Source organism: Nocardioides sp. CCNWLW239, from assembly GCF_037137035.1.
Classification (GTDB): Bacteria; Actinomycetota; Actinomycetes; order Propionibacteriales; family Nocardioidaceae; genus Nocardioides.
On sequence record NZ_JBBBNW010000004.1, the window covers coordinates 109,954 to 165,012 of the forward strand.

A 55,059-nucleotide genomic window follows, 5' to 3' on the forward strand; every position below is an offset into this window, starting at 1 on the left:
GTGGAGTTCGCCGACGAGCACGCAGGGCTGCGGGCGTGGGCGATCGAGGGCACCGGCGGCCACGGCGCCGGCCTGTCCCGGCACCTGGAGCGTGGCAAGGAGGTCGTTATCGAGCTCGACCGCCCCGAACGCGCCAAGCGGCGCAACGGCGCGAAGTCCGACCCGCTGGACGCGATCCGCGCCGCTCGTGAAGCGCTCTCCCGCGCGAAGCTCGGCACCCCGCGTGGCGGCGGGGACCGCCAGGCACTGTCGGTGCTGCTTGCTGCCCGACGCTCGGCCGTCAACGCCTCCACCGACGCCCAGCGCCAGCTGTTCAGCCTGGTCATCGCCGCGCCGGAGCCGATCCGCGAGCGATTCCGCGGCCAGAAGGTCCCCGCGATGATCCGCACCGCCTCGAGCATGCGCCTGAGCTCGACCTGGAATGTGGAAACCACCACGACGGTCCTCGCCCTGCGGTCCCTGGCGCGCCGTGTCCGCGCACTCGCCGAGGAAGCAGCCGAGCACGAGAAGGCCATCCGGGTCATCGTGCGGTCCTGGCGCCCCGATCTCCTCGCCCAACCGGGCGTCGGGCCGATCGTGGCCGCGACCGTGCTGTGCGCCTGGTCCCACCCCGGCCGGATCCGCTCCGAGGCGGCCTTCGCGATGCTCGCCGGCGCCGCCCCGGTCCCGGCCAACAGCGGGCAGGTCACCACGCGCTACCGCTTGAACCGCTACGGCGATCGGCAGCTCAACCGAGCGCTACACACCATCGCGTTGTCTCGCATCCGCTACGACGAGACCACTCGCCGCTACATCGCCCGTCGAACCAGCGAGGGCAAGACCAGCCGCGAGATCAAACGCTGCCTCAAGCGCTACATCGCCCGCGACCTCTACCGGATCCTCGAATCAGCCCCTGCCAGGGCTTGACGATCCATAGGAGCGTCCCTGCTGCCCTGACCTTGTCCGATACGTGAAGATTGGTGGCGTGAGCGCACAGCCGGGGACCTCGACGGGCCCACCGACGACCCCGCCTCCGGGTCCGGTCCCGCCGGCGCCGGGCGCTTCCGGACCGAGGCTCCCCGAGCCTGCGCGCGAGGCGCTGCGAAAGTCGGTGCGCGAGGCCCGCAAGCAGCTGCGGCCGGTGCGAAAGCACCTCATCGTGCTGGGCGTCGTCATCGCCGTCGCACTGGTCTTCGCGGGCCTGCGGCTCATCGGTGTCGGAGTCGGCGGCATCCCGATTCTCTCCCGGGAGACCTGCACCGTGACCGCGGAGGGCAAGACCTACGACCTCTCCTCCGATCAGGCTGAACGTGCCTCGGCGATCGCCGCCCAAGCCGTACGCCGCGGGCTCCCCGCCCGCGCTGCCTCCGTCGTGCTGACGGTCGAGCTCGCCGACCACTCGCTCGAACGCGACCCCGCCAAGGCGGCCACGCTCTACGACCGGCTCTCCGGTGTACCCGACTACCGCCAGCAGTCCGTGCCGGGGGTCGCCCAGCAGATCAGCAACGGCTCACGCGACTCCTATCGTGACGCCGAGCCGGAGGCTCGGGCCCTCGCCTCGGCACTGACCGGCAACACCCCCGAGGCGTTCTCCTGCGTCGTCAAGGGAGGCTCCGACGAGGTCTCCGACCAGCTCAGTGGCGCGGGACTGACCTCGCGTGCCGAGGCGGTGCGTGATGACGTACGCCAGGCCTACGGGGGCCTCCCCGAAGGCGGCTTCCAGCCTGGCGGCGTCACCACGGGCCACATGGTCGGCTCGGCCCACTACGAGGGCCGCGCGATCGACTACTTCTTCCGCCCCATCAACGCGGCCAACAAGATCAAGGGCTGGTCGCTGGCGCAGTACCTCGTCGCCAACGCCGACCGCCTCGACGTCGAGACCGTCATCTACGACGACCGCATCTGGACCAAGCTACGCTCCGGTGCCGGCTGGCGCGACTACAAGGTCCCGCCCCGCGGCGGCGACCAGGCCATCCTCGAGCACCGCGACCACGTCCACGTCGACGTCGCCGACTGACCCTGCCGAGACGTCACCCCCGCTGGCCGAGGCGTCACGCAGGTCGGCCGAGTCGGCAATCGGGTGCCAACTCGGCCGACGCGGGTGACGTCTCGGCGGGGTCTAGACGGCCAGGCGGGCGACAGCTGCGTCGATGCGCTCGTCCGTTGCGGTGAAGGCGATGCGTACGTGCTGGCTGCCGGCGCGGCCGTAGAAGTCACCGGGGGCGGCGAGGATGCCGCGCTCGGCGAGCCAGCCGACGGTGTCCCAGCAGTCCTCGTCGTGCCGGGTGGACCACAGGTAGAGGGAGGCCTCGGAGTGGTCGATGCGGAAGCCGGCCGACTCCAGCGCCGCCTTGAGCTTGGTGCGCCGGGCGGCGTAGCGGGCGTGCTGCTCCTTGGCGTGCTGGTCGTCGCCGAGCGCGGTCACCATGGCGACCTGCTGGGGTCCGGGCATCTGCAGACCGAGGTTCTTGCGGACCGCGAGGACCTCACCGAGGACGGCGGCGTCACCGGCGACGAAGGCGCAGCGATAGCCGGCGAGGTTGGAGCGCTTGGAGAGCGAGTGGACGGCGAGGATGCCCTCGTAGGAGCCACCGCACACATCGGGGTGCAGGATCGAGACCGGGGACGCCTCCCAGGCACACTCGATGTAGCACTCGTCCGAGACCAGCAGCGTTCCCCGCTCCCGGGCCCACTCGACCGTCTTGCGCAGGTGCTCCACCGGGAGCACCCGACCGCTCGGGTTGGAGGGCGAGTTGATCCACAGGATCTTCGGCGCCCTCGGGCCCAGCGCGACCAGCGAGTCGGTGGCGACGGTGTCGGCCCCGACGAGAGCCGCGGAGACCTCGTAGGTCGGGTAGGCCAGCTCCGGGTAGGCGACCAGGTCACCCTGGCCGACACCGAGGTGCAGGGGCAGCGACCCGATCAGCTCCTTGGAGCCGATCACCGGGAGCACGTTCTCCAGCCCGAGCCCGGAGACCCCGTGGTTGCGCGCGAGCCAGTCGATCGCGGCCTGACGGACCGCGGGCGTACCGATCGTGGTCGGATAGCCCGGGGAGTCGGCCGCATCGCGCAGCGCCTTCTGCACCACCGCCGGGGTGGAGTCGACCGGTGTCCCGACGGAGAGGTCGACCAGCCCGTCGGGATGCGCCGAGGCCTTCTCCTTGAACGCGACCAGCTTGTCCCAGGGGAAGTCAGGCAGCCGCTTCGAGACCGGGATCGAGGCCGGGAACGGGGTCGGCATCAGTCCTGGTTCTGCGGAGGCAGCGCGGCGACGAACGGGTGGTCCTTGTCGATCTCACCCATGCGGGCAGCACCACCGGGCGAGCCGAGGTCGTCGAAGAACTTGACGTTGGCGTCGTAGTACTCCTTCCACTCCTCGGGGGTGTCGTCCTCATAGAAGATCGCCTCGGGCGGGCACACCGGCTCGCAGGCGCCGCAGTCGACACACTCGTCGGGGTGGATGTAGAGCATCCGCTTGCCCTCGTAGATGCAGTCCACCGGACACTCGTCGACGCAAGCCTTGTCCTTCACGTCAACACAGGGCTGGGCGATGACGTACGTCATTCGGGGCTCCTCCAAGCGGGGTATCACGAAAGTCAGAGGGGCGCGACTGGCCCTTCGAAGGACAGCCTAGTATCCCCACGTGCCTGCTCATCTCCTGGGACCACATGTCGTCGGCCAACGGATCGTCATCCGACGCCTCGTCCCCGGCGAGACCGGCCCCACCGGCGGCCCCGCCTTCACCGACATCCTCGGAGTCTGTACGTCCTGGGGCGACGGCGTCGCGGTCATCGAGCGCGAGTCCGGGGAGCAGGTGAGCGTGCCGGTCACCGAGATCGTCTCCGGCAAACCGGTGCCGCCGCGCCCCAACGTACGTCTGCGGATCGGGGTCCGCGAGGCCGAGCTGCTCAGCGCCGCGATCTTCCCCGGCACCACCTCCGAGCCGTTGGGCGAGTGGGTGCTCTTCGACCACGAGGTCTCGGTCCGCCGTCGGCCCAACTCGGCGCTGGCGATCGGCGACCCCGGCATCGGGCTGGATGACGCGATCGACCGCGTGGAGAGCTACTACCGGAGCCGCCACAAGCGGCCTCGGGTCAAGGTCGAGGTCGGCTCGACGGCCGAGGAGGCGGTGGTCGCGCGCGGCTGGGTCGAGGACGTGACCGTCGTGTTCCAGCTCGCCGGGCTCGCCGCCACGCGGCGGATCCTGCCCCCGCCCGACGAGGAGGCGGATGTCCAGACCATGGGTGCCGACGGCGCGCAGGTGCTGATCACCTTCCGCGGCACCGCACGGATCATGGGCACGATGGAACGCGACTGGCTGGCCATCCACGACCTCGAGGTCGCCGAGCCGCACCGCCGCCAAGGGCTGGCGACGAAGGCCCTCGCCACCCTGCTCGAGTGGGGTGCCGAGCGCGGCGCCCGCGCCGCCTGGCTGCACGTGGAGACCACCAACGACCCCGGCCTCGCCCTCTACGAGGGCCTCGGCTTCACCGAGCACCACCGCTGCCGCTACTACGCCTCGCCCACGCCGTAGCGGAACCGTCCGAGGACGCTCATCCGGAGTTCCGCGAGTGCTCACCTGTGCCTGGTGAGGTGGAGGAAACCCCACCTAAGGAGCACTGATGGGCATCACCAGGCGAGGCATCATCACATCCGCGGGCGCGCTCGGCGCGGCCGCGGCGGTCGGTACGACGCTGGGCGGCGCGCTGCCCGCCGCGGCGGCGTACGAGAAAGACTCGGGCGACCCGCTGATCGGCAAGGCCAAGGGACCCGATCTGCACGTGATGAGCTTCAACATCCGCTACGACCGCGAGGGCACCCAGCCGGGTCAGCCCGACTACTGGCCCGAGCGCAAGCCGCTGGTGACCGCGTTCGTCGAGCTCGAGAAGCCGACGATCCTGGGGGTCCAGGAGGCCGAGTTCGGTCAGCTCGGCGCGATCGAGACCGGCCTCGGACCGAAGTACCGGATGCTCGGGTTCGGTCGCGACGGCGGCGCCGGCGGTGAGTACTCCTCGGTGTTCTACGACGCCTCCCGGCTCGAGGCGCTGTGGTGGGACCAGTTCTGGCTCTCCGACACCCCCGACGTGATCGGCTCGGCGACCTGGGGCAACTCGGTGACCCGGATCGTGACGTGGGTGCGGTTCCGCGACCTCGTCACCGGCACGGAGTTCCTGCACGTGAACTCCCACTTCGACCACCAGTCCGAGAACGCCCGGGTGCGCAGCGCCGAGGTCGTCCGCTCGCTCATCGCCGACACCGGCCTGCCCGCGATCTTCACCGCCGACGTCAACGCGGCCGCGGAGGCCTCGGCTCCCTACACGGTCCTGGTCACCGACGGAGGTCTCACCGACACCTGGCTCGCCGGCGCCCAGCTCACGCCGCGCGTCGGCACCTTCCCCAACTACGGCACACCCAACCCGACCGGCACCCGGATCGACTGGATCCTGACGACTCCCGGGATCACCGTGAAGGAGTCCGCGATCAACACCTGGACCAAGGACGGTCGCTGGCCCAGCGACCACACCCCCGTCCAGGCCCGCGTACGCCTAGCCTGACAGCAGGTCCCACAGGTTCCCGAACGGATCGCGGAAGACCTGGAGAGTGCCGTAGGACTCCTCGCGGACGGGGCCGACGAGCTCGACCCCGGCCGCGACCAGCTTCTCGTACGCCGCCGGGAAGTCGTCCACCCGCAGGAAGAAGGTCACCCGGCCGCCGGTCTGGTCGCCGACCCTTGCGGTCTGCGCCGGGCCGTCGGCCCGGGCGAGCAGGAAGCCGGTGCCGCCGTCGGGCGGCCGTATGACCACCCACCGCTTCGGACGACCGTCGTTCGTGGTCGCCGGGACGTCCTCAGCGACCACGAAGCCGAGGACGTCCCGGAAGAACGCCACCGCCTCGTCGTAGTCGGGAACGACGATCGTGACCAGATCCAGATGCATCCTGTCCTCCTCAGCGGGGCACGGTCACCGGTTGACCAACCCGGTTGACCAACCTACCGTGGACGCATGGATGCAGCACATGTGGTGAAGGTGCAGGAGGCGAAGACACACCTGTCCAGCCTGCTCACCGAGGTAGAGGCGGGTGGCCAGGTCATCATCGCCCGCGGGGACCATGCCATTGCGCGGCTGGTGCCGATCGAGCGGCCGACCAAGCGTGTTCTCGGTGGCCTGCGTGTGAGCGTCCCCGACGAATTCTTCGCCCCCCTTCCCGACGACGAGATCGCCGCCTGGGAGGGCGCCCTCGATGAAGACCTATGAGCGAGTCCTCCTCGACACCCATGCCTACATCTGGTTGGTGAGCGACCCCGACCGGCTCAGTCCGACCGCCTACGAGGCCGTCATCGACATCGACACCGAGGTGTTCGTCTCGGCAGCGAGCCTCTGGGAGATCTCGACCAAGACCCGGCTCAGCAAGCTTTCCGGCGGTGGCACACTGGCAGCCACCTTCGAGGACCGCACCCGGCTTCACGTCCTGGAGCGGCTGCCGATGGATTTCAACCACTCGCGCCTCGCTGGAGAGCTCGACTGGGACCACCGCGACCCGTTCGACCGCATGCTCGCCGCTCAGAGCATGCTCGAGAACCTCCCCCTCGTAACCAAGGACAGCAGGCTCCAGGCGTACGACTCGATTCACACCATCTGGTGAAAGCCCGCCGAGGCGTCATTCATCGACTGCTCGGGGTGAGCAGGTCTTCAGGGCCGGGGACGCCGGGCCGTCGTGGGTCAGGGCGTCGAGGGTGAGGGCGATGGCCGTCGCGCTCATCGGGATGAGCAGGTGGTCGGAAAGGTCGAGGGCGCAGGCGTCCTGGATGCGTACGTTGGTGGTGTTCGGTCCGTCGGCGAGGAACCCGGAGGTGTAGGGCACGACGACCTCGTCGGTGGCGGTGACGATCTGGGTGTAGGAGACGTCGCCGGGCGTCTCGTCGCCGGCGTTGAGATCGGCCAGGAACTGCGAGCCGGCCGTCTGCTGGGCACAGGACACGCACAGCCCGGTGGAGCCGGTCGCGCCGCCGTCCATGAGGATCGAGGTGCCGTGGTTGGACGGGGCGAGGCCGACGAGGTCCTCGACGTAGACGGCGCCACCGAGGTTCTTGATGTAGTAGCGCGGCATCATGCCGCCCTGCGAGTGACCGACGAGGGAGACCTTGTCGGCGTCGGTGACCTCGCGTACGCGCTCGACGAATTCACCGAGGTGTGCGGCCGAGTCCCGGATGTCGCCGGTGGCGCGGTTGCCGTAGTCGAGGGAGTAGACGCAGAACCCGGCCCGTTTCATCGCCAGCGAGATCGGGTCCAGCAGCGACCGGCGGTCACCGAAGGTGCCGTGGACCAGGATCACCGGGGTCGGCCGCTCGGCGGAGGGAGCGCACGCCCAGTCGTTGGCCCCCAGCGGGTCACCGTAGGGCGAGCCCGGAAGCGGGATCGCGGTGCGGCTCGCACCGGACGCGGGGGCGGCGGCGAGCGGCGTGAGGACGAGTGCGACGGCAGCGAGAAGACTCAGCAGGAACGGGCGCATGCCCGATTCAACGACCGGATGTGACTCGCGTCACGACCAGAAAACCTGTTGGTGGGCTTCCGGGCGCCACCTACGATCGGTGACGGCACCGCCGAGGAGTGACGACCCTCGGCCATCGCGGCAAGGCGGCGCCCGCGCGTACGGCGGATCGACGAGAGGCTGATGACACATCAGCGAAGGTGTGGTGGCACCGCGACCTAGCCCCCGCCCACACCTCCAGGGCCTCGCCACCTGGAGGAACGAATGAAACCGATAGAACGTACGCTCGCCGGCCACCTTCACGCCGTCGCGCCGGGCGAGCCCGTCCGACTCTGCGGGCACGTGCACCGTCGCCGTGAGCTCGCCGCCGTGAGCTTTCTGGTGCTGCGGGACCGGACCGGTCTGGCGCAGGTGGTGGTCAAGCCCGCCGACGCGCAGGACCTGCCACCCGAGGAGACGCCCGTCGAGGTGGTCGGCGTCGCCACCGCGAACCCCCAGGCACCGGGAGGGGTCGAGGTGACCGCGCCGGTGGTCACAGCGCTCTCCGAGCCGGCCCACACTCCGCCGGTCGAGCTGTGGCGGCCCGAGCTCGCCGCCGGGTTGCCGACCCTGCTCGACCACGCACCGGTGACCTGGCGCCACCCCGCGGTCCGAGCCCGCTGGGACCTCGCCGCCGCGTCCCTGCGTGGCTTCCGAGCGACGCTGGACGCCGCCGGTTTCACCGAGGTCCACTCCCCCAAGATCGTGGAGTCGGCGACCGAGTCGGGGGCCGACGTCTTCGAGATCGACTACTTCGGCCGGCCCGCCTATCTCGCCCAGTCGCCGCAGTTCTACAAGCAGCAGCTGGTCGGGGTCTTCGAGCGGGTCTACGAGGTCGGGCCGGTCTTCCGGGCCGAGCCGCACGACACGGTGCGCCATCTGGCCGAGTACGTCAGCCTCGACGTCGAGCTCGGCTTCATCCGCGACCACCGGGACGTGCTCGCCGTCCTGCGTGAGGTCCTCGCGGGGATGCGGACAGGGATCGAGATGTACGCCGCCGGAGCGGTCGAGCGGCTCGACCTGAACCTACCCGTGGTGCCGCCGGAGATCCCGGTGATCCACTTCAGCGAGGCGCTGGAGCTGGTCGGGGCGCCCGAGGACGAGCCGGACCTCGCTCCCGAGCACGAGCGCGCGCTCGGCGCATGGGCGCGGGAGACGTACGACTCCGACTTCTTGGCCGTCGAGGGCTACCCGATGCGGAAGCGGCCGTTCTACACCCACGCCGAATCTCGACAGGCTCGATCACCAGGGTCCTCGCGCTGGAGCAACAGCTTCGACCTGCTCTTCCGGGGTCTCGAGCTGGTCACCGGTGGACAGCGCCTGCACCGGCTCACCGACTACGAGGCCGCGATCCGGGCGCGCGGCGAGGAGCCCGCGGCGTACGCCTCGTATCTGCAGGCCTTCGCACACGGGATGCCACCCCACGGCGGCTTCGCGCTGGGCCTGGAGCGTTGGGTCGCCCGGATCGTCGAAGCCGCCAACATCCGCGAGGCCACCTTGTTCCCGAGGGACCTGCACCGCCTCACGCCGTAGCCGTCGGAACGTTGTGAAGCCGAGAGTGGCCTATGGACCACTCTCAGCTTCACAACGGCGATCAGTTGGGGTCAGCAGGAGGCGGCGGGTTCTTGGACTCGTCGGTGCACTCGACCTCGTCCTGCGGGATGTAGACGGTCTTGAAGGTCTCGGTGTCGACCTTGGCGCCGGAGCTGGCGTTGTAGAAGTCGCGCCAGACGTTGATCGAGAAGCCCTGGGCGCCGACGGTGTTCTCGCAGTTGCCGTCGGTGATCTTCTGCTTGCCCGGCGGCTTGAAGTCGTAGCGCTCGCCGGTGCGGGCCTTGATGTCCCAGATCTTGGTGGACCACATCTCGACGGTGACCGAGCCCTGGCTGCTGCCGCTGGCGGGGTTGACCCAGGAGTGGATGAGCACGCCGTACTTGGTGTTGTTCTTGAACTTCAGGTCCAGCGACGGCCATGCGACGGTCGCCTCACGGCCGATCGGGTAACGGTCGATGTAGAGCGAGTGCGCCTTGTGCTCGACGTCCTGGAGCCCGGCGAAGAACATCGCGTTGAAGGTGGTCGTCGCCATCTGCGAGACACCGCCGCCGTAGTCCTCGCGGAAGATCCCGTTCTGGATCATCCAGCCCTTGGTGAAGCCGTTGGCCGCCGTGCGCTCCCCGACGATGCCGTTCATCGAGAAGGTGTCACCCGGGGCCAGCACGGTGCCGTTGACCAGCTCGGCGGCGCGGCCGATGTTGACGTTGCGGTATTCGGCGTAGGGGAAGTTGGTGGTGAAGGAGGAGACCTTCTCCTTGATCCCCCAGGCCTTGGCCTCCTCGGTGGTGACCTTCGGCTTGGCGACCTTCGACTTCACCTCGACCGTGCGCTCACCTTGGCCAGCCGTGACGACGTCGAGGAACACGGCCTCCAGGTCCTTCTGGTTGAAGGTGACGCCAGGCTTGGCGGGCACGACCTTCGGCGTGCCGTTGACCAGCTCGACGGTCGCGTCGACCGGCTTCGCGGCGTCGTCGGCGAGGGCCGTCTTCAGCACCTTCTTGAGCTTGCCGGAGGCGACGGAGGCCTGCAGCTCGCCGTCCTTGGGGTCGAAGCGGATCGCCTCGCCGAACTCCCTCGGGGACAGCTCCACCGGGGTCTTCTCGAACTTCAGCGTGATCGGCCCGGACACGGCGGGGGTTGCGACCTTGTCGACCGCCTCCTTGACGTCGGTCTCGTCGACGTCCGGAGTCAGCTCCTCGAGGGGTACGTCGGCCTTGCGGTCGCCCTCGACGAGCAGCTGGCCGGCGAGCGCCGCACGGAGCGCGTCGTCGCCGACGCCCTCACCCGCGACCGGCTGGGTGGTCTTGATCTTGCCCTTCCTGATGACGACGTCGCCATCCTTGAACGGGGTGCCGGCGCGCTTGTTCACCTTGGCGGAGACCTTGGCGATCAGCGCGTCGTCGGCCTTGATGACGGGCTCGAGCTCGCCGCCGCCGTTGAAGTGCTTCCACAGCTTGACCGGGCTCCAGCTGCGGCCGGCGTCGGCCTTCGCGATCGTCGCCTCGGCATCGAAGCTCAGGCCCGCTTCCGCCGGGTTGACCTCGGTCGTGCTGCCGCCGGCGCTCACGTGGATCGGCTGGCTGTGGGCAGGGGCGAACTTCTGGTCCAGCAGCGGCGTCGCCTCGTCGACCTTCATACCGCCGATGTCCACACCGGCCACCGTCGTGCCCTCGGGGATCTTGTCCCCGGCCAGCGCGTACGCCGCGGCCCAGCCGCCGAAGGCGAGGATGGCGACGCCACCCGCGACAGCGGCAGCGATCTTGGCGCCGCGGCCGATCTGCTTGCCCTCGGCTGCGACCGGCAGCGCGTAGTCCGGCTGAGCATGGTCCGGCTGGGCATGGCCCGACGGGGCATAGCCAGACTGGGGCTGGGTGTATGCGGCATGATCGTGGCCGGGCTCGTCATAGCCAGGCTCGTGGTGACCACGCTCGTCGTAGCCGCCGGCTTGGTCATACCCGGACTGGTCGTAAGCCGCCAGTTCGTAACCCGCCTGGTCGTACCCTGCCTGGCCTGCTTCGGCCTGCGCGGGATCGTGCACGAAGGGCCCGACGGCGGCTACCGTCTGCTCCCACGGCTCGTCGTCGTCAGGGGCGTCCTGGCTGGAGAGCGCGACTTCGGTGGGGGCTTCGCTGTCCACCTCGGGAGCGTCGTCGACCACGTCCGGCTCCGGCGCGAACGTACGGTTCTTCGAGACGAACAGGTAGTTGTCTTCCTCCGGGAGCGGTGCCCGCTTCGGCAGCTCCGAGCGCAGCATCGTGCTGCGCAGCAGGGTCTCCTCGACGGCGTCGTCGAAGTCCCCCGGAGCGACGATGCGGGTCGCGCCGTCGGGCTCCTCATCAGGAACGTTCGCCACCGGCTTGGCACCCGTGGACTCGGCAACACGAGCGTCGATCTCGATCTGCGGGATCATGATCGTCTCGATGGCAGCATCGTCCGCACCAGTGTGGCTGGCGTTGGACCCGGCTGCGTCAGTTTGCTTCGCAGGCTCGGGGGCCTTGGAGGCCTCGGGCTCATGGGACATGCGGGAGAGCCTAGGACCTATACCCCCCTAGGCCGAACCCGTAGCCCATCTTGGGACGTTCGTCACTCGCCGGGGTGGGCCCCGCCGGCCCCCGAAGCGGCCCTCGACACGGTCGCGGTCGCCACCACGACCATCAGCACCGCCCACGCGATCATCACGTATCCCGCGACATCACCCGCGATGGCGTAGCCGCCCGTCGGCCTCGGTGTCGCGGCCAGCGCGACCACGATCGCCCAGGCCACGGCGTACGTCACCCTCGCGACTCCGCGCGGGAGCGCCAGCAGTGTCGCCGAGGACGCGGCCACGGCGAGCAGCAGACCCCACCACCACGGGTGGACGGCCACCGCCGCGACGCCGACGACCAGGCCCAGGAGAAGACCGGCCGCGGCACGCGCCAGGCCGCGGCCACCGGCGACCGGCCTCACAACCCGGTGAAGAGATCGGTCAGACCGGCGCCGTCGACGCTCCCCTTGGCGATCCGGAAGTGCTCGTGGGACCACGCGGTCGTACCGAGGCTGTTGGTCATCGCGAACATGCCCTGCTCCATGTCCATCTGGGTGGGGTAGGCACGCATCGCGGCGACCTTCTGGTCTGCGTAGGCGGTGCCGTCGATCGCGGCGGCGATGTCGACGTCGGGCGTTGCCATCGGCAGCGGGCCCTCGGGGTCCATGCCACCCAGCGCGTCCGCGTCACCGGTGTCCCGGGCGGCCCGCAGGCCCTCCCGGAGCCAGCTCTCCGCGATCGCGGTCCAATAGATCCGGTCGATCTCGTGAGGCTCGCCGAGCTCCTTCTTGTAGGTCGGGACGGCGGCGAGATGGGCGGCGTACGTCGCGACCCGGTGTGCCTGGATGTGGTCGGGGTGGCCGTAGTTGCCGAACTCGTCGTAGGTGACCAGGACCTGCGGACGCACCTCGCGGATGATCGTCACCAGGTGGTCGGCGGCCTCGGTGAGGTCGGCGTACCAGAAGGCGTTCTCGCGGGCGTCGGGATCGGGCAGCGCATGGGTGCGGTCCTCGCTCCAGGTCATCCCGGAGTCGCGGTAGTTGCCGAACCCACCCAGCCAGCGGTGGTCGACCTCGTTGCCGTCGGGCGACTTCAGCGCCGCCATCGCGTTCTCGATCTCGCCGCGGCGGTGCTCGCCGAGGGCGTCATCCCGATCGGCGGCGAGGTGCTCCAGCTCCGGCACCAGGATCTCGCCCATCTCACCCGCCGTGCAGGTCACCAGGGTGACGCGGGCTCCCTCGGCGAGGTATTTCGCCATCGTCGCCCCCGTCGCGATCGTCTCGTCGTCGGGGTGGGCGTGCACGAGCAGCAGGCTCTTCTCAGAAGTCACGAACTCGATCCTAGGTCGGGGCGGAGAATCCGCGAGTCGGAGCCGGCGGGCGCAGCAGGCAGGTCCTACTCGGGGGATCTCTTGATGCGCTTGGGGGTGTCGGGGAGCTCGACGGGCTCGGGGGCGATCGAGTCGTCCGGTGCGTCCTCGGGGATGTCGAGCCAGCCGTCGTATTCATCGACCAGGAGCTCCAGGACCATCTCCGGGGCGTCGGTCTCCACCGACCACGGGTGGTCCTCGTCGTCGTCCTCGCCCTGGTAGCGCTCCCGGCTGACCCGGGCCGTCCAGCCCTGTCCCTCCAGCGTCGCCGCCACCGAGCGGACGTCCTCCTCCTCGAAGAAGATGCCGCGCAGCGTTGCCCCTTCGGGGACCCCGAGCACGTGGCGGAGCGCGCCGAGGAACGGCCGGTCGGGCTCCAGCCAGTCGACCGAGTCGAGATCCTCGGCCGCCAGCCAGAGGACCTGGTCGTGCTCGCGGGGCCTCGGCTCGCCGGCGACGACCCGGGCGGTCGCAGCGATCAACCGGTGGCTCTCACCGATGGGCGCTTCGCCCTGCATCCAGTCGAGCACCTCGATCAGGCAGCCGAGCTCCTCGCCGATCTCCCGGACGAGCGCCGACTCGGGCGTCTCGCCATCCTCGACCTTGCCGCCAGGGAGCTCCCAGCGGCCGGCGGCCTCCGGCGGCGACGTACGCCTCGCAGCCAGCACCTGCTTGCCGTCGGCGCTGAGGATCGCCGCGGCTACTACGGTCTTGGGGGTGTTCACGTGTGAGATTGTTCCCTAGACCCCCGGAAAGTGGTGTCTCTTGGGTACGCTGCAACGCCGTGCCCCACCGTCTTCTGCTCGTCGCCTGCCTGCCCCCGTCCGGGGCCCCCTCATGAGCGATCAGCAGTGGCCGCCGCGGCGCCCCGGCGAGACTCGCCCGCCCTACCAGGGGCAGCAGCCCTACCCGGGCTCCCGGCAGCCCCAGCAGCCGCAGCCGGGACGACCACCGCGGCCGCACGCGGGTCAGCAGTGGCCCCGACCTGGCCAGCACCAGCCCTACGCGGGCGACCGCCGCTACCCGGGCCAGCAGCAGCCTTACTCGCCCACGCAGCAGCCCTACCCGGAGCACTCTCACCAGCACCAGCCTCAGGCCGGATCGAACTATCCGGAACAGCACTATCCGGGACAGAATTATCCGGAGCCGAAATATCCGGGCGCGAACTATCCCGATCAGAACTACGGCGACCAGAACTACGGCGATCCGAATTACGGAGATCCGAACTACGGTGATCCGTACTACCCCGACCAGAACTACCCCGGGCAGCACTACCCCGACCAGCACCACTCCGGGCAGCCCCCGGCCTACCCACAGGATCTCGGTCCCGGCCGGTTCGGGCCTGAGCCGCCGAAGAAGCGACGGTGGCCGAAGGTGCTCGTGGGGCTGTTGGTGCTCGCGCTCGTCGGAGTCGGGGGTTATGGCGCGTACGACTTCTACCAGCAGACGCAGGAGTGGAAGCAGACCACGACCGACGACATGGTCGGGGTCGGCAGCGACCTGTCGGTGGCGGTGGCGTCGCTGCGCAGCGTCGGCTGGGAGGTGACCGCCGACGACATCGGGACCTGGCTCGAACAGCCTGGCGCCTACGGCGACGGCTTGACGCTGCGTACGCTGCAGGTCGACGAGGCCACCAACAGCTTCTCGGTCGCGGGCTACCGCACCTGGCAGGACACCTACGCCAAACGCGACCACACCACCGTCGTGTGCGCGAACATCACGCTCGCGACGGGAACCCAGAAGCCGCTCGGCGAGAACATCACGACCTGCCCGGACGACGTCCCGAAGACGGCGCCGGACAGGGGGGCCACCACCGACACCGCCGATCCCGCGACGGCGGGCGGGGTCACCGGCCACCTCGCCGAGCTGACCGTCGAGGCCTCCGAGCAGCGCGCCGACGGCGCCACCGAGGGCAAGCTGCTCGAGGTGGCTGCCCCGACGAAGCCGGTGGGCGACGTACGCGCCGACTCGACCGCGCTCGAGTGTGCACCGGGCACGAAGGACCTCGGTGAGGGCGAGGGCTACGACGCTGGCAAGCTGATCCCGGTGCGCCTCTGCGCGGTCGAGGGGCTGCCCAACACCGGCACCGAGAGCACCAAGGGCGACAACTACTACATCGACGGCTCCGACGGCCTGACCGTCGTCAACGCCCGCATCTCCGGAGCCGCGGCGGCGCTGGTCAGGAAGGCGTCGAAGCAGGGCATCGACCTGGTCGCGGGCAGCTCTTTCCGGACGATGGAGAAGCAGAAGGCACTGTGCCGCGAGGATCTCAGCGGTGGCTGCCAGGCCGGCGACTACACGCTGACCGCACAGCCCGGGTACTCCTCGCACCAGCTCGGCATCGCCATCGACTTCGAGGAGCCCAGCGTGACCGGCGGCAAGACCTGCGCGACGCGGGCCTCGGAGCCGTCCAGCAAGGTGTGGACGTTCCTGAACAAGACGGCGCTGGAGTTCGGGCTCAAGCAGTACGCGCCCGAGGCCTGGCACTGGGACGCGTACGGCGGGAAGGACCGCTGCGCCCCGATGTGACTCGAGCCCGGATCCGGGCTCAGGCGCGCGGCAGCCGGGCCAGCTGACGCGCCTGCGCGACGAGTCGGCCCTCGGAGTCCCAGACCTCGCAGTCCTCCTCGAACATCCCTCCCGAGAGGTTGCGCGAGAAGTGGGTGACCTTGAGCCAGCCCGGTGCCGGCTTGTGGCGGATGTGGCAGGTGAGCTCCAGGGTGGGCGCCCAGCCGGGGAGTTCCAGGCCGAAGGTGACCGGCGGGAGCGCGTCGAGCACCTGCAGCAGCGAGAGCGGGTCGGGCTCACGGTCGTGGTGCCGGAACCAGCCGGTGAAGACAGCCTCGCCGGTCGGCGCCGCCCCGCCCCAGACGAACTGCTCCTTCGGCACGCAGAGCTCGTAGCGGTCCAGCATCGGCACGAACTCCTTCACCGACTCCGGCGCGGTGGTGGAGGACACGCACTCCTCGAGCGGCGGCAGCTCCGGCTCGGTCGCGGTGACCCGCTCGAAGCCGCTGCTCTTGGCGTGCAGGCCGTCGAGGTCCGCGTACGTCGCGGTCGTGGTGATGCGCAGGTCGTCGCCCTGCCACAGCTCCGCGGTCGCGATCGCCAGCGAGCCCTTGTCGCGCTTGGTCGAGATCCGGACCTCGGCCGGCCCCGGCGTGCTGGCGCCGGCGTAGAACGCGCTCAGCACGATCGGGTCCGGGTGCCGGGGCAGGTGGGCCCGCAGCGCGTTGCCGATGACCGCGAGCAGATAGCCACCGTTGACGCCACCGCCGACCACCCAGCCGGGGGCGAGCTCGGCTGCGTACGTGGCGGGCCCGGTCCTACGGATCTCGATGTCGCGGTCGAACTCAGCCTGCTCCCTATTACTCATGAGTAATAATCTAGATCGAGGACTGAAACGATCGACGACGGGGCCCGCGGTGTCGCTGGGCGCTCGCTGGCTCGACAGGGCAGACTTCGCCCCATGACCCCTCGACAAGCTCGCGACGGCGCCCAGCTCAAGCCGGTCCCCCACGGGCTGCTGCAGGCATTCCGGGCGTACGAGAGCGCCCTGATGTCCGACGACCTCGACGCGCTGGACGCACTCTTCGCCGACTCACCGACCACCTTGCGCGGCGATGCCGCCGGGCTGATCGTCGGTCACGAGCAGATCGCCGGCTTCCGGAGGTCGCGCGGCGGTGCTCCGAAGCGACGCATCGTGCAGACCCACGTGCAGGTCATCGACGAGGATCACGCGCTGATCGTGGCGGTCACCGAGCTCGACCGCGGCGGGCGCGGCCTTCAGACCCAGCTGTGGGCGCGGGACCCGGTGCGGATCGAGTACGCCGGCTGGCAGGTCACCGCGGCCCACGTCTCGGCGCCCGAACCGGCTTTCGACAGCCGGACCTGGCGCGTCGTCGGCGACCCGCTGGTCTCCTCGCACACCGCCGACGGCGCCCTCTCGGGCGAGACCGTGGCGATCAAGGACCTGTTCGCGGTCGCCGGTTTCGCCGTGGGCGCCGGGAGCCCGGCCTGGCTCGAGCAGGCTCCGCCGGCGCCGTCGCACGCCGCCGCGGTCGCCTCCTTGCTGGACGCCGGGGCCTCGATCCGCGGGATCGCACGCACCGAGGAGTTCGCCTACTCGCTGTCCGGCCTCAACGCCCACTACGGGGCGCCGCCCAACCCGAAGGCTCCCGGCCGGATCCCCGGCGGCTCCTCGTCGGGACCGGCGACGGCGGTCGCGCTCGGCCAGGCCTCGATCGGGCTCGGCACCGACACCGGCGGGTCGATCCGCGTCCCGGCCGCCTACCAGGGCCTCTTCGGGATCCGTACATCTCACGGGGCCGTCTCGCGAGACGGGCTGTTCCCGCTCGCCAAGGCCTTCGACGCCGTCGGGTGGATGACGCGTTCTGCGTTCCTGCTGCAAGCGGTCGGCGACGTACTGCTGCCGGAGGCACCTGCAGGCTCGTCCGGCTCGAGCACCACCGTCGACGAGATCCAGCTGGTGCCGTCGCTGGTGGGGCTGGCCTCGGACGAAGTCGCCACCGCCGTGACCGAGGCGCTGCCCGATGCCACCCCGTTGGCCTGGGAGCCGAACCGGCTGGACGAGTGGCGCCAGGCCTTCGTCGTCGGACAGGCCTACCAGGCGTGGCAGGCCCACGGAGCCTGGCTCGAGACCCGGCTGGACACGCTCGGCGAGGCGGTGCGCGGGCGGTTCGAGATGGCCCGGGCGGTCACGCGGGAGCAGGCCGCAGAGGCACGTGCCGTGCTCTCGCAGGCCCGTGCGGAGATCCTCGACGTCGTCGGAGACCGCGTGCTCGCCTTCCCCAGCGCGTCCACCGTGGCGCCGGTGGCAGCCGATGCTCCCGGCGTCCGTGACGACACCCTGAGCCTCACCTGTATCGCCGGGATCGCCGGTCTTCCCGCCGTCTCGGTCCCGGTCCGCACCTCGGCCAACCTCCCCGCCGGTCTCTGCCTGGTCGCCGCTCCGGGCCGCGACCGCGACCTCCTCGCGCTCGCCGCAGACCTCTGACCCTGCCAGGCTTGATCGCATGACCACACTTTCGACCCACGTCCTCGACGCCGCTCTCGGACGGCCCGCGGCGGGGCTCGCGCTGATCCTCACCCGTCCCGACGGCAGCGCGCTCACCGCGACCACCGACGGCGACGGGCGGGTGCGGTTCGACGGCGAGATGTCGCCCGGACCGCACACGCTGGTCTTCGAGACCGGGCCCTGGTTCGCCGATCAGGACCGCGAGACGTTCTTCCCTGAGGTGAGCGTCGGGTTCACGGTCACGGCAGGCGAGCACCACCACGTCGCGCTCCTGCTCAGCCCGTTCGCCTACACGACCTACCGCGGCAGCTGAGCTCTGCCCGTCCTGAGGGCTACTTCCGGTAGGCCTTCAGCTCGGGATGCTCCGCATAGATCTCGTCGAGGATCGAGGTGTCGAACAGGTCCTCGGCCGAGACCTCCCATCCCGCAGCGGCGAGCGAGTCGATGGTCTGCTGCTGGCGCTCCGCGGAGATGGTGAGGAGGCCGTTCTTCTCGGTCTCCGGCGTCGAGATCAGCTGCTGCGACACCTCGAGGCCGCGCTCGACCTTCGCCGGGTCGAGCTCGCCGAAGCTGGCCTCGAGCCCGTCGGAGTCGCCGGCCGCCTCCTCGAAGTGGGTGGTGACGACCTCGACCACCTCGTCGCCGGGGTTCCGGAAGGTCTCGGTCCAGCCCTTGATCTCGGCGATCAGCAGCGCCTCGAGGAGATCGCGGTTCTCGGCGAGATACTGGTCGGTGACCGTGTAGGTCTGAGCGACGTACGGCAGGCCGTTGTCGGCGAAGGGCAGATCTTTGACCTCGTGGCCGGCGAGCTCGAAGATGATCGACTCGTCGGTCAGTTCGGCCACGAACCCGTCGAGCCCGCCGTCGACCAACGGCCTCGCATCGAACTCGGCCGGGACGATCGTGATGTCGTTCTTCTGCTCCTCGAGCCCGTTGGCCGCGAGCAACGCCCGGAGGATGTCGATGTCGGCGTCCCGGACGCCGATCCTCTTGCCCACGAGGTCGGCCGGCGTCGCGATGCCGGCACCCTCGAGGGAGACGATCGTGAGCGGGTTCTTCTGGAGGGTCGCGCCGATGATCTTCAGCTTCGCGTCCTGCTCGGCGATGACGGAGCCGACCGCGGCTGCGTCGCTGATGGCGACCTGGACCTTGCCGGAGAGGAGCTGGGCGACACCCTCACCGGGACCGGAGATGCCGTTGACCGCGTCGAAGTCGGCTTCCTCGTAGTAGCCCTTGTCTTCGGCGTAGAACTGGCCGGCGTAGTCCTCGTCCTTGATCCAGGAGTAGTGCATCGAGACGGTGCCGAAACCCGGGTCGCTGCCGCCACCGTCGGGCTCGGAGCCGCAGGCGGCCAGCGTGGTGGCGACGCTGATCACGACAGCGAGCACGACAGCCCGGCATCGCCCGGACGTACGCAGCAAGGCCCGGGAGCCTGAGGTCGACATCGAGACGAGATCCCTTCGGGGAGTTCAGACGGATTCGGGGCACGGTAGCCAGCGGAGGTTGCCGGACGGCACCGCCGATCCCGCGGCCGGGTGAACCTTTCGCGTCGTCGACCGGACGGCGTCGACTGGACGGCGTCGACTGGACAGGGATGCCGCGGCTGGGGTCTAGTTGCCCGACGCGCGTACGCCCCGAGCCTCGACCGTTATCGGTTCGTGATCGCGCCGAGACCGCTCGGTGACCTGCTGACCGGGTTGGGGCAGTCAGGTCGTACGCCGCAGGAGCGGCGGGTGCAGGTGCTCGGCGGAACCCCGCCGGAAGAGCTGAGCCGGCCGACCGCCATCGCGTGTGGTCGTGGCACCCGTGGGCTCGAGAAAAGCCTCCGTCTTGGTGACCTTGCGATGGAAGTTGCGGGGGTCGAGGCGCTCGCCCCAGACGATCTCGTAGACCCGGCGCAGCTCGGCGACGGTGAACTCCTCGGCACAGAAGGCCGCCCCCAGAGGCGAGTACTCGAGCTTGGAGCGCGCCCGCTCGACGCCGTCGCGGAGGATCGCGGCATGGTCGAAGGCGAGGCCGTCGCCGGCGAGCAGGGAGTCGACCGGGCGCCACTGCGCGTCGGCCGCGTCCGACCCCGCCGCCGGCACCGGAAGATCGGGCGCCAGCGCGAGGTAGGCGACCGTCACGACCCGCGCCCTCGGGTCCCGCCCCGGAGCGCCGTACGTCGCCAGCTGCTCGACATGGACGCTTCCCGGCCGCACGCCGGTCTCCTCGGCGAGCTCGCGCGCCGCCGCCTCCTCGAGGCCCTCGTCGTCGAGGACGAACCCGCCCGGAAGCGCCCAGGCCCCCCGATAGGGCTCGATGCCGCGACGTACGACCAGGGCGCAGAGCGCGTCGTCGCGGACGGTGAGCACGACGAGGTCCACACTCACCGCGAACTTGGGGCACTCCACGTGGCAGACCCTAGATGATTCTGCCCTCGGCGATCGCGCCAGCGGCCACAGCCAGGTCGGCCACCCCCGCGGCGAGCTCGTCGGGGCGGTCGGTGGCCAGGTCCAGATGGAAGCCGAACAGCGAGGAGTCGACGAGCGTGACGATCCGGCCCGCACGCTCAGCCGGCGCACCGCAGGCGGTGATGTAGTCGCGCAGCGCGGCGTACCACAGCTCGTTGGTCTCCTTGACGACCGAGCGGTAGGGCTCCATCCCGATCAGTCCGGTCGCGGCCGCCTGCAGGTAGATCTGCAGGCAGCTGTGCAGCGGCTCGCTGCGGTAGGAGCGCCACAGCGCCTCCACCCCGGAACGTACGTCGGCGGCCGGCTCCATCGCTCCGATCGCAGCAACGGAGAGCTCGTTGGTCCGCGCCACCACCGCGGCGACCAGCTCGTCGCGGCCGCCGAAGTGGTAGATCAGCATCCGGTCGCTGGTGCCGATCGCGGCCGCCAGGGGACGCAGGGTCAGCCCGATCAGCCCGTGCTTGTGCACGTGCTCGACCACCTGCCCGAGGAGCTCCTCCTTGCGGTCCATGAAAAGCATTATGCCGAACATGTAGCGACTGCTACATTTCTCGGTGATGTAGCGGTCGCTACACACGCCCCCAGGAGGACCCGACCATGTACGCCGCCACCCTGCTCGTCGTCGCGATCGCGATCGAGGTCGTCAGCACCGCGCTGCTCCCGCGCACCGAAGGGTTTCGCAACGTTCCCTGGTCGGTCGCGGTCGTGGCCGGCTACGGCGTCTCGATCTGGCTGCTGTCCGTGGTCGTCGAGCGGATGCCGGTCTCGGTGGCGTACGCCATCTGGTCCGGCCTCGGCACCGCCCTGGTCGCCGCCATCGGCGTGATGTTCCTCGGCGAGCACCTCACCGCCGCGAAGGCCGGCTTCCTGGCGATGATCGTCGTCGGCGTGGTCGGGCTGAACCTCTCCGGCGCCCACTGACCGCGCCGACGAGAGCTCAGATCGCCGCGGCCGCAGCCCTTCCCGCCGTACGTCCTGAGAACAGGCACCCGCCGAGGAAGGTGCCCTCGAGCGCGTTGTAGCCCATCATCCCGCCGCCGCCGAAGCCGGAGACCTCACCGGCCGCGTAGAGCCCGGGCAGCGGGGTGCCGGCCGAGGTCAGGCAGCGGCCCGACAGGTCTGTCTCCAGCCCGCCGAGGGTCTTGCGGGAGAGGATGTGCAGCTTGACCGCGATCAACGGGCCGGCGGCGGGGTCGAGGATCCGGTGGGGCTTGGCGGTGCGCTGCAGCTTGTCGCCGCGGTAGTGACGGGCGGCGTACAGCGCGGTGATCTGGGCGTCCTTGGTGAAGTTGTTGGCGATCTCGCGGTCGCGGGCCTCGATGATCCGCCTGAGCTCCGGCTCCGAGATCTGCGGCCCCGTCGGGTCCTTCTCGGCGAGCCCGTTCATGCCGTGGACCAGGGCGGTGAGGTTCTCGGCGACCACGAAGTCCTCCCCGTGCTCCATGAAGCTCTTCACCGGACCCGGCCCCTTGCGCGCCCGCTCGGCGAGCAGCTTGATGTCCTTGCCGGTCAGGTCCGGGTTCTGCTCCGAGCCGGAGAGCGCGAACTCCTTCTTGATGATCTTCTCGGTGAGCACGAACCAGGAGTAGTCGTAGCCGGTCTGGCGCAGGTGCTTGAGCGTGCCGAGGGTGTCGAAGCCAGGGAAGAACGGCGCCGGCAGCCGCTTGCCGGTCGCGTCCAACCACAGCGACGACGGGCCGGGAAGGATCCGGATGCCGTGGTTGGCCCAGATCGAGTCCCAGTTGCGGATGCCCTCGACGTAGTGCCACATCCGGTCGTCGTTGATGATCCGGGCACCGGTCGCCGCGGTGATCTCCAGCATCCGGCCGTCCACGTGTGCCGGGACACCGGAGACCATCGACGCGGGCGGGGTGCCGAGCCGTGCCGGCCAGTGCTTGCGCACCAGGTCGTGGTTGCCGCCGATGCCTCCGGAGGTGACGATCACGGCCTGCCCGCGGAGCTCGAAGTCCTCGACCTCCGTGCGGGAGGACGCCTGCCCCCGCTCGATGCCGCTCGGCTCGAGCACCTTGCCGCTGACGCCGACGGCCGCGCCGTCCTCGACCAGCACCTGGTCGACGCGGTGCCGGAAGGCGAAGCTGATCCGGCCGGTGTCCGCGTGGGCGCGCACCCGCCGCTCGAACGGCTCGACCACGCCCGGACCGGTCCCCCAGGTGATGTGGAAGCGCGGCACGGAGTTGCCGTGACCGTCGGCACGGCCGTCACCGCGCTCGGCCCAGCCGACGACCGGGAAGATCCGGTGGCCCATCTGGTGCAGCCAGGACCGCTTCTCGCCGGCCGCGAAGTCGAGGTAGGCCTCGGCCCAGCGCCGCGGCCACAGGTCCTCGTCGCGGTCGAACTGGGCGGATCCCATCCAGTCCTGGAGCGCGAGCTCGGGTGAGTCCTTGATCCCCATCCGGCGCTGCTCGGGACTGTCGACGAGGAAGAGCCCGCCGAGGCTCCAGAAGGCCTGGCCGCCCAGCGACTGCTCGGGCTCCTGGTCGACCAGGAGAACACTCTTCCCCGCGTCGGCGACCTCGGCCGCCGCTGCCAGGCCGGCGAGGCCGGCTCCCACCACGATCACGTCGGCGCGTTGCCGGATGTCCCGCTGGATGTCCGCAGTCATGTCGGCAGATCCTGCCACCTTTCCTACCGACGAGTACATGAAACCTGTCGCCTGACCGTTCCGCCTGATGGACAGTTGCCGGACTCGCACCCGGAAGCGACAGTCGATCGGCGTCCGAGCGGATAGATTTTTTGCTCGTGATCGACCCCAAGGTGATGGCCAAGAGGCAGCAGAAGTGGGTCCAACGCGGCATCGACCGCACCGAGGCCTGGCTGGGCCGTAGCGGCAGCAGACTCGGCCCGCTGATCCCGCACATCGCCACCGCCGGAGTGCTCACCGGGGACGAGGACCACGGCTGGGTCCCCCAGGGCCTGGCCTACTCTCCCGAGGCCGAGCTCCTCCTGCAGGGCTACCACGGCGACAAGCTCGGCTCCGCCCTCGCCCTGGTCGACAAGCCGTCCGGCGAGCTCATCAACGCCGTCTACCTGGGCGGACCGAAGGGCAGCGTCAGCGGCCCGGTCAACGCCGGCGGCGTCGCGGTCATCGGCGACGAGGTCTATGTGTGCCGCGAGGGCAACCCACCTCGCCTCTACCGCTACTCGCTGACCCAGATCGTCCACGCCGAACCGCTCTCGACGGTCTCGACCGTCTCCCCCCTGGTCGCACTCGCCGCCGGCTCCTACCTCGCAGCCGCGAAGGACCTGCTCTACGTCGGGTCGCACGCCAACAACCGCCTCTACAAATACATCCGCAAGGACGACTCCTGGCAGATCAAGACACCGATCGGCGTCCGCACCCCGGTCGGCACCCAGGGCGTCGTGGTCCGGGAGGAGGAGTACGTCTTCAGCGTCTCCCGCGGCCCGGCCAAGCGCAGTCAGCTCATCGTGCAGGACCGCGTCACGATCAGGCCCCGCGCCGTCCAGTGGCTGCCCAATCTGGCCGAAGGCATCGCCGAGGTCGGCGACGAGTTCTTCGTCACCTACCAGTCCGGCGCCCGGCTCTACGCGCGGCTCTACGCCCGCGGCACCTCCCGAGGCCAGACCTGGCCCTCGGCGCACATGACGCGCACGCCCCTGGCCAAGCTGGGTCTGGAGCCCCGGAAGGCGGCGGACGCCTGAGCCCTGATCAGGCGGGCCAGTCGGTGATGTCGGCGTACTCCTCGCCGTGCCGCTTCAGCCACCCCGCCACGTAGGGGCAGTGCGGAATGATCCGCTTCCCCTTCGCCTTCACATCGGCCAGCGCGAACGCCACCAGCTTCGAGGCCAGTCCCTGGCCGTTGTAGGCCTCCTTGACCTCGGTGTGCACGAAGTCCACGTGCTCGTCGTCGGGCAGCCGGTAGGCCGCGAGCCCCGCAACCGTCTCCCCGTCGAGGATCTCGTAGCGGTGCCTGGCCGGATTGTCCACGTACTCGATGTCGGTCACGGGTTCATTCTTCACGGTCCGGCAAGGGCTTGCCAGTGTGGTCGCTCACAGGGTCGGCGGGCGCCCGGCACGACCGACCCACCGGGGCGTCACGGCCCGATATGCGTCGTACGCCTCCCCGAACCCGCGCGACATCGCCAGCTCCTCCGCGGGAATCTGGGTGCGATCGATGACGGCGACGAATGCCGCGACGGGGAGGAACGACAACAGGCCGCCGCGATACACCGCGTGAGCGGCAAGGAGCCCGGTCATGCCGACGTACATCGGGTTGCGGGTGTAGCGGAACGGGCCTTCGGTGACGACCGCGGTCGCACGCTCGGGCTCGAGAGGGTTGAACGTGGTGTCCTTGTGCTTGAACGCACGGGCCGCGCTGCCTGCGACGTAGACCGACCCGGCCGCGACGAGCCCGGCCGCGACGGACCGCACGATCGTCGGCCGGCGGCCCCGGGCGAGCAGATGCTGGGCGACCAGACCTGCGGCGACGTAGACGGGCGGCGGCACCTTCGGCATACCGACCACCGTAACTCCGCCCGGCGGCACCGCCCCCCCTCTTTCTTGGGTATGCCCGATCAGTGCAGGAGCGCGCGGACCAGGCGCTCGGCGACGTCCGGGGCGGGCTCGGTGCGTTCGAGGGAGTGGAGCACGAAGCCGCCGACCAGGGCGCGTACGAACTCCGTGACCGGCAGATCGGCAGGCAGCTGGCCGGCAGCGACAGCGGTCTCGATGCGAGTGGAGACGGTGGCGGTGATGCCGAGCGCGTCGTTGAGGCGGGTGCCGATGTCGGGGTTCTCGCAGGCGGCCGCGACGAGCGATCGGACGAGACTGTCGTTGCCGGGCTGAGCGCCGAGGTCGACGAGACTCTGCATCCAGGTGATCAGGTCGGCGCGGATGTCACCCGTGTCGGGAACCACCGGATGATCCGGGAGCAGCGTGTCCTCGATCAGGGCGTCGGCCACGACCGCGCTCTTCGAGGACCACCACCGGTAGATGGTCTGCTTGGAGACGCCTGCCTCTGCCGCGATGCCCTCGATGGTGAGGTGGTCGTAGCCCTGGGTCGCGAAGAGCCGCCCGGTCGCGTCGAGGACCGCCATGCGGGCCTCCTCGCTGCGTACGGCACCTCGACGGCGCACTCCTGCTGAGGCTGACATGCACGGCATCCTATGAGATCGCGCGGTCGGTGGCGGCCCATCCCGAGGGCGCTGGTGTGACGCATCACTCGCTCCGTCATCCTTGTCCACCGGCGTACAGATGATTAACTGGACGCACCGTTGCGAATTACCGGAGGGATGCCGCCATGGCGGAGCTGTTGTATCGACTGGGCAAGACGGCTGCGCGCCGCGCCTGGCTGGTGATCCTTGCCTGGGTGCTGGCGCTGTCCGGCGCCGCCGGAGCGTACGTCGCCTGGTCAGGCGAGCTCACCACCAGCTTCGACATCCCGGGGCTGCCCTCGTCCGAGGTCGTCGACGAGCTCCAGGAAGGGCTGCCCGACCTGGCCGGCGGTACCGGCACGATCGTCTTCCAGACCACGGACGGCACCCCGCTGAGCGAGACCCAGAAGGAGGAGATCCAGGCCCTGGTCACCAGCGCCGAGGACCTCCCCGACGTCGCCGCGGTCACCGACCCGTTCCGGACCGAGGCCCAGCGCGAGGCTCAGGCCGAGAAGGTCACCGCAGGCCTGGCCAGGCTCGAGGCCGGCCAGACCCAGCTCGACCACGCCCAGGCCAGGCTCGACAAGGCGCAGGCCGACATCGACAAGGCCCTCGCCCGAACCCAGGCGGCGGGGATGCCGACCACGCAGATCGACGCCCAGCAGGCCGCTCTCGACAAGCAGCAGTCGAAGCTCGACGACAGCGCAGCCGATCTCGAGGCCAACGTCGCCGCGGCGAAGAACGGCGCCGACCTGCTGGAGCTCTCCGAGGAGATCCGGATGGTCTCCGCGGACGGGTCGGCCGCTCTCGTCAACGTCGCCTACTCCGTCGGCCGCCTGGAGATGTCCGAGGAGACCAAGAAGGCCACCGTCGACCACTTCACCGACAACCCGATCGAAGGGGTCGAGGTCGGCGTCTCCGCCGACATCTCCCAGGAGGCACCCAACCCGATGGGACCGGGTGAGATCGTCGGGGTCGGCGTCGCCGCCGTCGTCCTCCTGGTCATGCTGGGCACGATCATCGGCGCGGGCGTCCCGCTGGTCACCGCGCTGACCGGCGTCGGCATCGGCGCGCTCGGCGCGCTCTCCCTCTCCGGCGTCGTCCAGATGGCCTCGATGACTCCGATCCTGGGCCTGATGCTCGGCCTGGCTGTCGGCATCGACTACTCGCTCTTCATCCTCAACCGGCACCGCAAGCAGCTGCTCCACGGCACCGACGTCACCGAGTCGATCGCACTGGCCAACGGCACCGCCGGCACTGCCGTGGTCTTCGCCGGGTCCACCGTGATCGTCGCGCTGGTCGCACTCAACATGACCGGCATCCCGTTCCTCGGCCTGATGGGCTCGGTCGGCGCCGCCTGCGTGGCGATCGCCGTCCTGGTCGCGATCACCCTGACCCCGGCCGTCCTGGGCCTGGTCGGCGGCCGCATCGTCTCCAAGCGCGCCCGCAAGAAGGTCGCGAAGCAGGATGCCGCCGAGGCCCACGCCAGGCCGATGCCGACCTGGCGTGCGCTGCTCACGGTGGTCGCCTCCGTGGTCGCTCTGCTCGCCCTCGCCGTTCCCGCGCTGGACATGCGGCTCGGTCTGCCCGACGGCGGCTCCGAGCCGGAGGGCTCCCTGGCCAAGACCGCCTACACGATCACCGAGGACAGCTTCGGAGCCGGTGCCAACGGGCCGCTCTTGGTCGCCGCCGACCTGCCCGAGGGACTCAGCGAGGCCGGCGTCCAGCAGGCTCAGCTGATCGTTGCCAAGGCCCTGGCGGACCTCGACGACGTACGTGCCGTGGCTCCGGCCGCGGTCTCCGAGGACGGTCGCACGGCCGCCTTCCAGGTCGTCCCCGAGGAGGGCCCCAACAGCGTCTCGACCAACGAGCTCGTCAATACGATCCGGGACATGCCGGCCGTCAACGGCGACATCACGCTCGGCGTCGCCGGCGCCACCGCGGTCGCGATCGACGTGTCCCAGGGGCTCAACGACGTGCTCCTCCCCTACCTCGGCGTCGTCGTCGGCCTCTCCCTGCTGATCCTGATCCTGGTCTTCCGCTCGATCCTGGTCCCCCTCATCGCGACCGGCGGTTTCGTGCTCTCGCTGCTAGCGACCTACGGGGTGGTGGTCGCGGTCTTCCAGCAGGGCATCGTCACGGACCTGATCGGCGTCGACCTCGCCGATCGCCTCGGGCTCGCCTTCGAGACCGGTCCCATCCTGAGCTTCCTGCCGATCCTGCTCGTGGGGATCCTCTTCGGCCTGGCGATGGACTACCAGCTGTTCCTGGCCTCGGGGATGCGGGAGGCGTACGTCCACGGCGCCCCGCCCCGCGTAGCGGTCGCCCAAGGGTTCCGTGCCGGGCGTTCGGTCGTGATCGCGGCCGGCCTGATCATGGTCTCCGTCTTCGGCGGGTTCGTCTTCGCCGAGTCGGTGATGATCCGCTCGATGGGCTTCGGCCTCGCGCTCGGGGTGCTGCTCGACGCGTTCATCGTCCGGATGCTGCTGATGCCGGCGCTGATGCACCTGCTCGGCCGCTCGGCGTGGTGGCTGCCGAGGTGGCTCGACCGCATCCTCCCGAACGTGGACGTCGAGGGCGCGGCGCTCGAGCGTGCCCACGGCGGCCCTGCCGAAGCCGGAGAGGCCCCGGTCACGCGGGAGAAGGTCTCGGTCTGAGGAGGTTGTGAAGCCCAGAGTGACCCATAGGCCACGCTCAGCTTCACAACCCCGGACCGTCGGTGGCCCCCGGTAGGGTCACGTGCGTGAGTGAGACGAACCCGGAGCTGGATGTCCTGCGCCGCGTCTTCGGCTACGACGAGTTCCGCGGCGACCAGGCGGAGATCGTCTCGCACGTGGCCGCGGGCGGAGACGCCCTTGTCCTGATGCCGACCGGCGGCGGAAAGTCGCTGTGCTACCAGATCCCGTCCCTGGTGAGGCCTGGGACCGGGGTGGTCATCTCGCCGCTGATCGCGCTGATGCAGGACCAGGTCGACGCGCTCTCCGCGCTCGGCGTGCGGGCCGGCTTCCTCAACTCCACCCAGATGCCCCACGAGCGGCAGCAGGTGGAGAAGGCGCTGCTCGCCGGCGAGCTCGACATGCTCTATCTGGCCCCGGAGCGGCTGCGGGTGCCCGAGACCGGGCGGCTGCTCGACCAGGCCAAGATCTCGCTCTTCGCGATCGACGAGGCCCACTGTGTCTCGCAGTGGGGCCACGACTTCCGGCCCGACTACCTGCAGCTCTCCCACCTGCACGAGCGCTGGCCGGAGGTGCCGCGGATCGCGCTGACCGCAACCGCCACCGCCGAGACCCGCCGCGAGATCGCCTCCAGGCTCGACCTCGAGGACGCCCGCCACTTCGTGGCGTCCTTCGACCGGCCCAACATCCAATACCGGATCGCCCCGAAGGACAAGCCCGCCAAGCAGCTTCTCGACCTGATCCGCACCGAGCACCCCGGCGAGGCCGGCATCGTCTACTGCCTCTCCCGCAACTCGGTCGAGCGCACCGCCGCGACCCTGGTCGGCGCCGGGATCCCAGCCCTCCCCTACCACGCGGGACTCGACGCCCGGACCCGCGCGCAGAACCAGTCCCGCTTCCTGCGCGAGGACGGCATCGTCATGGTCGCGACGATCGCCTTCGGGATGGGGATCGACAAGCCGGACGTGCGCTTCGTGGCCCACCTCGACCTGCCCAAGTCGGTCGAGGGCTACTACCAGGAGACCGGCCGGGCGGGGCGCGACGGGCAGCCGTCGACCGCATGGCTGGCCTACGGCCTGGCCGATGTGGTCCAGCAGCGGCAGATGATCGAGACCTCCGAGGGCGACCGTGCCCACAAGCACCGGCTCGGCCAGCATCTCAACGCGATGCTGGCTCTCTGCGAGACCGTCGACTGCCGGCGGGTGCAGCTGCTGCGCTACTTCGGGCAGTCCGCGGAGCCCTGCGGCAACTGCGACACCTGCCTGACGACGCCCGAGTCGTGGGACGGCACCGTCCCGGCGCAGAAGGTCCTCTCCACCGTCATCCGGCTCGACCGCGAGCGCAACGGACAGCGGTTCGGGGCGGGGCAGATCGTCGACATCCTGCGCGGCAAGGAGACCGAGAAGGTCCGTCAGTTCCGCCACGACGAGCTCTCCGTCTTCGGGATCGGCACCGATCTGCCCGAGGGTGACTGGCACTCCGTCATCCGTCAGCTCCTGGCTCGGGAGATGCTCGCGGTCGACACCCGCTACGGGGTCTTCTCGGTGACCGATGCAGCCGGCCCCGTGCTCCGCGGCGAGCAGCAGCTGATGCTCCGCAAGGAGCCGCCCCGGCAGGCCCGTCGCAGCGGCTCCGGCGAGCGCAAGCCCAAGGTGGCAGCCGCCGACCTCTCACCCGAGGCGGCGGAGGTATTCGAGCGGCTGCGCGCGTGGCGCGGTGAGGTCGCCAAGGAGCAGGGTGTGCCTGCCTACGTCGTCTTCCACGACGCCACGCTCCGCGAGATCGCCACTCGACTACCGTCGAGCCGCGACGAGCTCGGGACGATCAGCGGGATCGGCGAGGCGAAGCTGGAGAAATACGCCGACGGGGTGCTCGCCGTGCTGTGAGACCGGTCAGCGCTCGACGGCCTCACGCAGCAGACGGACCGCCTTGGGTCCGACACCGTGGAGCGGCAGCAGCGTGCTCAGGTCGTCCGGCAGGTCGGACAGGGTGCGATAGCCGGCCGCCAGCAACGCCCCTGTGGCCGGCCTGCCGATCGTCACACCGTCGAAGATCGGGCCGGCATCCTCGGTCGTCGACATGGAGATCAGGCTACGACGCATCGTGCCCGGCGGGGACAGTAACCTGCCCGCATGAGCATCGGACAGGCAGACGAGCGCGCGCTTCTCGAAGGAATGGTCGACATCCAGCGGGATGAGATCACCCGCATCCTCGAGGACCTCGACGACGAGGAGGCGCGACGGAAGCTGGTCCCGTCGCTCACCACTCCGCTGGGCCTGGTGAAGCACGCGACGTTCGTGGAGAAGGTGTGGTTCCACTCGCGCGTCGCGAACGTCCCGCGACAGGAGATCGGGCTGCCTGACACGGTCGACGAGAGCTTCGTGCTCGCCCCGGACGACACCGTGGAGTCCGTCCGGGCCGCTTATCTCGCCGCGTGCGACCACTCCCGCGAGGTCGCCGCCGCCCACGACCTGGGTGAGGAGTTCCCCTGGCACGGGAAGCAGGTGTCGCTGCGGTTCGTCTACGCCCACATGATCCAGGAGCTGGCCCGCCATGCTGGCCACGGCGACATCCTCGTCGAGCAGATCCGGGCGGCCCGACAGAGCAGCTGACCCAGGACGTCCGCTGCTGCTCGTCTCGCCCACCAGAAATCATTCGTACGCCGCCACGACCCTGCCGCAGAATGAATGACGTGCCGACCCTGAGCCAGTTCGCCGCCTTCGCGCTCGCGTCCGTCATCTTCATCCTGATCCCAGGCCCGAGCGTCCTCTTCGCGCTCGGCCGCGCCCTGACCGCAGGCCGCCGCGAGGCCGTGCTCGCCGTCGGCGGCAACGCGCTCGGCCAGTTCGGCCAGGTCCTGGCGGTGGCCGTCGGGCTCGGCGCGCTCGTGGCGGCCTCCGCGACCGCGTTCACCGTCGTGAAGCTCGTCGGTGCTGCGTACGTCGTCTATCTCGGCATCCAGGCGATCCGCCACCGCGGTGACGCCCGGGCCGCGCTCCACGGGGAGGACGTCGCCCGCACGACCGCGTGGGGCGCGATCCGCACCGGGATGATCGTCGGGGCGACCAACCCGAAGACGATCGTCTTCCACCTCGCCTTCCTGCCCCAGTTCATCGACGCCTCCGCGCCCGCCGTGCCCCAGATCCTCCTGCTCGGCGCGATCTTCTCGGCGATGGCCTTCGTCTGCGACTCCGGCTGGGTGCTCGCCGCCAGCCGGGCCAAGGCCTGGTTCGCCCGCAAGCCCAGGCGCCTCGACACCCTCGGCGCCGGCGGCGGGGTCCTCATGATCGGTCTCGGCGCGACCATGGCCACCGCCTCCCACGGCGCCTGACGAATTCCGGGGACAGGAGCGCGCCGGTCGCAGAGACTGGGACCATGCGGACTCCACTCTCGGGAATCGTCGCGGCCGCGATCGCCGCGCTCGCCATCGCCTCAGGACCCTCGGCCACCCCGGCCCACGCCGATGAGGAGCGTCAGGACCCGCTCCTGGCCTTCAACCACGCGTGGGCGATGGTCGACCGCGAGACCGCCGACGCGATCGAGCACTCCGACTTTCTGGGGCAGTTCGCCGACCGCCGGATCAGCACCGGCAACGACGGCACCTCGACCTGGACCGGTCGCTACCTGCTCGGCAAGGAGACCTATCTGGAGTTCTTCGGCCCTGGCGACGCCCCGGACGCGGTCGCCGGTGACACCGGGCTCGCCGTCTCGGCCGACAGGGACGGCGACCTGGCCACCGCCTCCGCCAACCTGCACGATCTCGGCGTCGACCCGGTCGAGTTCACCCAGGTGACCGACCTCGGCGACGGCAAGCCGATCCCGTGGTTCGACGTCACCTACACGACGGCCACCTACGACACTTTCTTCTCCTGGGCGATGGAGTATCGCGACGAGTTCCTCGAGGACCCCCGACTCTCGTTCCCGCCCGCCGCCTACGAGGGTGACGTCAGCCGCGACCGCTACAACCGCGATCGCTACCTCGACCACCAGATGCGCGACGTCATCGGCATACAGATCGCCACGACCGAGGCCGACATCGAGAAGATGGTCCCGCTGTGGCGCGCCGGCGGGATCACGATCCGTGTCCTGAAGGACGGCGGCGTCCTCGCGTTCGACGGGATGACCACGATCCGCCTGCTCCCGGTGCCTGCCGAGGAGGCCGGCGTACGCCACGTCGTCTTCGCCCTCAACGAGCCGGCCGAGGAGCCGCACACCGAGACGATCGGCGGCTCTACGCTGCACGTCGGCCCCGGGGCGTACGCGCTCTGGACCTTCGACCCCATCGAGGCCACGGCGACGCCCCGGTCCAACCGGTCCAGCGGGTCCGGGGAGCCGCTCCACCCCGCCTTCGGAGGCTGAGGTAGTAACCTCCGCAACGATGGCAGGGAACAGCCGACAGGCCGGCACGAGCGTGACCAGCCGGGCACTGGCGATCCTGAGCGCGTTCGACGAGCAGCACCGGGCGATGTCGCTCAGCGACATCGCCACGCGCGCGGACCTTCCGCTCGCCACGACGCATCGACTCCTGGGCGAGCTCTTCCGTTGGGGTGCGCTGGAGCGGCTGCCCTCCGGCGACTACGTCATCGGACGCAGGATCTGGGACATCGGCCATCTGGCACCTACCGAGACCGGGCTGCGCCAGGTGGCCGAACCGTTCCTGCACGACCTCTACGGCGCGACCCTCGCCACGGTGCACCTCGCCGTACGCGAGGGGACCGAGGTCGTCTATCTCGACCGGCTGCGCGGCAACCAGTCGGTCCCGGTCGTGAGCAAGGTCGGCGGGCGTCTGCCGCTGCACTCCACCGGGGTCGGCAAGGTCCTTCTCGCTCATGCGCCCGCCGATGTCCAGGACGCCGTGCTGGGGTCGCTCACCCGGATCACTCCTTACACGATCACCCAGCCCGGGACCCTGCGCAGGCAGCTGCGGCAGGTGCTCGAGAAGGGCTACGCCACCACGCGCGAGGAGATGACCCTGGGCGCCTGCTCCATCGCGGTCCCCATCCACCAGCACGATGAGGTCGTCGCCTCGCTCGGTCTGGTGGTCGCCTCGCTCAAGGGGAGCGAACAGCGGTTGTACGGCGCGCTCCGCGTCGCTGCTCAGTCGATCGGACGCCGTCTCTGAACGAGTTTCGGCCAGGTTTCCACTGGGCGAAAGCTGTGCTGGCGGTCACACGACCCGGACGGATTAGGTTCGTCCTATGAGTGTGTCCCCAACCACATCCCCCGCCGTCGCCGGCCACTCCCGGTCCCTGTGGCCGGTCATGCTGTGCTGGCTCGCCGTCGCGCTGGACGGCTACGACCTCGTGGTGCTCGGCGCGGTGATCCCGACCCTGGCCGAGACCGGCGCGCTCGGGTTCACCAAGGCGTCGTTGACCACCGCCGCCACCCTCGGTCTGGTCGGCGTCGGCATCGGTGCCGTCGTGATCGGCCCGCTCGCCGACCGGTTCGGCCGCCGGAAGACCCTGATCAGCAGCATCGCGCTGTTCTCGCTGCTCACCCTGGCCGTCGCCATCGCCCCGAACGCCACGGTGTTCATCACGCTCCGCTTCCTGGCCGGCCTGGGCTTGGGCGCCTGCCTGCCGACGGCGCTGGCGTTCATGAGCGAGCACGCCCGGCCGGGCCGCTCGGGCACCGCCATGACCCGGATGATGACCGGCTACCACGTCGGGGCCGTGCTCACCGCTCTGCTCGCGCTGTGGGTGATCCCGAACCTGGGCTGGGAGGCGATGTTCGTGATCGGCGGCATCGCCGGCCTGCTGACGGTCCCGGTGATGTGGGCGAAGCTGCCGGAGTCGCAGGCCTACCTCGAGACCGTCGAGGCCGAGAAGGTACGCCCCTCCGAGGTCGTGCGCGGCCGCCTGCTGTGGGTGAGCCTGGGGCTGTGGGCGGCGTCGTTCTGCGGACTGCTGCTGGTCTACGGCCTGAACACCTGGCTGCCGACCATCATGGGCGAGGCCGGCTACTCCCTCGAGGCCGGGCTCGGCCTGCTCCTCACCCTGAACGTCGGCGCCGTGATCGGACTCGTCCTCGCCGGCCTGATCTCCGACGCCAAGGGCAACAAGCCGACGGTTCTGATCTGGTTCGGCGTCGCCGCGGTGATGCTCGCGCTCTTGTCGATCAAGATGGAGAACACCTTCTTGGTCTACACCGCGGTGCTGGCCGCCGGCATCTTCGTCTTCAGCGCCCAGGTGCTGGTCTACGCCTTCGTCAGCCACCTCTATCCCGCTCGGATCCGCGGCACCGCGCTCGGCATGTCCGCGGGCATCGGTCGGGTCGGTGCCATCGTCGGCCCCTTCCTCGGCGGCGCCCTCCTCACCGCCGGCATCGCCTACCCGTGGGGCTTCTACGCCTTCGCCGGTGCCGCCGTGATCGCTCTGCTTGCCCTGCTCACCGTGCCCGCACACCCGGTCGAGGAGTCGGCCTAGCCGCCGAGCGCCGGGTGGAGGTGATCGGTCTCGATCGCGCTCCGGGCCTGCTCAGCGGCGGCCCGGAGCGCGACGGCAACCGGTTCCCTACGCAGCCGAGCGGCCAGGAACCCGGCCATGAACGCGTCGCCGGCGCCGTTCGTGTCGACGACGGTGGCCGGCACCGCGGCGACCTCGTGCCTCGTACCGTCCGCCTCGAGCGCGATCGCGCCCTGCGCGCCCAGGGTGCAGACCGCGAGGCGGGGGCCGCGGTCGAGGCACGAGGCCATCAGCGTCCACGGGTCGTCGGTGCCGTCGTCGTTCATGAACACGCCGTCGGCGGCGCGCAGGAACGGCTCGTGGAACGCCGCTGACCCGTCGTAGTCGTGCAGGTCCATCCACAACGGGGTCGGCGACGCCGGCATGGCCTCGAGCACCAGTCGGCCGAGCTCGCTCAGGTCGATCACCGCGAGATCCGCCGCCGAGACGGCGCTCGCCGCCGCCTCGACCGCGGCGGCTGACGGGGCCGAAGGCGTCGAGACGTACAGCGAGACCCGGCCTCCCCCGTCGGCCATCAGGTTGACGTGCCGCTCGGTCTGATCGCTGGCGATCGCCTCCACGACCACGCCTGCCTCGGTGAGCCGCCGTCGCAGGCGCGCGCCGTCCTCGTCGGCCCCGAGCGAAGCCCACAGACGTACGTCGACACCGAGCCCCGCCAGATGCAGGGCCTTGCCCGCGGACGTACCGCCGATCGTGTGCCACGAGCGTCGCGCGAACTGCATGTGCGGGACCGGCTCGGGCAGCTGGTCGAGCTCGATCAGGTGGTTCCAGGAGGCGGGGCCGCACACCACGACCCGCGGAGAGGGAGACATGCGCCTATTCAGCACCATGGACCACCGCCACGCACGTGATTATGAGCAGTTTGTTACCAATGGTAACGTTACGGTCAGTAACTTCACCGACGAGGAGGCCGGTCCATGAGCAGCTCGTTGCGTGTCCCTGCCGCCCGGCGGCGGAAGATGCTGGTCGCAGCAGGCGTGGAGATCGCCCGGGTCGAGGGCGGACGGGCCGTCACGCTCGCCCGAGTGGCCGAGGCCTGCGGTGTCTCCAAGCCGATCGCCTACCGCCTCTTCGACTCCCTTGCCGACCTGCTGACCCAGATGGAGCGGCAGATCGTGGCCGACTACGAGAGCGTCGTGGCCGACGCGCTCCACGAGGCCCAGCGAGAAGGGGCGTCTCCGACGGAGCTCCTGGAGATCCTGGCCCGGACCTATGTGGGCTACAGCCTCGGAGAAGGTGCTGTCTACGACACGGTCTCCGCCGCTCGGGCGGCGACCGAGGAGATCGAGGACCACTTCTTCGAGGTGCCGGAGACGTTCATCCTGCTCTGCCGGGAGATGTTCGCCGTCCCCGCAGGCGATGAGACCGCCCTGCTGGTGATGTTCCAGGGCGCAGCCGACAGCCTCGTCACCGCCATCCAGGCCGGCGCCGTCGAGCAGAAGGCTGCCATCGACCACCTGACCTCCCTCTTCACCCCGCTCGTCCGGAGCGGGTCCGGGAGACAGCCATGAACCCGTTGGCAGCGGTCGGCAGCGTCGTCGGGTTCGGGGTGGCGGGCTTCGACCCGTTCGGCGCGCTCATCGTCGTCCCGGCCCTGGCCACCGGTGCCCGGCGCCGGGTCATCCTGTTGTTCTTCGGAACCGCCTGGATCACCACCGTGCTGACCGGGATCGTGCTCGGCGAGTCCGTCCAGCACGTCGTCGACTGGCTCCGCAACCTGCTCGACGTGCCCGATCCGGTGCGCCTGACCGTGCAGCTGGCCATCGCCACCGGCCTCGGCCTGTGGGCAGCCCACCGATGGGCACACCGCAACGACACGAAGCCCGAGAAGACGAAGAGCTCGATGCTGGCCGGCCCCACCGGGATGAGCCTGATGGGCATCTTCTGGGGCGTGACCGCTCTGACCGACCCCAGCTTCTACGGCGTCGCGACGATCAGCGCGAGCATGTCGAGCCTGGTGGCCGTCGCCGCCGTCTTCACCGGGTGGTTCCTGATCAGCCAGGCCCCGCTGTGTCTCGTCGTGATCGCCCTGGCCGCCGGCAAGGACTCCCGCCCCGTCCGGCACGCGGTCGCCCTCGCCCGCAGGACCGCCCGGCCCGCGGCGTACGTGATGACCGTCCTGGTGGCCGCCATCTCGCTCCTCCTGCTGGTCAACGGGATGACCTATCTCGTCACGGGTACGTTCCGGCCGGTCTGATCGCTCAGCGGGAAGGTCGCCTGAGCCCGGCGATCAGGGTCAGCGCCGAGAAGCCGTCCTCGCTGCCCGGCCAGTGGGCCCGGACCGCGTCGATCCCGGCGCGACGGACGACGCCGCGCAGGACGGCGGCGACGATGATCGCATCGTCGGCATAGCCCAGCACCGGGATGAAGTCGGGCACCAGATCGATCGGCAGAGCCAGGTAGGCCATCAGCAGCCAGAGCCTGATCCGTACGCCGCGAGGCAGCGTCTTGTCGGCCGCGAGCCGGCGCAGCAGCCGCACCACATCAGGCAGGATCCGCATCGCCTCACGCAGCAGATCGCCACGCGGACGGACCACGAGCAGGGCGACGACGAGGCAGAGCCAGGAGAGCAGCAGCGCCGCGGCGATGCCGATCGCCAGGTCCCACCAATACGAACCGGTCATCCACACCCTCCGAGCTGCGTCGCACCGTGGCCGAGGCGCACCTGGTGATTCCATCACGGCGACCGAACGAAGCGGTCGTCGTCTCCGTCCTCGAGCAGTACGCTCGACGGACGCCGACCTGACCCCGACGTCGTGGTCCACGGAGGAACCCATGCCACTCACCAGAGTCCACAATCTCTCCATCTCGCTCGACGGCTTCGCGACGGGCGAGCCACAGTCGGCCGAGGCACCGTTCGGTCACGCCGGCGAGCGCCTGCACGAGTGGATGTTCGCGACCCGATTTTGGGACGACACCGGGGCCCAGGGCATCGACGATGCCTTCGCGCAGCGACACGGCCAAGGCATCGGCGCCGAGATCATGGGCGCGAACAAGTTCGGTCCGCCAGGTTGGCAGGACGACCTCGACTGGAAGGGCTGGTGGGGTCCCAACCCGCCGTTCCACTCGCCGACCTTCGTCCTCACCCATCGGCCACGTCCGCCGATGGAGATGGAGGGCGGCACCACCTTCTACTTCCTGGATGCTCCCCCAGCCGAAGCGCTGGCGGCCGCATTCGAAGCGGCCGACGGCCTGGATGTACGCATCGGTGGCGGCGCCACGGTGGTGCGAGACTTCGTCGCCGCCGGACTCGTCGACATGATGCACGTGGTCCAGGTCCCGATCGTCCTGGGTCGCGGCGTACGCCTCTGGGACGGCCTGGAGGGCACGGAGGACGACTACGACATCGAGGCGGTCTCCTCCCCCAGCGGCGTCACCCACCTGACCTTCACCCGCAAGGCCACTGTTCCGAACCCCTGACGAGGCGCCGCGACCGCGGGACCGGCGGCCTGCCCCGCGAAGACGATATTCTGCCGAGCATGAGTGAGCCGCTGGACGAAGGGCCGTTCTACCACGGCACGAAAGCCGATCTGCGACCTGGAGATCAGCTCACTGCCGGGTTCCCCTCGAACTATCGCCCCGAGATCCTGATGAACCACATCTACTTCACCGCCCTGCCGGACGGCGCCGGCCTCGCAGCCGAGCTCGCCGCAGGCGACGGGGAACCACGCGTCTATCGTGTCGAGCCGACCGGCGAGTTCGAGAACGATCCGAACGTCACGGACAAGAAGTTCCCCGGCAACCCGACCAGGTCCTACCGCAGCACGGAGCCGCTCCGGATCGTCGCGGAGGTCGCGGACTGGACACGACAGACGCCGGAGGCCCTGCAGTTGTGGCGCGACCGCCTGGCCGCCATGGGCGACGACGCCGAGATCATCAACTAGCCCGGCTACGCACTGGCTCTGCCCGCGCGATACTGCTGGGGACTGACCCCGTAGGCCCGCTTGAACGCGGCGCTGAACGAGAACGGGCTGCCGTAGCCGACCTGGCGGGCGAGCGCGGCGACGGTGGCGTCGGAGGAGACCAGCAGGTCGGCGGCGAGCGCGAGCCGCCAGCCGGCGAGATAGCTCATCGGCGGCTCACCGAGGAGCGCCGTGAACCGCCGGCCGAACGCCGCGCGGGACAGACCGACCTGCGCGGCAAGCTCCTCGACGGTCCACGGATGGGCTACCTCTTGGTGCAGGAGCGCGAGCGCCTCACCGACGGCCGGGTCGTGCTGGGCGCGAAACCATCCCGGAGCCTCGTCCCGGCGCCCGGCGAACCAGGTGCGGAGCGTCGAGATGAGCAGCACGTCGAGCAGCCGGTCCAGCAGTGCCCGCTGGCCGGGAGCCTCGATCTGCATCTCCTCGGCCAGCACGTTCAGCAGCGAGGTCGGCGCCTCCTCGTGGCCGAGGAGGACGACGTCCGGAAGCGCCGACAGCAGGGGGCGACTGGCCTCGCCGTCGCCTTCGTAGGTGCCGACGAGAAGCACGCAGTCACCGTCCGGGTCACCCCAGGTGCGGATCCCGAGCGACCGCTCGTCCCAGAGTGCGCGACCGTCGTCGGCGCTGTTGCAGCGGCCTCCCGGATACACCACGACGTCGGGCGGCGTAGCGGGATCGTCCGCGACCGTGTAGTGGTCCGGGCCGAGCACGACCGCCACCTGCCCGGCCTCCACCCGCAGCGGCGGCCGCTCGTCGTGGCAGATCCAGGCGGAGCCCCGGAGCACCGCGAACACGGTGAGCGGTGCCTCGTCCTCGTTGCGCAACGACCAGGGCGGGTCCAGCAGCATCCGGAGCAGGAACGCACCCCGTGCGCGCGGGCCGTCGAGCAGCGCCTCCAGGACATCCACACCCTGCAGGCTATCGGCGCGGACGGATGCGGGGAGGGTCATGCCGAGATCGACACGGGCCGGCGCAGGTACGTCTCGTCCTCGACCTGTGCGAGCACGAAGGCCGCGACATCGGCGCGAGCGATCTTCAGACGCAGACCGCTCTCGCTCCCGCCGAAGCCGTGCCGGACGGGCGCCGGGCTCTGGTCGGCGAAGGCGGAGGGACGCACGGTCGTCCAGTCCAGGCCGCTGGCCTCGACCACGGCCTCCTGGCGTACGTGGTCGGCGTAGGCCGCCCGCAGCAGCGCTCCGAACATGACGTACTTCCAGAACAGGTCGAGGTTGGCGCGGCTGGACCCGACCCCCAGGGTGGTCTGGCACACGAGGCGCCGGACGCCCGCTTCTCTCATCGCGGTGACGACGGCACGGGTGCCGGCCTCCCGGATCTCACCCTTGCGGCCGGCGCCGAGCGTGACGATGACCGCGTCGGCGTCTTTGACCGCCGGCAGACAGGCGGCCGGGTCGGTGACATCACCCACGACCACGTGCAGGCGGTCGTGAGCTGCGGTGACGCGGGCCGCATCCCGGGTGAACGCGGTGACGTGGTGGCCGGCGGCGAGCGCCTGGTCGACCACGAGCCGGCCGATCGTTCCGGTGGCGCCGAAGACGGTGATGTTCATGAGGACTCCTTCGTCGGGTGGGTGTCCTCATTCGACCGCGTACGCCGGGTGTTCGGCCATGGCCGTGACGCTCGACGGCATACGTCAGACGCTCAGTGCCGCTCCTCCAGCCCCACGGCCTCGCGCAGGATGCGGACGGAGTCGGTGAGGTCCTCGTCGTCGCGAGCCCGGGATTCCATCAGGTCGGAGAGGGCCGAGGCGATGACGTTGAGCTTCTCGTGCGAGGCCTCCTCCGAGCGCCGCCCGGCGTTCTGGAGCAGCACCAGGAGCAGCAACGACAGGACCGAGGATCCCGTGTGGACGGCGAGCTCCCACTTGGTGCTCGAGGACCAGAGGGGAAAGCTCACCGCCCACAACAGCAGGACACCGACGATCACATAGAAGAAGGGCGCATGGCTGACCACGGAGGTCACCACCTCGACGAAGCGCTCGAACCCGTTGCGCCCGTCACCTCGCTGGCGTGACTTCCTGGCCTCGTTCTCTACGGTCATGCGGTCACGGTAGCCCCGATCCGACCGCGGATCTCAGCCTTCGCGGATGGTCATCCGGGTGAGCAGGTCGCCGTCGAGATCGAAGACGAACCTCGAGCGGCCGTTGGCATGGGTGGAGCGCCAGTCACCGACCACTGTCACCGTGCTGCCGGAGACCTCGACCTCCTCGACCGCGAGGGTGCCCTGGGCACCGATGAACTCGTTGTCGCTCCACCCCTTGATCTGCTCGCGGCCGGTGAAGACACGGCCCCAGTCGTCGACGGCGCCACCCTCGGCGAAGGCGTCGAGAAACGCGGCCTCGTCGTGGCGGTTGACGGCGTCGATGAAGTCTGCGACCGGCCCCGGGATCGTCGTGTCAGTCATGTGCACTCCTCTCAGCGGGTGGTGTAGCCACCGTTGGCGAAGATCGTCTGGCCGGTGATCCACCAGCCCTCCGATGCCAGGAATCGTACGATCGGGGCGATGTCCTCGATCTTGGTCAGCTGGTTGCCCATCCCCTGGGACTTGTGGAACTCGACGCGCTCCGGGGTCTCCTGACCGTAGAAGAACGGGGTGTCCATCGGCCCCGGGGCGATCGCGGTGACCGATATCCCCCGCTCGGCGAACTCCTTGGCCGCCGCGCGGGTGAAGTGTTCGACGGGGCTCTTCCCGCCCGCGTACGTCGAGTAGCCGTCGGTGAACGCGCCGAGCAACGCGGTGACGATGGTGATGATCTTGCCGCCGTCGGCCAGGTTCTTGCCGGCCTGCTGGATGAAGAAGTACGCCGCCTTGGCGTTGATGTCGAACATCGAGTCGTACTCCTCCTCGGTGGTCTCGACGATCGGCTTGCGCAGCACCTTGCCGACGGTGTTGACAGCGACGTCGAGCGTGCCGAGGGCGGCCTCGGCGTCGGCGAACAGGCGAGTCACGTTGGCCGGCACGGTCAGGTCGCCCTGCAGGATGACGCCCTTGCGCCCTGCCGCCTCGACCGCGGCGAGCGTGCTCTCGGCCTCGGCGCGGGTCTGCTCGGAGTTGAAGTGGATCGCGACGTTCGCGCCTGCCTCGGCCGCCTGCCGGGCGATCAGGCCGCCGAGGTTCTTCGCTCCCCCGGCGATGAGGACGTTCTTGCCTGCGAGCGTGTGGTCCGTCATTGATATCCCCCATATCACTGATATTGGTTGATGTAGCGTTGCTACATTGGCTAACGTATCACCATGCCAGCTACGGCAACAAGCGACACCCGAGTGCGTCTCATCGACGCAGCCGCCGACCTGATCGCGGCAGCCCCCGGTGAAGACTTCTCGCTGCGCGCGGTCTGCGATGCGGTCGGCGTCAAGATGCCGACGCTGTATCACTTCTTCGGGTCCAAGCAGGGCCTCATCGACGCCGTCGTCGAGCGTGGCTTCGATCTCTACCTCGGCGAGAAGACCGCGATGGAGTCATCGGGCGACCCGATCCAGGACCTCCGGACGGGGTGGGACGCCCATGTCGCCTTCGGGCTGGCAAACCCGGGCTTCTACACCCTGATGTACGGCAAGGTACGCCCCGGCTACTCCCCCGCCGCCCAGTCACGCCCGAGCGAGATCCTGCTGTCCCTCACCACCCGAGCGGCAGACCAGGGACGGCTCGTCGTGCCCCCGGAGCAGGCAGCGGCCCACGTGCTCGTGACGAACATCGGCGTCACCCTCCAGCAGATCATCCTGGCCACCGCCGACCCCGAGCTCTCGGCGGCGGTGCGCGAAGGCACCATCGCCGCCATCACCGGCACGGGCGCACAGCAGAGGACCCCGCTCGCCGCGGCGGTCGAGATCGCTGCCGCCCACCCGGACGTTCTGGGCAGGGCCGAGACGCAGCTCCTGGTCGCATGGCTGTCGAAGCTCGGCGAGCGGACTCCGGAGACCGCGTAGAGCGCCAGCTCAGGCCGCGATGACCGAGGTGATCAGGACGTACGTGGCGGTGCCGGCGAAGATGCTCAGCGTCATGCTGCCGCGCCACAGGTGCAGGCCGACGGTGATCGCGAGAGCGAGGACGACCGGACCGGCTGACGTCAACACGACCGGGTCGGTCTCCCGCAGGGTGTAGGCGGAGAGGATCACCATGATCCCGACGGGCATCCGGTCACCGATGTAGGCCAGCAACGCGCTGTGCCGCAACGGAGCGAGCATCGCGAACGGAGCGGCGCGAAGGGTCCAGGTGACGGCCGCGGAGACGAGGACGGCGGACAGGACGTACCAGGGATCAGCCACGGCTGCTCCTACGGGCGGCGAGGGCGTAGGAGCAGATCAGCGCGGCACAGAACATGCCCATCGCGATCAGCAGCATGTTGTCCCGCGAGATCAGGGCCGCGACAATCGCGCAGCCGAGAGCGAGGACCGAGACGGGCACCGACCTCCGAACCTTGTACGCCTCGATCCCCAGCACCACGAACAGCGCGGTGACCGCGAAGTCGAGGCCGACCACCTGCGGCGGGATCAGCGACCCCAGCCCGGCACCGACCGCCACGCAGAGCACCCATGCCACGTGGAAGAACGCCTGGATGCTGACGATCCGCGCTCGCGACCAGCCGGCCGCCTCCGGTGTCGCGGTGAGCGCATACGCCTCGTCGGTCAGGGCGAAGGTGCTGTAGGCCTTCCACGCGCGGCCGCGCACCCGGTGCATCGGGAACGAGATGGCGTAGAAGACGTGCCGGAAGTTCACCAGCAGCGTGCTGACCGCGATCTGCGCCAACGGAGCCGCCGCGGCCAGCAGGCCGACCAGCAGGAACTCCATCGAGCCGGCGAACACGACCGCGCCGAGCACCGGCGCCCACCACCAGGCGAGGCCGGACTGGACCACCAGGACACCGAGCGCGAGCCCCAGCGGGACCACCGCGACACATGCGGGCAGCACGATGCGCCACCCTGCCGCGACCTCACTGCGTGCCTCGTTGCGCGTCTCGTCGCCCGCCTGGGGAACTGCCTCTGACTCCAGCACCTGCATGCCGCAAGCCTAGGAAAGTTCTGACGTCCTTGGGTTGCTCATTGACGATGCTATCGTGCCCATGTGCGCAACGATCATGCGATCGACGACCTGGATCGAGCAATCATTGCCGAACTCGAAGAGGACGCTCGGTTGAGCAACGCCGAGCTGGCCCGACGGGTCGGCCTCACACCGGCGCCCTGCCTGCGCCGCGTGCAGCGGCTGGAGAGCGAAGGCGTGATCAACGGCTACCACGCCAGCGTCGACCCGAAGCGCAGCGGCCGCGGGTTCGAGGTCATCGTCGCGATCGACATCGCGGTCAACGACGGCAAGACGATCGAAGACTTCGAGACCGCCGCCGTCGCCGTCCCCGAGGTCACCGAGATGCGCCGCATGCTCGGCCAGCCCGACTACTACCTGCGCGTCCAGGTCGCCGACCCCGAGGCGTACGAAGCGCTCATCCTCGGCACGATCTCCCGGCTGCCTGCGGTGAGCCGCCTGCTCTCGCACCAGACGATGCGCCTGATCAAGGGCTGAGCACCGCGTCCCTCCGCCGCCGACGGGACATAGGTCCCACGTGCTGGTAGCCCACCTGGCAAGAACGAACCTCGAGATGGCGGCGAGTGCGCGTCAGTCACCCGAACCAGGTGACGCCATGCCCCGGAGCGGCGACAAACGTCAGCGTCAAGAACACGCGACGGGCGGAGATGGCATGGCCAAGCAATTCAAAGGGATCGTCAACCTCGATGTGCGGGACTCGGTGCCGGACTGGGCACCCTTCCGCGAGCCGGCGGCGCCCGAGGGCGCCCCGAACGTACTGCTCGTTCTCTATGACGACACCGGCCTCGCCGCGTGGTCGCCATACGGCGGCCGGATCAACATGCCGACCATGCAGCGACTGGCCGACCAGGGGCTGACCTACACGCAGTGGCACACCACCGCGCTCTGTTCGCCGACCCGTTCCTGCCTGCTCACCGGGCGCAACCACCACCAGAACGGCTTCGCCCAGATCGCCGAGGGCGCCCAGGGCTTCCCCGGCCACACCGGCCACATCCCGATGGAGAACGCCACCATCGGCGAGGTGCTGCGCGAGAACGGCTACAACACCTTCTGGGTCGGCAAGAACCACAACGTCCCGCTCGATGAGTGGGCGGTCGGGGCGAGCAAGCGGAACTGGCCGCTGGCGCGCGGGTTCGACCGCTTCTACGGGTTCATCGGCGGCGAGACCAACAACTGGTTCCCGACCCTGGCCGAGGACAACCACTACGTCGACCAGCCCTATCTCCCCGAGGAGGGCTACCACCTCTCCAAGGACCTTGCCGACAAGGCGATCTCGTTCATCGCCGACAGCAAGACCTCCGCACCGAAGAAGCCGTGGTACCTCTGGTTCTGCCCCGGGGCCAACCACGCCCCGCACCACGCGCCGGAGGAGTACATCGCGAAATACGCCGGGCAGTTCGACGACGGCTACGAGGCCTACCGCGAGTGGGTGCTGCCCCGGATGGTCGAACGCGGCATCCTGCCGGAGGGCACGCAGCTCACCGACATCAACCCGCTGCCCGGCGACGCCGCCCAGCCGATGGACCACGTACGGCCCTGGGAGAGCCTCAGCGACGACGAGAAGCGGCTCTTCGCACGGTTCGCCGAGGTCTACGCAGGCTTCTCGGAGTACACCGACGCCCAGGTCGGCCGGATCATCGACTACCTCGAGGAGACCGGTCAGCTCGACAACACGATCGTCATGTACGCGGCCGACAACGGCGCCTCCGGCGAAGGCAGTCCGGACGGCACGGTCAACGAGAACAAGTTCTTCAATGCGTATCCCGAAGACCTTCAGCAGAACCTCTCAATGCTGGATCAGCTGGGCTCGCCGGAGACGTACAACCACTACCCGACCGGGTGGGCGACGGCGTTCTCGACGCCGTTCAAGATGTTCAAGCGCTACACCTACCAGGGCGGCGTCGCGGACCCGCTGGTGATCTCCTGGCCGCAGGGGATCGCGTCTCGCGGCGAGGTGCGCAACCAGTACCACCACGCGGTCGACATCGTGCCGACCATCCTGGAGTGCGTCGGCCTGGAGATGCCGGACTCGGTTCAGGGATATGCCCAGAGCCCGCTGCCCGGCGTCTCGATGAAGTACAGCTTCGAGGCAGACGGTCCGTCGCAGAAGGTCGTCCAGTACTACGAGATGTTCGGCACCCGAGCCCTGTGGCACGACGGCTGGCACGTCGTCGCCCAACGCGCACCCCAGCAGGGAGCCACAGCGGCGGACTTCCTCAACGACACGTGGGAGCTGTACCGCTCCGAGGACGACCGGTCCGAGTCGCGCGACCTCGCGGACGAGTACCCCGACAAGGTCAAGGAGCTGGTCAACCTCTGGTACGTCGAGGCCGGCAAGTACGACGTACTGCCGCTCGACAACCGGTCGCTCGAGGACCTCGTCAAGGAAATGCCGGTGGCAGAGATCCCTGAGGGCGGTATCTACCGCTACTACCCCAACACCTCCCCCGTGCCCGAGTTCGCCGCCGCCGAGATCCGCGGCCGGTCATTCAAGATCCTGGCCCAGGTGGACCTCCGGGACGATGCGGAAGGCGTGATCATCGCCAACGGCGCCCGCTTCGGCGGACACACCCTCTTCATCAAGGACCGCAAGCTCTGGTACGCCTCCAACTTCCTCGGCATCCCACCCGAGCAGCAGCTGGTCTCACCCGACGACCTGACGCCCGGAGCGCACGTGCTCGGGATGGAGTTCGCCAAGGAAGGCCACGGCGAGCACCACGAGGCGATCGGAACCGCGACGCTCTACGTCGACGACCAGGCGGTCGCCAAGGCCGAGTGGAAGACTCAACCCGGCCACTTCGCGCTGTGCGGGGAAGGTCTCACCGTAGGCAAGGACGGCGCCGACCCGGTCTCGCGGGAGTATTCAGCACCCTTCGCTCTCACCGGGGCCAAGATCAGAGTTGTCGAGATCAACATCGGCGACGACGTCTACCTCGACCTGGAGCGCGACTTCCACGCCGCGATGGCTCGAGACTGAGGCGGCGTCCGGGTCAGGCCGGGTCGGGTCACGTCGACAGCTGCTGTCGGCGTGACCTGGCCCGGACGGCCACCAGCGCACAGGCGATGACGGCGACTCCGCCGACGACGGTGGTCCCGGTGATCTGCTCGCCCAACAGCAGTCCGGCCCAGGCGATGCCCATCACCGGCTGGGAGAGCTGGACCTGGCTGACCTGGGCCATCGGGCCGATCGCCAGGCCTCGGTACCAGGCGAAGAAGCCGAGGAACATGCTGACCGCCGCGAGATAGGCGAACGCGCTCCATTCGATGGCCGTGGCTGTCGGGGGCTGCTGGGCCACAGCGATGCCGGTGAACAGGAGCATGACCGGGGAGGTGAGCACGAGCCCCCACGAGATCGTCTGCCACGACCCCAGCTCGCGCGAGAGCAGTCCACCCTCGGCGTAGCCGATCGCGCACGCGATGACGGCGGCGAACAGGAGCAGGTCCGCCAGGTGCAGCTCGCCGAATCCGCCGCCCTGGACCAGGGCGAAGGCGACGGCGGCGACCGCCCCGACGGCGGCAGCCGCCCAGAAGGAGGGTCCCGGACGTTCCTTGGTCCTCAGCACCGCGATCACGGCTGTGGCCGCCGGCAGGGTCGCGATGACGACGATCCCGTGGCTCGCCGGGACCGCGGTGAGCGCGAAGGAGGTCAGCATCGGGAAGCCGAGGACCACCCCAGCGCCCACCACGGCGACCTGGATCCACTGTCTGCCGCGAGGCGGCCTCTGGCGGGTCACCCAGAGCGCCACGGCGGCGAGCATCGCCGCGATCACCGCACGCCCGGAGCCGACGAACAGCGGGGACATCTGCCCGTTCTCGACGACGAACCGGGTGAACGGGACGGTGAAGGAGAACGCGGTGACACCGAGGAGGCCCCACCAGAGGCCGTGCCGCGAGCGCGATATCGGCGAGGCCAGATCGAGAGTAGCGCTACTATTGCTCTTCATGAACCACAGTAGCAGTGACGCCATCGTGACGGCACTCCGCGAGTGGATCACGGCAGCCCCCGCCGGTGCCCAGCTGCCGTCGACGCGAGCGCTGGTCGCCGAACACCGGGTGAGCCCGGTGACGGTCCAGAAGGCTCTGCGCGTGCTCGCCGCCCAGGGGCTCGTGGAGTCCCGCCCCGGGGCCGGCACCTTCGTCCGCGCGATCCGCGCTGCGCGTCCGCACGACTACGGCTGGCAGACCGCTGCGCTCGGCTCACCGCAGCAACGACTGCCGGGCCTGTCAGCGGCGATGCGTACGACACCCAACGACGTGATCGCGCTGCACTCGGGCTACCCCGACCGAGAGCTGCTTCCGGAACGGCTCGTCCGCGCCGCGCTCACCCGGGCCGCGCGCGGAGAAGCGGCCCTGGGGCGCCCGCCCGCCGCAGGTCTGCCCGAGCTGCAGACCTGGTTCGCGGCCGAGCTCGGGACGAGCATGCCCCCGGGGCTCGCTCCACCGTCGGCAAGCGACGTCGTGGTGCTTCCCGGCAGCCAGATCGGGCTGAGCACGGTGTTCCGTGCGCTCGTCGGCCCCGGGAACCCGTTGCTCATCGAGTCTCCGAGCTACTGGGGCGCGATCCTCGCCGCCGCGCAGGTCGGCGTCGACCTGGTCCCGGTCCCCAGCGGACCGCACGGCCCCGATCCCGACGAGCTCGACCGCGCGTTCGCGCAGACCGGGGCTCGCGCGTTCTACGCCCAGCCGAACTTCGCCAACCCCTCCGGCGCCCAGTGGTCACCCGATCTGGTCGAGACCGTGCTCGGCATCGTGCGCGAGCATGGGGCGTTCCTGGTCGAGGACGACTGGGCCCATGACTTCGGCATCACCGCCGACCCGGTTCCGGTCGCCTCGCGCGACGACCACGGGCACGTCGTCTACCTGCGGTCACTCACCAAGAGCGTCTCCCCCGCGATCAGGATCGCGGGCCTCATCGCCCGTGGCCCTGCGCGCGACCGGATCCTCGCAGACGCCCAGGCGCAGGCGATGTACGTCAGTGGCGTCCTGCAGGCCGCCGCGCTCGATGTCGTCACCCAGCCCTCCTGGCGAACCCATCTGCGTGCGCTGCGCGGACAGCTCGCCGCGCGGCGCGACCTGCTCGTCGACGCGCTCCGCGAGCATGTGCCCACGGCACACCTCGACGCCGTGCCCCAGGGTGGGCTGAACCTCTGGCTTCGTCTCCCCGAGAGCACCGACCTCCCGCGGCTCGTCCGTGACTGCGAGGCCGAGCGCGTCATCGTCACCGCAGGCGACGAATGGTTCCCCGCCGAACCGGCCGGGCGCTACCTGCGCCTCAACTACTCCGGACCGAACCCCGGCGCGTTCCCCGACGCAGCACGCGTCATCGGGACCCACGTAGCGGCCGGCTGAGGTCAGACGGATCGTACGCAGCGGAACCCGATGTGGCTCGTCGCGGTGTCGTCGGCCTGGGGCGAACGGGCCGCCGGACGGTAGCGCAGGCAGTATTCCGGCGCGCACAGGTGCGAGCCGCCCTTGAGGACCCGGCGCGGGATCGTCGAGCCGGGCTCGGCGCTGGCGACCGCCTGGGCCTCCTCGCGTGACGACGGCCCGCAGCGGCACTCGTCGCCGCACCCGCCCTGGTCGGCGAGCAGGTCGACCCGTTCGCGAGGACGCTCGGGGTCGTGCTTCTCGGCGTAGAGGTCGGTCGTCCACTCCCAGACGTTGCCGATGCAGTCGAGCAGGCCATAGCCGTTCGCCGGGAAGGTCCCCACCGGTGTGGTGCCGACCCAGCCGGCGGCACCGGTGTTGCGCCAGGGGAAGGAGCCCTGCCAGGTGTTCGCCATCAGGCGGCCTTCCGGCCGCAGCTCCTCACCCCAGGCGTACGTGGCACCGGCCAGCCCGCCACGGGCGGCGAACTCGAACTCCGCTTCCGTCGGCAGTCGCTTGCCGGCCCACGCGGCGTAGGCCTGGGCATCCTCCAACGCGACCTGGGTGACCGGGTGGTCCTCCCGGCCCTTGACCGAGGAGCCGGCACCGAACGGCGACTTCCAGCTCGCCCCCGCTCCCCATCTCCACCACTGGCGCCAGTCGCGCAGGTCGACCGGCCCCCGGGTGGGCACGAAGACGAGCCCACCCGGGACCAGATCGGCGGGATCGGCCCCCGGAAAGTCTGCCGGGTCCAGGGGACGTTCGGCCAGGGTGACGTAACCGGTCTCCGCGACGAACGCCGCGAACTGGGCGACGGTCACCGGGTGGAGGTCGATCTCGAACGCGGCGACCGTGCGCTCATGGACCGGCCCTTCGTCCGGGTAGAAGGCTTCCGAGCCCATCGTGAACGTGCCTCCGTCGAGGCGGATCATGCGGGATGGTTCGGACGTCTCGGCCACGACAGCCGACTCTACGCGGGAGGTGCCGGGAACCATGAGCGTACGCGTCTCCTCGCTGCTAGTCGCGCGCCATGGCTGCGAGCGCCTCGGTCTCGAGATCGAGGTAGCTCTCGTCGCTGACGTCGACGGCGACACCGAGGATCTTGCCCCCGGTGAACCTGAACGGCGCCCGATAGCTGCGGCTGACCGCGTCGGCACTGTCGAAGCCGACGCAGAGACCGTCTCCGCACAGCGTGAACTTGCCGACCTGGGCACGCATCTCCCCCGTGGCGACGATCTGGTCGTCGACATAGAGGTTGGTGGTGCCGACCGACTCCTTGTGCGGACCGGCCCCCTCGCGGATGAACTCCATGCCCAACGCGTGCGGTCCCGGCGTCAGCGGCTCGGAGACGAAGGTCTGCTCAGGCGGGATGCCGAGGAAGTTGTAGACGTAGTGCAGCTTGTTGTCCTTGATGAACAGCGCGTGGCCACCGAAGCGCGAGCCGTGCGCGAAGATCACGCCTTCGGCGCCTTCACTGATGTCGACATCCGCGATGATCTTGTAGGAACGGCCGCGCACGTTGACCGCAACCCCCTCAGGGACCGCCCCGCTGCCGGGGTAGTAGACGTACCGGCTGCGCGGCGGCTCGGCCTGAGGTCGCTCGACCGTGATCATCTCCAGCGCGGAACGGTCGTCGAGCGGAAGCCCGTGGTACTTCTCGGCTTCCTCGAACCAGGCAGCGACCAGCTCCTGCACCTTCTCCGGATACTCGTCGGCCAGGTTCTTCGACTCCGCGCGGTCCTCGTCGACGTGGTAGAGCTCCCACCTGTCTTGGTCGAAGTTGCCCTTCCCGGTCAGCGGGGCGTGGGTGGCTGCTGCCTTCCAGCCGTCCTGCCAGATGCCTCGAGTGCCGAGCATGCAGTAGTACTGGCGCTTCTTCGTGGTCGGCGCATCGGCGCTGTCGAAGCTGTAGGCCATCGACACACCCGGCAGCGGCTCCTGCTCCACACCGCGGTAGACCTCCGGCATCTCGAGGCCGGCGAGCTCCAGGATGGTCGGCACGATGTCGGTGACGTGGTGGTACTGGTGCCGGATCTCGCCCTTCGCCTGGATACCGGCCGGCCAGTGGATGACCAGCGGGTCGCACGTCCCTCCGGAGTACTGGCTGTAGCGCTTGAACATCTGGAACGGTGTGCTGAAGGCGGCCGCCCAGCCGGTCGGGTAGTGGTTGTAGGTCTCCGGCGAACCGAGCTTGTCCAGCATCGCGAGGTTCTCGGCGAGCTCGTCGGGATAGCCGTTGAAGAACTTGTTCTCGTTCACCGACCCGGCGTCCGATCCCTCGCCCGAGGCACCGTTGTCGGCGCAGTAGAACACGATCGTGTTCTCCAGCTGGCCCGTCTCCTCCAGGTAGTCGATGAGCCGACCGACCTGGGCGTCGGTGTATTCGCTGAACCCGGCGAAGACCTCGGCCATCCGGGCGAAGAGCCGCTTCTCGTCCTCGGAGAGCTCGGCCCACGGCGTGACGTGGTCGGCCGGGTTGGCCTGGTCGTCGGCCACCGGGTTCCACGGTGTCAGCTCGGTGCCCTCGGGCAGGACGCCCTTCTCGATCATCCGCGCGAGCACCCACTCCCGGTAGGCGTCGTAGCCGTCGTCGAAGACACCCTTGTACTTGTCGATGTACTCCTGCGGGGAGTGGTGCGGCGCGTGGTTGGCCCCGGGGCAGAACCACATGTACCAGGGCTTGGAGGGGTTGGAAGCGTTCTGGTCGCGCAGCATCTTGATCGCGTTGTCCGCGAGATCCTTGGAGAGGTGGTATCCCTCCTCAGGCGTGTAGGGCTGCTCGATGTAGTGGTTGTCCTCGACGAGGTCGGGGTACCAGTTGTTGGTCTCACCACCGAGGAACCCGTAGAACCGGTCGAAACCCTGCTGCAGCGGCCACTGCTTGCGGCTGGCCCCGGCGGAGTTGTCCTCTTCCGGGACGTTGTGGTTCTTGCCCAGCCAGAACGTGCTGTAACCGTTGTCCTGGAGGATGTGCCCGATCGTGGCGCACTCCTCGGGGATCCGGCCGGCCTGACCCGGGAACCCGTTGGTTCCCTCCATGATCGAAGCGACCCGGTTCGTGGTGTGGTTGCGTCCGGTCAGCAGGCAGGACCGGGTCGGCGAGCACAGCGCAGTGGTGTGCCACTGGGTATAGGTCAGCCCGTTGTCGGCCAGACGCTGCAGCGTCGGCATGTTGACCCGGCCGCCGTAGGGCGACCAGGTGGCCATGCCGGTGTCGTCGTAGAGCACGACCAGTACGTTCGGCGCGCCATCCTTCGCCTTACGAAGCTCGTAGGGCGTCCAGTCGGGGACAGAGTCCCTGACATCCAGGTTGACGACGCCGTTGAATTCCTTGTCGGTCATGCACATCCCCTTCTCCGATAAGCCGGACCGCTCCATCCTTGAACCATGTCGGCCCGGTTCACCTCACCCGGTTAAGGTGAAGCGAACCGGGCCGCATCAGGACCGGGGAGCGCCTTGCAGGCTCAGCCTGGGGTGCCGCGGCGGCGCCGGCGCGCGTACGCGATCATGGCCGCGCCGGAGCCGAGCAGCAGCACGGCCAGGATCGCCAGCGGGGCGACCACCGGGGCCCCGGTGTCCGGGAGGCTCCCGCCGGGACCGGGCGTTGGCCCAGGAGTGGGCTCGGGCGTGGGGTCCGGAGTGGGCACCGGGGTGTCACCGTCCTCGATCGGGGTGATCGTGGTGCAGTTGGCGTCGTCCTTGTCGAGACACGAGCCGCCGGATCCACCGTCGGGGGTGACCACGTTGACCAGATCACCGTCGCCGGAGACCGGGTCCTTGACCGTGACCGTGTAGGTCACCGTCACCGTGCCGCCCACCTCGAGCGGTCCGGACCAGCTCAGCGTGGGCGCGTCGTAGGACGTGTTCCCGGCCGTGGCGGACGCGTCGTCGTTGTAGGTCGCGTCGTCGAGGACGTCGGACAGGTCGTCGCTGAAGCTCGCCGGAGCGTCCTCGGTGTAGGCGACCTGGCCGGTGTTGACGACTCGTACGGTGTAGCTGACGGTGTCGCCGGACGTCACCGTCTTCTTCGGCTCCACCGACTTGTCGACCTCGAACGCCTGGACCGGGTCGGTCGTGGTGCACTCGTCCGCAAGGGCCGACGCCCGGGCGCGCTTCCCGTCCACGAAGCAGTTGGACTCACGCGGTCCGACCACGGCGTTGGTCAGGGTGCCGTCGCCGCTGAGCGGGTCGTTGACCGTCACCGAGTAGGTGATCGTCGCCGTCTCGCCCTTCGCCAGCGGACCGGACCAGGACAGCGTGGGCTCCGCGTACGTCGCCGTGCCGATGTCGGCAGCAGCGTCGTCGTTGTAGGTCGCATCGTCGAGCACCGCGCTGAGGTCGTCGGTGAACGTCGCCGGCTCCTTCGCGGTGTAGTCGGCCTGACCGGTGTTCTTCACGGTGACCGTGTAGGTGACCGTGTCACCGGGGTTCACCGCGCCGTCGGGCTCGACGGTCTTGGCGATCTCCAGCTCCTTGGCCGGCACGACCGTCGAGCATTCCGGCTCGGTGCCCTCGACACAGCCCGACTCGGGCGGGCCGACGACGCCGTTGGTCAGGACGCCGTCCCCGGTCACGGGGTCGTCGATCGTCACCGAGTAGGTGATGGTGGCCTTCTCGCCCGGCTTCAGAGCACCCGACCAGGACAGCTCGGGCTCGACGTAGGAGACCTCCCCGATGTCGGCGGTCGCATCGTCGTTGTAGCTGGAGTCGTCGAGCACCTCGGTGAGGTCGTCGGTGAAGTTGGCCGGGTCGCGGTCGGTGTAGGGCGCCTGGCCGGTGTTCTCCACCGTGACCGTGTAGGTCACCGTGTCACCGGGCACGACGTCCTCGGCGTCGACCGTCTTGGTGATCTCGAGATCCTTGACCGGAACGTCGGTGGTGCAGTCGGCCTCCGTGCCCTCGACACAGTTGGACTCCTCGGGCCCGACGACGGCGTTGGTGAGGATGCCGTCACCGGAGATCGGGTCGTTGACGGTGACCGAGTAGGTGATCGTCGCCGTCTCCCCCACCGCGAGCGCTCCGGACCACGACAGCGTCGGCTCTGCGTACGTCGGTGTGCCGACATCGGCCTTCACGTCGTCGTTGTAGGTGGCGTCGTCCAGAACGTCGGTGAGGTCGTCGGAGAAGGTGGCCGGCCTGCGCTCCGTGTAGGGCGCCTGGCCGGTGTTCTCCACCGTGACCGTGTAGGTCACCGTGTCGCCCGGAACCACCGATCCGCTGGGCTCGGCGGTCTTGGTGATCGTCAGCTCTCTCACCGGGATGTCGGTGATGCAGCCCTTCTCGGTCCCCTCGTCACAGCCGGACTCGTCAGGACCGACCACCGCGTTGGTGAGCACCCCGTCGCCCTCGACCGGGTCGTCGACGGTCACCGAGTAGGTGATCGTGGCGGTCTCGCCGGCGGGCAGGGCACCCTCCCAGGACAGCGTCGGTTCGGCGTACGTCACCTCGCCGACGTCCGCCGTGGCGTCGTCGTTGTAGGTGGCGTCGTCGAGGACATCGGTCATGTCGTCGGAGAAGGTGGCCGGGTCCTCGGCGGTGTAGTCGACCTTGCCGGTGTTCTCCACGGTGACCGTGTAGGTGACCGTGTCGCCTGCGGTCACCGAACCGGACGGGTCGGCGGTCTTGGTGATGTCGAGGGACCGCACCGGCACGTCGGTCGTGCAGCCCTCCTCGGTGCCCTCGTCGCAGTTGGACTCCTCGGGCCCGACGACGGCGTTGACCAGCAGGCCGTCGCCCGTCGGCGGGTCGTTGACGGTCACCGAGTAGGTGATGGTCGCCGTCTCCCGCGGCGCGAGCGGCCCCTCCCACGACAGCCTGGGCTCGGCGTAGGACGTGGTGCCGACATCGGCGCTCGCGTCGTTGTTGTAGGCAGCGTCGTCGATGACCTTGGTGAGGTCGTCGGTGAACGTGGCCGGGTCCTCGGCGGTGTAGGTCGAGGTCCCGGTGTTCTCCACCGTCACCGTGTAGGTCACCGTGTCACCCGGGACGACCGAGGCCG

General features: G+C 69.6%; 57 protein-coding genes (2 of these 57 cut by a window edge). 27 read left to right on the forward strand and 30 right to left on the reverse strand.

Annotated features, from left to right (window positions below; translation table 11 throughout):
• Nucleotides 1-906 carry the 3' portion of an IS110 family transposase gene (locus tag WBG06_RS17530; RefSeq protein WP_336738210.1) on the forward strand. 156 nt of this gene lie to the left of the window's left edge, so the window shows 906 of its 1,062 coding nt (coding positions 157-1,062); the start codon falls outside the window, past its left edge; it ends in the stop codon at nucleotides 904-906.
• A 58-nt stretch (nucleotides 907-964) separates the two neighbouring features.
• Entirely contained in the window at nucleotides 965-1,996 is a 1,032-nt protein-coding gene (locus WBG06_RS17535) for a hypothetical protein (RefSeq protein ID WP_336738211.1), read from the forward strand.
• Between the two features lie 102 nt (nucleotides 1,997-2,098).
• On the opposite strand, the gene dapC is transcribed toward WBG06_RS17535, so the two are convergent.
• Nucleotides 2,099-3,220: a succinyldiaminopimelate transaminase gene (gene dapC, locus WBG06_RS17540; protein WP_336738212.1), complete on the reverse strand. Its 1,122-nt coding sequence runs from the start codon at nucleotides 3,218-3,220 to the stop codon at nucleotides 2,099-2,101.
• Nucleotides 3,220-3,543, reverse strand: coding sequence for a ferredoxin (gene fdxA, locus WBG06_RS17545; protein ID WP_008358813.1), 324 nt, complete (start codon nucleotides 3,541-3,543; stop codon nucleotides 3,220-3,222). Before fdxA ends, dapC begins: the two co-directional genes overlap by 1 nt.
• A gap of 79 nt (nucleotides 3,544-3,622) precedes the next feature.
• On the opposite strand from fdxA, the gene WBG06_RS17550 reads away from it, so the two are divergent.
• Both WBG06_RS17550 and WBG06_RS17555 read left to right on the forward strand, forming a co-directional pair.
• On the forward strand, nucleotides 3,623-4,513 hold the full coding sequence (locus tag WBG06_RS17550; protein ID WP_336738213.1) for a GNAT family N-acetyltransferase: 891 nt from the start codon (nucleotides 3,623-3,625) through the stop codon (nucleotides 4,511-4,513).
• An 88-nt stretch (nucleotides 4,514-4,601) separates the two neighbouring features.
• Nucleotides 4,602-5,534, forward strand: coding sequence for an endonuclease/exonuclease/phosphatase family protein (locus tag WBG06_RS17555; RefSeq protein ID WP_336738214.1), 933 nt, complete (start codon nucleotides 4,602-4,604; stop codon nucleotides 5,532-5,534).
• On the opposite strand, the gene WBG06_RS17560 is transcribed toward WBG06_RS17555, so the two are convergent.
• Nucleotides 5,526-5,915, reverse strand: coding sequence for a VOC family protein (locus tag WBG06_RS17560; RefSeq protein ID WP_336738215.1), 390 nt, complete (start codon nucleotides 5,913-5,915; stop codon nucleotides 5,526-5,528). The genes WBG06_RS17555 and WBG06_RS17560 overlap by 9 nt on opposite strands.
• 66 nt (nucleotides 5,916-5,981) lie before the next feature.
• Here WBG06_RS17560 and WBG06_RS17565 point away from each other — a divergent pair, with 66 nt between their 5' ends.
• Nucleotides 5,982-6,233 (forward strand): type II toxin-antitoxin system Phd/YefM family antitoxin, encoded by a 252-nt coding sequence (locus WBG06_RS17565; RefSeq protein ID WP_336738216.1) that lies wholly within the window; start codon nucleotides 5,982-5,984, stop codon nucleotides 6,231-6,233.
• Nucleotides 6,220-6,621: a type II toxin-antitoxin system VapC family toxin gene (locus WBG06_RS17570; RefSeq protein ID WP_336738217.1), complete on the forward strand. Its 402-nt coding sequence runs from the start codon at nucleotides 6,220-6,222 to the stop codon at nucleotides 6,619-6,621. Before WBG06_RS17565 ends, WBG06_RS17570 begins: the two co-directional genes overlap by 14 nt.
• A 15-nt stretch (nucleotides 6,622-6,636) precedes the next feature.
• On the opposite strand, the gene WBG06_RS17575 is transcribed toward WBG06_RS17570, so the two are convergent.
• Complete coding sequence (locus WBG06_RS17575; protein ID WP_336738219.1) at nucleotides 6,637-7,488, reverse strand: esterase/lipase family protein; 852 nt, start codon at nucleotides 7,486-7,488, stop codon at nucleotides 6,637-6,639.
• A 243-nt stretch (nucleotides 7,489-7,731) separates the two neighbouring features.
• Here WBG06_RS17575 and aspS point away from each other — a divergent pair, with 243 nt between their 5' ends.
• Nucleotides 7,732-9,039, forward strand: a complete 1,308-nt coding sequence (gene aspS, locus WBG06_RS17580) for an aspartate--tRNA(Asn) ligase (protein WP_336738220.1) — start codon at nucleotides 7,732-7,734, stop codon at nucleotides 9,037-9,039.
• Between the two features lie 61 nt (nucleotides 9,040-9,100).
• Here aspS and WBG06_RS17585 read toward each other — a convergent pair whose 3' ends face one another.
• The 4 genes from WBG06_RS17585 to WBG06_RS17600 form a co-directional block, all read right to left on the reverse strand.
• Nucleotides 9,101-11,581: a VanW family protein gene (locus WBG06_RS17585; protein WP_336738221.1), complete on the reverse strand. Its 2,481-nt coding sequence runs from the start codon at nucleotides 11,579-11,581 to the stop codon at nucleotides 9,101-9,103.
• 62 nt (nucleotides 11,582-11,643) lie between these two features.
• Nucleotides 11,644-12,006 (reverse strand): hypothetical protein, encoded by a 363-nt coding sequence (locus tag WBG06_RS17590; RefSeq protein ID WP_336738222.1) that lies wholly within the window; start codon nucleotides 12,004-12,006, stop codon nucleotides 11,644-11,646.
• Nucleotides 12,003-12,914, reverse strand: coding sequence for an N-acetyl-1-D-myo-inositol-2-amino-2-deoxy-alpha-D-glucopyranoside deacetylase (gene mshB / locus WBG06_RS17595; RefSeq protein WP_336738223.1), 912 nt, complete (start codon nucleotides 12,912-12,914; stop codon nucleotides 12,003-12,005). The genes WBG06_RS17590 and mshB overlap by 4 nt, the downstream gene beginning before the upstream one ends.
• 65 nt (nucleotides 12,915-12,979) lie before the next feature.
• On the reverse strand, nucleotides 12,980-13,678 hold the full coding sequence (locus WBG06_RS17600; RefSeq protein ID WP_336738224.1) for a (deoxy)nucleoside triphosphate pyrophosphohydrolase: 699 nt from the start codon (nucleotides 13,676-13,678) through the stop codon (nucleotides 12,980-12,982).
• A gap of 112 nt (nucleotides 13,679-13,790) precedes the next feature.
• Here WBG06_RS17600 and WBG06_RS17605 point away from each other — a divergent pair, with 112 nt between their 5' ends.
• Entirely contained in the window at nucleotides 13,791-15,482 is a 1,692-nt protein-coding gene (locus WBG06_RS17605) for a D-alanyl-D-alanine carboxypeptidase family protein (protein WP_336738225.1), read from the forward strand.
• A 19-nt stretch (nucleotides 15,483-15,501) separates the two neighbouring features.
• On the opposite strand, the gene WBG06_RS17610 is transcribed toward WBG06_RS17605, so the two are convergent.
• Nucleotides 15,502-16,329, reverse strand: a complete 828-nt coding sequence (locus tag WBG06_RS17610; protein WP_336738226.1) for a thioesterase family protein — start codon at nucleotides 16,327-16,329, stop codon at nucleotides 15,502-15,504.
• Nucleotides 16,330-16,422: 93 nt separating this feature from the next.
• On the opposite strand from WBG06_RS17610, the gene WBG06_RS17615 reads away from it, so the two are divergent.
• Entirely contained in the window at nucleotides 16,423-17,970 is a 1,548-nt protein-coding gene (locus WBG06_RS17615; protein WP_336738227.1) for an AtzH-like domain-containing protein, read from the forward strand.
• Nucleotides 17,971-17,989: 19 nt separating this feature from the next.
• Nucleotides 17,990-18,304 (forward strand): hydroxyisourate hydrolase, encoded by a 315-nt coding sequence (gene uraH, locus WBG06_RS17620; protein ID WP_336738228.1) that lies wholly within the window; start codon nucleotides 17,990-17,992, stop codon nucleotides 18,302-18,304.
• Between the two features lie 19 nt (nucleotides 18,305-18,323).
• On the opposite strand, the gene WBG06_RS17625 is transcribed toward uraH, so the two are convergent.
• The 3 genes from WBG06_RS17625 to WBG06_RS17635 all read right to left on the reverse strand — a co-directional run bounded on the left by WBG06_RS17625 (nucleotide 18,324) and on the right by WBG06_RS17635 (nucleotide 20,955).
• Entirely contained in the window at nucleotides 18,324-19,436 is a 1,113-nt protein-coding gene (locus WBG06_RS17625) for an ABC transporter substrate-binding protein (protein ID WP_336738229.1), read from the reverse strand.
• Between the two features lie 261 nt (nucleotides 19,437-19,697).
• Complete coding sequence (locus WBG06_RS17630) at nucleotides 19,698-20,384, reverse strand: NUDIX hydrolase (RefSeq protein WP_336738230.1); 687 nt, start codon at nucleotides 20,382-20,384, stop codon at nucleotides 19,698-19,700.
• A gap of 10 nt (nucleotides 20,385-20,394) precedes the next feature.
• Nucleotides 20,395-20,955: a TetR/AcrR family transcriptional regulator gene (locus WBG06_RS17635; protein ID WP_336738231.1), complete on the reverse strand. Its 561-nt coding sequence runs from the start codon at nucleotides 20,953-20,955 to the stop codon at nucleotides 20,395-20,397.
• An 86-nt stretch (nucleotides 20,956-21,041) separates the two neighbouring features.
• On the opposite strand from WBG06_RS17635, the gene WBG06_RS17640 reads away from it, so the two are divergent.
• Complete coding sequence (locus WBG06_RS17640; RefSeq protein WP_336738232.1) at nucleotides 21,042-21,365, forward strand: DMT family transporter; 324 nt, start codon at nucleotides 21,042-21,044, stop codon at nucleotides 21,363-21,365.
• Between the two features lie 16 nt (nucleotides 21,366-21,381).
• Here the strand turns inward: WBG06_RS17640 and WBG06_RS17645 are convergent, their stop codons facing one another.
• Entirely contained in the window at nucleotides 21,382-23,067 is a 1,686-nt protein-coding gene (locus WBG06_RS17645; protein WP_336738233.1) for an FAD-binding dehydrogenase, read from the reverse strand.
• 137 nt (nucleotides 23,068-23,204) lie between these two features.
• Here WBG06_RS17645 and WBG06_RS17650 point away from each other — a divergent pair, with 137 nt between their 5' ends.
• Entirely contained in the window at nucleotides 23,205-24,125 is a 921-nt protein-coding gene (locus tag WBG06_RS17650) for a hypothetical protein (protein WP_336738234.1), read from the forward strand.
• Nucleotides 24,126-24,132: 7 nt separating this feature from the next.
• Here WBG06_RS17650 and WBG06_RS17655 read toward each other — a convergent pair whose 3' ends face one another.
• From WBG06_RS17655 to WBG06_RS17665, 3 genes are read right to left on the reverse strand one after another with little or no spacing between them, the layout of a single operon-like run.
• Entirely contained in the window at nucleotides 24,133-24,429 is a 297-nt protein-coding gene (locus WBG06_RS17655; RefSeq protein WP_336738235.1) for a GNAT family N-acetyltransferase, read from the reverse strand.
• A 45-nt stretch (nucleotides 24,430-24,474) separates the two neighbouring features.
• Nucleotides 24,475-24,939: a methyltransferase family protein gene (locus WBG06_RS17660; protein WP_336738236.1), complete on the reverse strand. Its 465-nt coding sequence runs from the start codon at nucleotides 24,937-24,939 to the stop codon at nucleotides 24,475-24,477.
• A 59-nt stretch (nucleotides 24,940-24,998) separates the two neighbouring features.
• Nucleotides 24,999-25,577: a TetR/AcrR family transcriptional regulator gene (locus WBG06_RS17665; RefSeq protein ID WP_336738237.1), complete on the reverse strand. Its 579-nt coding sequence runs from the start codon at nucleotides 25,575-25,577 to the stop codon at nucleotides 24,999-25,001.
• Nucleotides 25,578-25,723: 146 nt separating this feature from the next.
• Between WBG06_RS17665 and WBG06_RS17670 the strand changes: the two genes are divergently transcribed.
• Nucleotides 25,724-28,234: an MMPL family transporter gene (locus tag WBG06_RS17670; RefSeq protein WP_336738238.1), complete on the forward strand. Its 2,511-nt coding sequence runs from the start codon at nucleotides 25,724-25,726 to the stop codon at nucleotides 28,232-28,234.
• A gap of 86 nt (nucleotides 28,235-28,320) precedes the next feature.
• Nucleotides 28,321-30,138: a DNA helicase RecQ gene (gene recQ, locus WBG06_RS17675; protein WP_336738239.1), complete on the forward strand. Its 1,818-nt coding sequence runs from the start codon at nucleotides 28,321-28,323 to the stop codon at nucleotides 30,136-30,138.
• A gap of 6 nt (nucleotides 30,139-30,144) precedes the next feature.
• Here the strand turns inward: recQ and WBG06_RS17680 are convergent, their stop codons facing one another.
• On the reverse strand, nucleotides 30,145-30,333 hold the full coding sequence (locus WBG06_RS17680) for a helix-hairpin-helix domain-containing protein (protein ID WP_336738240.1): 189 nt from the start codon (nucleotides 30,331-30,333) through the stop codon (nucleotides 30,145-30,147).
• A 51-nt stretch (nucleotides 30,334-30,384) separates the two neighbouring features.
• Here WBG06_RS17680 and WBG06_RS17685 point away from each other — a divergent pair, with 51 nt between their 5' ends.
• The 5 genes from WBG06_RS17685 to WBG06_RS17705 all read left to right on the forward strand — a co-directional run bounded on the left by WBG06_RS17685 (nucleotide 30,385) and on the right by WBG06_RS17705 (nucleotide 34,677).
• The gene (locus WBG06_RS17685) at nucleotides 30,385-30,864 is read left to right on the forward strand and encodes a DinB family protein (protein WP_336738241.1); all 480 of its coding nucleotides are present in this window, start codon (nucleotides 30,385-30,387) and stop codon (nucleotides 30,862-30,864) included.
• A gap of 71 nt (nucleotides 30,865-30,935) precedes the next feature.
• Nucleotides 30,936-31,583, forward strand: coding sequence for a LysE family translocator (locus WBG06_RS17690; RefSeq protein WP_336738242.1), 648 nt, complete (start codon nucleotides 30,936-30,938; stop codon nucleotides 31,581-31,583).
• Nucleotides 31,584-31,627: 44 nt separating this feature from the next.
• On the forward strand, nucleotides 31,628-32,611 hold the full coding sequence (locus WBG06_RS17695) for a DUF5829 family protein (protein WP_336738243.1): 984 nt from the start codon (nucleotides 31,628-31,630) through the stop codon (nucleotides 32,609-32,611).
• A gap of 19 nt (nucleotides 32,612-32,630) precedes the next feature.
• Nucleotides 32,631-33,374 (forward strand): IclR family transcriptional regulator, encoded by a 744-nt coding sequence (locus WBG06_RS17700; protein ID WP_336738244.1) that lies wholly within the window; start codon nucleotides 32,631-32,633, stop codon nucleotides 33,372-33,374.
• A 76-nt stretch (nucleotides 33,375-33,450) separates the two neighbouring features.
• Entirely contained in the window at nucleotides 33,451-34,677 is a 1,227-nt protein-coding gene (locus WBG06_RS17705) for an MFS transporter (RefSeq protein WP_336738245.1), read from the forward strand.
• Here WBG06_RS17705 and WBG06_RS17710 read toward each other — a convergent pair.
• On the reverse strand, nucleotides 34,674-35,528 hold the full coding sequence (locus tag WBG06_RS17710) for a carbohydrate kinase family protein (RefSeq protein WP_336738246.1): 855 nt from the start codon (nucleotides 35,526-35,528) through the stop codon (nucleotides 34,674-34,676). The two genes, WBG06_RS17705 and WBG06_RS17710, sit on opposite strands and share 4 nt — an antisense overlap.
• 105 nt (nucleotides 35,529-35,633) lie before the next feature.
• On the opposite strand from WBG06_RS17710, the gene WBG06_RS17715 reads away from it, so the two are divergent.
• Nucleotides 35,634-36,227: a TetR/AcrR family transcriptional regulator gene (locus tag WBG06_RS17715; RefSeq protein WP_336738247.1), complete on the forward strand. Its 594-nt coding sequence runs from the start codon at nucleotides 35,634-35,636 to the stop codon at nucleotides 36,225-36,227.
• The gene (locus WBG06_RS17720; protein ID WP_336738249.1) at nucleotides 36,224-36,913 is read left to right on the forward strand and encodes a hypothetical protein; all 690 of its coding nucleotides are present in this window, start codon (nucleotides 36,224-36,226) and stop codon (nucleotides 36,911-36,913) included. Before WBG06_RS17715 ends, WBG06_RS17720 begins: the two co-directional genes overlap by 4 nt.
• A 4-nt stretch (nucleotides 36,914-36,917) precedes the next feature.
• Here the strand turns inward: WBG06_RS17720 and WBG06_RS17725 are convergent, their stop codons facing one another.
• On the reverse strand, nucleotides 36,918-37,340 hold the full coding sequence (locus tag WBG06_RS17725) for a YkvA family protein (protein WP_336738250.1): 423 nt from the start codon (nucleotides 37,338-37,340) through the stop codon (nucleotides 36,918-36,920).
• 151 nt (nucleotides 37,341-37,491) lie between these two features.
• On the opposite strand from WBG06_RS17725, the gene WBG06_RS17730 reads away from it, so the two are divergent.
• Both WBG06_RS17730 and arr read left to right on the forward strand, forming a co-directional pair.
• Nucleotides 37,492-38,136, forward strand: coding sequence for a dihydrofolate reductase family protein (locus WBG06_RS17730; protein WP_336738251.1), 645 nt, complete (start codon nucleotides 37,492-37,494; stop codon nucleotides 38,134-38,136).
• Between the two features lie 59 nt (nucleotides 38,137-38,195).
• Nucleotides 38,196-38,600, forward strand: a complete 405-nt coding sequence (arr, locus tag WBG06_RS17735) for an NAD(+)--rifampin ADP-ribosyltransferase (RefSeq protein WP_336738253.1) — start codon at nucleotides 38,196-38,198, stop codon at nucleotides 38,598-38,600.
• A gap of 5 nt (nucleotides 38,601-38,605) precedes the next feature.
• On the opposite strand, the gene WBG06_RS17740 is transcribed toward arr, so the two are convergent.
• The 5 genes from WBG06_RS17740 to WBG06_RS17760 all read right to left on the reverse strand — a co-directional run bounded on the left by WBG06_RS17740 (nucleotide 38,606) and on the right by WBG06_RS17760 (nucleotide 41,827).
• Entirely contained in the window at nucleotides 38,606-39,547 is a 942-nt protein-coding gene (locus WBG06_RS17740) for an AraC family transcriptional regulator (RefSeq protein WP_336738254.1), read from the reverse strand.
• 38 nt (nucleotides 39,548-39,585) lie between these two features.
• Nucleotides 39,586-40,206, reverse strand: a complete 621-nt coding sequence (locus WBG06_RS17745; protein WP_336738255.1) for an NAD(P)-dependent oxidoreductase — start codon at nucleotides 40,204-40,206, stop codon at nucleotides 39,586-39,588.
• 92 nt (nucleotides 40,207-40,298) lie between these two features.
• Nucleotides 40,299-40,697, reverse strand: coding sequence for a low affinity iron permease family protein (locus WBG06_RS17750; protein ID WP_336738256.1), 399 nt, complete (start codon nucleotides 40,695-40,697; stop codon nucleotides 40,299-40,301).
• A gap of 33 nt (nucleotides 40,698-40,730) precedes the next feature.
• The gene (locus WBG06_RS17755) at nucleotides 40,731-41,060 is read right to left on the reverse strand and encodes a nuclear transport factor 2 family protein (RefSeq protein WP_336738258.1); all 330 of its coding nucleotides are present in this window, start codon (nucleotides 41,058-41,060) and stop codon (nucleotides 40,731-40,733) included.
• An 11-nt stretch (nucleotides 41,061-41,071) separates the two neighbouring features.
• A complete protein-coding gene (locus tag WBG06_RS17760) occupies nucleotides 41,072-41,827 on the reverse strand; it encodes an SDR family oxidoreductase (RefSeq protein WP_336738259.1) in 756 nt (251 codons plus the stop codon).
• Between the two features lie 63 nt (nucleotides 41,828-41,890).
• Here WBG06_RS17760 and WBG06_RS17765 point away from each other — a divergent pair, with 63 nt between their 5' ends.
• Complete coding sequence (locus WBG06_RS17765) at nucleotides 41,891-42,583, forward strand: TetR/AcrR family transcriptional regulator (protein ID WP_336738260.1); 693 nt, start codon at nucleotides 41,891-41,893, stop codon at nucleotides 42,581-42,583.
• Nucleotides 42,584-42,592: 9 nt separating this feature from the next.
• Here the strand turns inward: WBG06_RS17765 and WBG06_RS17770 are convergent, their stop codons facing one another.
• Both WBG06_RS17770 and WBG06_RS17775 read right to left on the reverse strand, forming a co-directional pair.
• Nucleotides 42,593-42,922: a branched-chain amino acid transporter permease gene (locus WBG06_RS17770; RefSeq protein WP_336738261.1), complete on the reverse strand. Its 330-nt coding sequence runs from the start codon at nucleotides 42,920-42,922 to the stop codon at nucleotides 42,593-42,595.
• Complete coding sequence (locus WBG06_RS17775) at nucleotides 42,915-43,655, reverse strand: AzlC family ABC transporter permease (protein WP_336738262.1); 741 nt, start codon at nucleotides 43,653-43,655, stop codon at nucleotides 42,915-42,917. The genes WBG06_RS17770 and WBG06_RS17775 overlap by 8 nt, the downstream gene beginning before the upstream one ends.
• 63 nt (nucleotides 43,656-43,718) lie before the next feature.
• On the opposite strand from WBG06_RS17775, the gene WBG06_RS17780 reads away from it, so the two are divergent.
• Nucleotides 43,719-44,171 carry an Lrp/AsnC family transcriptional regulator gene (locus WBG06_RS17780; RefSeq protein WP_336738263.1) on the forward strand — a complete coding sequence of 151 codons (453 nt, stop codon included), beginning with the start codon at nucleotides 43,719-43,721 and terminating at the stop codon, nucleotides 44,169-44,171.
• 175 nt (nucleotides 44,172-44,346) lie between these two features.
• Nucleotides 44,347-46,671 (forward strand): arylsulfatase, encoded by a 2,325-nt coding sequence (locus tag WBG06_RS17785; RefSeq protein ID WP_336738264.1) that lies wholly within the window; start codon nucleotides 44,347-44,349, stop codon nucleotides 46,669-46,671.
• Between the two features lie 28 nt (nucleotides 46,672-46,699).
• Here the strand turns inward: WBG06_RS17785 and WBG06_RS17790 are convergent, their stop codons facing one another.
• Entirely contained in the window at nucleotides 46,700-47,638 is a 939-nt protein-coding gene (locus tag WBG06_RS17790) for a DMT family transporter (protein ID WP_336738266.1), read from the reverse strand.
• On the opposite strand from WBG06_RS17790, the gene WBG06_RS17795 reads away from it, so the two are divergent.
• On the forward strand, nucleotides 47,637-49,043 hold the full coding sequence (locus WBG06_RS17795; RefSeq protein WP_336738267.1) for an aminotransferase-like domain-containing protein: 1,407 nt from the start codon (nucleotides 47,637-47,639) through the stop codon (nucleotides 49,041-49,043). The genes WBG06_RS17790 and WBG06_RS17795 overlap by 2 nt on opposite strands.
• A 2-nt stretch (nucleotides 49,044-49,045) precedes the next feature.
• On the opposite strand, the gene WBG06_RS17800 is transcribed toward WBG06_RS17795, so the two are convergent.
• The 3 genes from WBG06_RS17800 to WBG06_RS17810 form a co-directional block, all read right to left on the reverse strand.
• Complete coding sequence (locus WBG06_RS17800; protein WP_336738269.1) at nucleotides 49,046-50,020, reverse strand: formylglycine-generating enzyme family protein; 975 nt, start codon at nucleotides 50,018-50,020, stop codon at nucleotides 49,046-49,048.
• Nucleotides 50,021-50,078: 58 nt separating this feature from the next.
• Nucleotides 50,079-52,403 (reverse strand): arylsulfatase, encoded by a 2,325-nt coding sequence (locus WBG06_RS17805; protein ID WP_336738270.1) that lies wholly within the window; start codon nucleotides 52,401-52,403, stop codon nucleotides 50,079-50,081.
• A gap of 122 nt (nucleotides 52,404-52,525) precedes the next feature.
• Nucleotides 52,526-55,059, reverse strand: partial view of a DUF7927 domain-containing protein gene (locus tag WBG06_RS17810; protein WP_336738271.1) — the 3' portion only. It continues 1,279 nt past the right edge of the window; the window shows 2,534 of its 3,813 coding nt (coding positions 1,280-3,813); its start codon lies off the right edge, out of view — the gene reads right to left on this strand; it ends in the stop codon at nucleotides 52,526-52,528.

Coding starts and splice junctions, on each gene's coding strand:
- dapC (WP_336738212.1), bottom strand. CDS start 3,220: ATGCCGACCCCGTTCCCGGCCTCGATCCCGGTCTCGAAGCGGCTGCCT.
- fdxA (WP_008358813.1), bottom strand. CDS start 3,543: ATGACGTACGTCATCGCCCAGCCCTGTGTTGACGTGAAGGACAAGGCT.
- WBG06_RS17555 (WP_336738214.1), top strand. CDS start 4,602: ATGGGCATCACCAGGCGAGGCATCATCACATCCGCGGGCGCGCTCGGC.
- WBG06_RS17560 (WP_336738215.1), bottom strand. CDS start 5,915: ATGCATCTGGATCTGGTCACGATCGTCGTTCCCGACTACGACGAGGCG.
- WBG06_RS17565 (WP_336738216.1), top strand. CDS start 5,982: ATGGATGCAGCACATGTGGTGAAGGTGCAGGAGGCGAAGACACACCTG.
- WBG06_RS17570 (WP_336738217.1), top strand. CDS start 6,220: ATGAAGACCTATGAGCGAGTCCTCCTCGACACCCATGCCTACATCTGG.
- WBG06_RS17575 (WP_336738219.1), bottom strand. CDS start 7,488: ATGCGCCCGTTCCTGCTGAGTCTTCTCGCTGCCGTCGCACTCGTCCTC.
- aspS (WP_336738220.1), top strand. CDS start 7,732: ATGAAACCGATAGAACGTACGCTCGCCGGCCACCTTCACGCCGTCGCG.
- WBG06_RS17585 (WP_336738221.1), bottom strand. CDS start 11,581: ATGTCCCATGAGCCCGAGGCCTCCAAGGCCCCCGAGCCTGCGAAGCAA.
- WBG06_RS17605 (WP_336738225.1), top strand. CDS start 13,791: ATGAGCGATCAGCAGTGGCCGCCGCGGCGCCCCGGCGAGACTCGCCCG.
- WBG06_RS17610 (WP_336738226.1), bottom strand. CDS start 16,329: ATGAGTAATAGGGAGCAGGCTGAGTTCGACCGCGACATCGAGATCCGT.
- WBG06_RS17615 (WP_336738227.1), top strand. CDS start 16,423: ATGACCCCTCGACAAGCTCGCGACGGCGCCCAGCTCAAGCCGGTCCCC.
- uraH (WP_336738228.1), top strand. CDS start 17,990: ATGACCACACTTTCGACCCACGTCCTCGACGCCGCTCTCGGACGGCCC.
- WBG06_RS17625 (WP_336738229.1), bottom strand. CDS start 19,436: ATGTCGACCTCAGGCTCCCGGGCCTTGCTGCGTACGTCCGGGCGATGC.
- WBG06_RS17635 (WP_336738231.1), bottom strand. CDS start 20,955: ATGGACCGCAAGGAGGAGCTCCTCGGGCAGGTGGTCGAGCACGTGCAC.
- WBG06_RS17640 (WP_336738232.1), top strand. CDS start 21,042: ATGTACGCCGCCACCCTGCTCGTCGTCGCGATCGCGATCGAGGTCGTC.
- WBG06_RS17645 (WP_336738233.1), bottom strand. CDS start 23,067: ATGACTGCGGACATCCAGCGGGACATCCGGCAACGCGCCGACGTGATC.
- WBG06_RS17660 (WP_336738236.1), bottom strand. CDS start 24,939: ATGCCGAAGGTGCCGCCGCCCGTCTACGTCGCCGCAGGTCTGGTCGCC.
- WBG06_RS17665 (WP_336738237.1), bottom strand. CDS start 25,577: ATGTCAGCCTCAGCAGGAGTGCGCCGTCGAGGTGCCGTACGCAGCGAG.
- WBG06_RS17670 (WP_336738238.1), top strand. CDS start 25,724: ATGGCGGAGCTGTTGTATCGACTGGGCAAGACGGCTGCGCGCCGCGCC.
- WBG06_RS17680 (WP_336738240.1), bottom strand. CDS start 30,333: ATGTCGACGACCGAGGATGCCGGCCCGATCTTCGACGGTGTGACGATC.
- WBG06_RS17685 (WP_336738241.1), top strand. CDS start 30,385: ATGAGCATCGGACAGGCAGACGAGCGCGCGCTTCTCGAAGGAATGGTC.
- WBG06_RS17690 (WP_336738242.1), top strand. CDS start 30,936: ATGAATGACGTGCCGACCCTGAGCCAGTTCGCCGCCTTCGCGCTCGCG.
- WBG06_RS17695 (WP_336738243.1), top strand. CDS start 31,628: ATGCGGACTCCACTCTCGGGAATCGTCGCGGCCGCGATCGCCGCGCTC.
- WBG06_RS17700 (WP_336738244.1), top strand. CDS start 32,631: ATGGCAGGGAACAGCCGACAGGCCGGCACGAGCGTGACCAGCCGGGCA.
- WBG06_RS17705 (WP_336738245.1), top strand. CDS start 33,451: ATGAGTGTGTCCCCAACCACATCCCCCGCCGTCGCCGGCCACTCCCGG.
- WBG06_RS17710 (WP_336738246.1), bottom strand. CDS start 35,528: ATGTCTCCCTCTCCGCGGGTCGTGGTGTGCGGCCCCGCCTCCTGGAAC.
- WBG06_RS17715 (WP_336738247.1), top strand. CDS start 35,634: ATGAGCAGCTCGTTGCGTGTCCCTGCCGCCCGGCGGCGGAAGATGCTG.
- WBG06_RS17720 (WP_336738249.1), top strand. CDS start 36,224: ATGAACCCGTTGGCAGCGGTCGGCAGCGTCGTCGGGTTCGGGGTGGCG.
- WBG06_RS17725 (WP_336738250.1), bottom strand. CDS start 37,340: ATGACCGGTTCGTATTGGTGGGACCTGGCGATCGGCATCGCCGCGGCG.
- WBG06_RS17730 (WP_336738251.1), top strand. CDS start 37,492: ATGCCACTCACCAGAGTCCACAATCTCTCCATCTCGCTCGACGGCTTC.
- arr (WP_336738253.1), top strand. CDS start 38,196: ATGAGTGAGCCGCTGGACGAAGGGCCGTTCTACCACGGCACGAAAGCC.
- WBG06_RS17745 (WP_336738255.1), bottom strand. CDS start 40,206: ATGAACATCACCGTCTTCGGCGCCACCGGAACGATCGGCCGGCTCGTG.
- WBG06_RS17750 (WP_336738256.1), bottom strand. CDS start 40,697: ATGACCGTAGAGAACGAGGCCAGGAAGTCACGCCAGCGAGGTGACGGG.
- WBG06_RS17755 (WP_336738258.1), bottom strand. CDS start 41,060: ATGACTGACACGACGATCCCGGGGCCGGTCGCAGACTTCATCGACGCC.
- WBG06_RS17760 (WP_336738259.1), bottom strand. CDS start 41,827: ATGACGGACCACACGCTCGCAGGCAAGAACGTCCTCATCGCCGGGGGA.
- WBG06_RS17765 (WP_336738260.1), top strand. CDS start 41,891: ATGCCAGCTACGGCAACAAGCGACACCCGAGTGCGTCTCATCGACGCA.
- WBG06_RS17775 (WP_336738262.1), bottom strand. CDS start 43,655: ATGCAGGTGCTGGAGTCAGAGGCAGTTCCCCAGGCGGGCGACGAGACG.
- WBG06_RS17785 (WP_336738264.1), top strand. CDS start 44,347: ATGGCCAAGCAATTCAAAGGGATCGTCAACCTCGATGTGCGGGACTCG.
- WBG06_RS17795 (WP_336738267.1), top strand. CDS start 47,637: ATGAACCACAGTAGCAGTGACGCCATCGTGACGGCACTCCGCGAGTGG.
- WBG06_RS17790 (WP_336738266.1), bottom strand. CDS start 47,638: ATGAAGAGCAATAGTAGCGCTACTCTCGATCTGGCCTCGCCGATATCG.
- WBG06_RS17805 (WP_336738270.1), bottom strand. CDS start 52,403: ATGACCGACAAGGAATTCAACGGCGTCGTCAACCTGGATGTCAGGGAC.